Origin of the sequence: uncultured Agrobacterium sp. (assembly GCF_913777885.1) — a bacterium.
In the GTDB taxonomy this organism is placed as follows: domain Bacteria; phylum Pseudomonadota; class Alphaproteobacteria; order Rhizobiales; family Rhizobiaceae; genus Agrobacterium.
Genome location: NZ_CAJYTV010000005.1, coordinates 1 through 57,671, shown reverse-complemented (window position 1 = coordinate 57,671; position 57,671 = coordinate 1). Strand labels below are relative to the sequence as shown.

51 protein-coding genes and 1 pseudogene (1 of these 52 running past the window's edge) are annotated in these 57,671 nt (G+C 57.2%); 24 read left to right on the top strand and 28 right to left on the bottom strand.

Annotated elements, in window-relative coordinates; genetic code table 11:
* The 3 genes from ubiA to QZ869_RS04475 all read right to left on the bottom strand — a co-directional run.
* Positions 1 to 160, bottom strand: partial view of a 4-hydroxybenzoate octaprenyltransferase gene (gene ubiA / locus QZ869_RS04485; protein WP_296102736.1) — the 5' end (the start) only. 794 nt of this gene lie to the left of the window's left edge; 160 of the gene's 954 nt are visible here — the first part of the coding sequence; the start codon lies at positions 158 to 160; its stop codon lies off the left edge, out of view.
* 93 nt (positions 161 to 253) lie between these two features.
* Positions 254 to 1,510 carry a cyclopropane-fatty-acyl-phospholipid synthase family protein gene (locus QZ869_RS04480; RefSeq protein WP_296102734.1) on the bottom strand — a complete coding sequence of 419 codons (1,257 nt, stop codon included), beginning with the start codon at positions 1,508 to 1,510 and terminating at the stop codon, positions 254 to 256.
* A gap of 152 nt (positions 1,511 to 1,662) precedes the next feature.
* Positions 1,663 to 3,975, bottom strand: coding sequence for a Tex family protein (locus tag QZ869_RS04475; RefSeq protein WP_296102730.1), 2,313 nt, complete (start codon positions 3,973 to 3,975; stop codon positions 1,663 to 1,665).
* Between the two features lie 174 nt (positions 3,976 to 4,149).
* On the opposite strand from QZ869_RS04475, the gene purD reads away from it, so the two are divergent.
* The 3 genes from purD to QZ869_RS04460 all read left to right on the top strand — a co-directional run bounded on the left by purD (position 4,150) and on the right by QZ869_RS04460 (position 8,061).
* Positions 4,150 to 5,421 carry a phosphoribosylamine--glycine ligase gene (gene purD, locus QZ869_RS04470; protein WP_296102724.1) on the top strand — a complete coding sequence of 424 codons (1,272 nt, stop codon included), beginning with the start codon at positions 4,150 to 4,152 and terminating at the stop codon, positions 5,419 to 5,421.
* 113 nt (positions 5,422 to 5,534) lie between these two features.
* Positions 5,535 to 5,996 carry a plant virulence effector HPE1-like domain-containing protein gene (locus tag QZ869_RS04465; RefSeq protein ID WP_296102721.1) on the top strand — a complete coding sequence of 154 codons (462 nt, stop codon included), beginning with the start codon at positions 5,535 to 5,537 and terminating at the stop codon, positions 5,994 to 5,996.
* Between the two features lie 235 nt (positions 5,997 to 6,231).
* Positions 6,232 to 8,061 (top strand): methyl-accepting chemotaxis protein, encoded by a 1,830-nt coding sequence (locus QZ869_RS04460; protein WP_296102719.1) that lies wholly within the window; start codon positions 6,232 to 6,234, stop codon positions 8,059 to 8,061.
* 54 nt (positions 8,062 to 8,115) lie between these two features.
* Here the strand turns inward: QZ869_RS04460 and QZ869_RS04455 are convergent, their stop codons facing one another.
* Positions 8,116 to 8,601: a DUF523 domain-containing protein gene (locus QZ869_RS04455; protein ID WP_296102717.1), complete on the bottom strand. Its 486-nt coding sequence runs from the start codon at positions 8,599 to 8,601 to the stop codon at positions 8,116 to 8,118.
* Between the two features lie 15 nt (positions 8,602 to 8,616).
* On the bottom strand, positions 8,617 to 10,770 hold the full coding sequence (glyS, locus tag QZ869_RS04450) for a glycine--tRNA ligase subunit beta (protein ID WP_296102714.1): 2,154 nt from the start codon (positions 10,768 to 10,770) through the stop codon (positions 8,617 to 8,619).
* Between the two features lie 220 nt (positions 10,771 to 10,990).
* Between glyS and QZ869_RS04445 the strand changes: the two genes are divergently transcribed.
* From QZ869_RS04445 to QZ869_RS04425, 5 genes are all read left to right on the top strand, one after another.
* On the top strand, positions 10,991 to 11,953 hold the full coding sequence (locus QZ869_RS04445) for a glycine--tRNA ligase subunit alpha (RefSeq protein ID WP_296102712.1): 963 nt from the start codon (positions 10,991 to 10,993) through the stop codon (positions 11,951 to 11,953).
* Positions 11,954 to 12,079: 126 nt separating this feature from the next.
* On the top strand, positions 12,080 to 12,631 hold the full coding sequence (locus QZ869_RS04440) for a LemA family protein (RefSeq protein ID WP_296102710.1): 552 nt from the start codon (positions 12,080 to 12,082) through the stop codon (positions 12,629 to 12,631).
* Positions 12,632 to 12,671: 40 nt separating this feature from the next.
* Positions 12,672 to 13,937 (top strand): 3-phosphoshikimate 1-carboxyvinyltransferase, encoded by a 1,266-nt coding sequence (locus tag QZ869_RS04435; protein ID WP_296102708.1) that lies wholly within the window; start codon positions 12,672 to 12,674, stop codon positions 13,935 to 13,937.
* A gap of 58 nt (positions 13,938 to 13,995) precedes the next feature.
* Positions 13,996 to 15,915, top strand: a complete 1,920-nt coding sequence (locus QZ869_RS04430; RefSeq protein ID WP_296102706.1) for a DUF2207 domain-containing protein — start codon at positions 13,996 to 13,998, stop codon at positions 15,913 to 15,915.
* A gap of 204 nt (positions 15,916 to 16,119) precedes the next feature.
* Positions 16,120 to 17,985 (top strand): DUF2207 domain-containing protein, encoded by a 1,866-nt coding sequence (locus QZ869_RS04425; protein ID WP_296102704.1) that lies wholly within the window; start codon positions 16,120 to 16,122, stop codon positions 17,983 to 17,985.
* Between the two features lie 95 nt (positions 17,986 to 18,080).
* On the opposite strand, the gene QZ869_RS04420 is transcribed toward QZ869_RS04425, so the two are convergent.
* From QZ869_RS04420 to QZ869_RS04405, 4 genes are all read right to left on the bottom strand, one after another.
* Entirely contained in the window at positions 18,081 to 18,275 is a 195-nt protein-coding gene (locus tag QZ869_RS04420) for an NfeD family protein (RefSeq protein WP_062425942.1), read from the bottom strand.
* 14 nt (positions 18,276 to 18,289) lie between these two features.
* On the bottom strand, positions 18,290 to 19,147 hold the full coding sequence (locus tag QZ869_RS04415) for a S49 family peptidase (RefSeq protein WP_296102702.1): 858 nt from the start codon (positions 19,145 to 19,147) through the stop codon (positions 18,290 to 18,292).
* Positions 19,148 to 19,253: 106 nt separating this feature from the next.
* The gene (locus QZ869_RS04410) at positions 19,254 to 20,045 is read right to left on the bottom strand and encodes a tRNA1(Val) (adenine(37)-N6)-methyltransferase (protein WP_296102699.1); all 792 of its coding nucleotides are present in this window, start codon (positions 20,043 to 20,045) and stop codon (positions 19,254 to 19,256) included.
* A gap of 6 nt (positions 20,046 to 20,051) precedes the next feature.
* Positions 20,052 to 20,279: a DUF2007 domain-containing protein gene (locus QZ869_RS04405; protein WP_112358867.1), complete on the bottom strand. Its 228-nt coding sequence runs from the start codon at positions 20,277 to 20,279 to the stop codon at positions 20,052 to 20,054.
* A 112-nt stretch (positions 20,280 to 20,391) separates the two neighbouring features.
* On the opposite strand from QZ869_RS04405, the gene QZ869_RS04400 reads away from it, so the two are divergent.
* From QZ869_RS04400 to moaB, 4 genes are all read left to right on the top strand, one after another.
* Positions 20,392 to 21,408: a polyprenyl synthetase family protein gene (locus tag QZ869_RS04400; protein ID WP_296102697.1), complete on the top strand. Its 1,017-nt coding sequence runs from the start codon at positions 20,392 to 20,394 to the stop codon at positions 21,406 to 21,408.
* Between the two features lie 241 nt (positions 21,409 to 21,649).
* Positions 21,650 to 23,488, top strand: coding sequence for a tetratricopeptide repeat protein (locus QZ869_RS04395; protein WP_296102695.1), 1,839 nt, complete (start codon positions 21,650 to 21,652; stop codon positions 23,486 to 23,488).
* Positions 23,489 to 23,495: 7 nt separating this feature from the next.
* Positions 23,496 to 24,404: a 4-(cytidine 5'-diphospho)-2-C-methyl-D-erythritol kinase gene (locus QZ869_RS04390; protein WP_296102693.1), complete on the top strand. Its 909-nt coding sequence runs from the start codon at positions 23,496 to 23,498 to the stop codon at positions 24,402 to 24,404.
* Positions 24,401 to 24,955: a molybdenum cofactor biosynthesis protein B gene (gene moaB, locus QZ869_RS04385; RefSeq protein WP_296102690.1), complete on the top strand. Its 555-nt coding sequence runs from the start codon at positions 24,401 to 24,403 to the stop codon at positions 24,953 to 24,955. The genes QZ869_RS04390 and moaB overlap by 4 nt, the downstream gene beginning before the upstream one ends.
* A 120-nt stretch (positions 24,956 to 25,075) precedes the next feature.
* Here the strand turns inward: moaB and QZ869_RS04380 are convergent, their stop codons facing one another.
* Entirely contained in the window at positions 25,076 to 25,594 is a 519-nt protein-coding gene (locus QZ869_RS04380) for a glycosyltransferase family A protein (RefSeq protein WP_296078091.1), read from the bottom strand.
* A 352-nt stretch (positions 25,595 to 25,946) separates the two neighbouring features.
* On the opposite strand from QZ869_RS04380, the gene QZ869_RS04375 reads away from it, so the two are divergent.
* Positions 25,947 to 27,104 (top strand): PA0069 family radical SAM protein, encoded by a 1,158-nt coding sequence (locus QZ869_RS04375; protein WP_296101145.1) that lies wholly within the window; start codon positions 25,947 to 25,949, stop codon positions 27,102 to 27,104.
* A 300-nt stretch (positions 27,105 to 27,404) separates the two neighbouring features.
* Entirely contained in the window at positions 27,405 to 28,079 is a 675-nt protein-coding gene (locus QZ869_RS04370) for a ribonuclease HII (RefSeq protein WP_296102687.1), read from the top strand.
* A 46-nt stretch (positions 28,080 to 28,125) separates the two neighbouring features.
* Here QZ869_RS04370 and QZ869_RS04365 read toward each other — a convergent pair whose 3' ends face one another.
* The 16 genes and pseudogenes from QZ869_RS04365 to QZ869_RS04290 all read right to left on the bottom strand — a co-directional run bounded on the left by QZ869_RS04365 (position 28,126) and on the right by QZ869_RS04290 (position 45,573).
* Positions 28,126 to 29,955 carry a methyl-accepting chemotaxis protein gene (locus QZ869_RS04365; RefSeq protein WP_296102685.1) on the bottom strand — a complete coding sequence of 610 codons (1,830 nt, stop codon included), beginning with the start codon at positions 29,953 to 29,955 and terminating at the stop codon, positions 28,126 to 28,128.
* 401 nt (positions 29,956 to 30,356) lie between these two features.
* The gene (locus QZ869_RS04360; RefSeq protein WP_296016773.1) at positions 30,357 to 30,842 is read right to left on the bottom strand and encodes a F0F1 ATP synthase subunit B; all 486 of its coding nucleotides are present in this window, start codon (positions 30,840 to 30,842) and stop codon (positions 30,357 to 30,359) included.
* Position 30,843: 1 nt separating this feature from the next.
* Entirely contained in the window at positions 30,844 to 31,482 is a 639-nt protein-coding gene (locus QZ869_RS04355; protein WP_296016774.1) for a F0F1 ATP synthase subunit B, read from the bottom strand.
* Positions 31,483 to 31,561: 79 nt separating this feature from the next.
* Positions 31,562 to 31,789 (bottom strand): F0F1 ATP synthase subunit C, encoded by a 228-nt coding sequence (locus QZ869_RS04350; RefSeq protein WP_027673924.1) that lies wholly within the window; start codon positions 31,787 to 31,789, stop codon positions 31,562 to 31,564.
* 70 nt (positions 31,790 to 31,859) lie between these two features.
* Positions 31,860 to 32,609, bottom strand: coding sequence for a F0F1 ATP synthase subunit A (locus QZ869_RS04345; RefSeq protein WP_296016793.1), 750 nt, complete (start codon positions 32,607 to 32,609; stop codon positions 31,860 to 31,862).
* Positions 32,610 to 32,679: 70 nt separating this feature from the next.
* Complete coding sequence (locus QZ869_RS04340) at positions 32,680 to 33,045, bottom strand: AtpZ/AtpI family protein (RefSeq protein ID WP_296041431.1); 366 nt, start codon at positions 33,043 to 33,045, stop codon at positions 32,680 to 32,682.
* A gap of 301 nt (positions 33,046 to 33,346) precedes the next feature.
* Positions 33,347 to 34,522 carry a cell wall hydrolase gene (locus QZ869_RS04335; protein ID WP_296102682.1) on the bottom strand — a complete coding sequence of 392 codons (1,176 nt, stop codon included), beginning with the start codon at positions 34,520 to 34,522 and terminating at the stop codon, positions 33,347 to 33,349.
* Between the two features lie 168 nt (positions 34,523 to 34,690).
* On the bottom strand, positions 34,691 to 35,128 hold the full coding sequence (locus tag QZ869_RS04330; RefSeq protein ID WP_296102680.1) for a TadE/TadG family type IV pilus assembly protein: 438 nt from the start codon (positions 35,126 to 35,128) through the stop codon (positions 34,691 to 34,693).
* The gene (locus QZ869_RS04325; protein ID WP_296102760.1) at positions 35,125 to 35,721 is read right to left on the bottom strand and encodes a TadE/TadG family type IV pilus assembly protein; all 597 of its coding nucleotides are present in this window, start codon (positions 35,719 to 35,721) and stop codon (positions 35,125 to 35,127) included. The genes QZ869_RS04330 and QZ869_RS04325 overlap by 4 nt, the downstream gene beginning before the upstream one ends.
* Complete coding sequence (locus QZ869_RS04320) at positions 35,718 to 37,634, bottom strand: pilus assembly protein TadG-related protein (protein WP_296102676.1); 1,917 nt, start codon at positions 37,632 to 37,634, stop codon at positions 35,718 to 35,720. The genes QZ869_RS04325 and QZ869_RS04320 overlap by 4 nt, the downstream gene beginning before the upstream one ends.
* Before the next feature lie 415 nt (positions 37,635 to 38,049).
* Positions 38,050 to 39,885 (bottom strand): annotated as a pseudogene (locus tag QZ869_RS04315) (potassium transporter Kup); the annotation flags it as partial.
* Positions 39,886 to 39,981: 96 nt separating this feature from the next.
* A complete protein-coding gene (gene corA, locus QZ869_RS04310; protein ID WP_296102674.1) occupies positions 39,982 to 40,959 on the bottom strand; it encodes a magnesium/cobalt transporter CorA in 978 nt (325 codons plus the stop codon).
* A 327-nt stretch (positions 40,960 to 41,286) separates the two neighbouring features.
* On the bottom strand, positions 41,287 to 42,417 hold the full coding sequence (locus tag QZ869_RS04305; RefSeq protein ID WP_296102672.1) for an Mrp/NBP35 family ATP-binding protein: 1,131 nt from the start codon (positions 42,415 to 42,417) through the stop codon (positions 41,287 to 41,289).
* A 183-nt stretch (positions 42,418 to 42,600) separates the two neighbouring features.
* Positions 42,601 to 43,818: a CmpA/NrtA family ABC transporter substrate-binding protein gene (locus QZ869_RS04300; protein WP_296102669.1), complete on the bottom strand. Its 1,218-nt coding sequence runs from the start codon at positions 43,816 to 43,818 to the stop codon at positions 42,601 to 42,603.
* Between the two features lie 76 nt (positions 43,819 to 43,894).
* Positions 43,895 to 44,635 carry a LuxR C-terminal-related transcriptional regulator gene (locus QZ869_RS04295; protein ID WP_296101153.1) on the bottom strand — a complete coding sequence of 247 codons (741 nt, stop codon included), beginning with the start codon at positions 44,633 to 44,635 and terminating at the stop codon, positions 43,895 to 43,897.
* A 140-nt stretch (positions 44,636 to 44,775) separates the two neighbouring features.
* Positions 44,776 to 45,573, bottom strand: coding sequence for an IclR family transcriptional regulator (locus tag QZ869_RS04290; protein ID WP_296101154.1), 798 nt, complete (start codon positions 45,571 to 45,573; stop codon positions 44,776 to 44,778).
* Positions 45,574 to 45,695: 122 nt separating this feature from the next.
* Between QZ869_RS04290 and QZ869_RS04285 the strand changes: the two genes are divergently transcribed.
* The 4 genes from QZ869_RS04285 to QZ869_RS04270 are packed head-to-tail and all read left to right on the top strand — an operon-like array spanning position 45,696 to position 48,918.
* Entirely contained in the window at positions 45,696 to 46,466 is a 771-nt protein-coding gene (locus QZ869_RS04285; RefSeq protein ID WP_296101155.1) for an SDR family NAD(P)-dependent oxidoreductase, read from the top strand.
* Complete coding sequence (locus QZ869_RS04280; RefSeq protein ID WP_296102667.1) at positions 46,466 to 47,383, top strand: 2-dehydro-3-deoxygalactonokinase; 918 nt, start codon at positions 46,466 to 46,468, stop codon at positions 47,381 to 47,383. Before QZ869_RS04285 ends, QZ869_RS04280 begins: the two co-directional genes overlap by 1 nt.
* 14 nt (positions 47,384 to 47,397) lie before the next feature.
* The gene (locus QZ869_RS04275; protein WP_296101157.1) at positions 47,398 to 48,027 is read left to right on the top strand and encodes a 2-dehydro-3-deoxy-6-phosphogalactonate aldolase; all 630 of its coding nucleotides are present in this window, start codon (positions 47,398 to 47,400) and stop codon (positions 48,025 to 48,027) included.
* Between the two features lie 3 nt (positions 48,028 to 48,030).
* Entirely contained in the window at positions 48,031 to 48,918 is an 888-nt protein-coding gene (locus QZ869_RS04270; RefSeq protein ID WP_296102665.1) for an SMP-30/gluconolactonase/LRE family protein, read from the top strand.
* Between the two features lie 65 nt (positions 48,919 to 48,983).
* On the opposite strand, the gene QZ869_RS04265 is transcribed toward QZ869_RS04270, so the two are convergent.
* Positions 48,984 to 50,336: an EAL domain-containing protein gene (locus tag QZ869_RS04265; protein WP_296102663.1), complete on the bottom strand. Its 1,353-nt coding sequence runs from the start codon at positions 50,334 to 50,336 to the stop codon at positions 48,984 to 48,986.
* Positions 50,337 to 50,447: 111 nt separating this feature from the next.
* Positions 50,448 to 52,112 carry a response regulator gene (locus QZ869_RS04260; protein ID WP_296102660.1) on the bottom strand — a complete coding sequence of 555 codons (1,665 nt, stop codon included), beginning with the start codon at positions 52,110 to 52,112 and terminating at the stop codon, positions 50,448 to 50,450.
* 337 nt (positions 52,113 to 52,449) lie between these two features.
* Between QZ869_RS04260 and mutL the strand changes: the two genes are divergently transcribed.
* The 6 genes from mutL (at position 52,450) to QZ869_RS04230 (ending at position 57,505) form a co-directional block, all read left to right on the top strand.
* Positions 52,450 to 54,270, top strand: coding sequence for a DNA mismatch repair endonuclease MutL (gene mutL / locus QZ869_RS04255; RefSeq protein ID WP_296102658.1), 1,821 nt, complete (start codon positions 52,450 to 52,452; stop codon positions 54,268 to 54,270).
* Positions 54,271 to 54,417: 147 nt separating this feature from the next.
* The gene (locus QZ869_RS04250) at positions 54,418 to 54,648 is read left to right on the top strand and encodes a DUF2093 domain-containing protein (RefSeq protein WP_296016831.1); all 231 of its coding nucleotides are present in this window, start codon (positions 54,418 to 54,420) and stop codon (positions 54,646 to 54,648) included.
* Between the two features lie 51 nt (positions 54,649 to 54,699).
* Positions 54,700 to 55,101 carry a DUF350 domain-containing protein gene (locus QZ869_RS04245; RefSeq protein ID WP_296041467.1) on the top strand — a complete coding sequence of 134 codons (402 nt, stop codon included), beginning with the start codon at positions 54,700 to 54,702 and terminating at the stop codon, positions 55,099 to 55,101.
* Positions 55,102 to 55,112: 11 nt separating this feature from the next.
* Positions 55,113 to 55,739, top strand: a complete 627-nt coding sequence (locus tag QZ869_RS04240; RefSeq protein ID WP_296102656.1) for a DUF1190 domain-containing protein — start codon at positions 55,113 to 55,115, stop codon at positions 55,737 to 55,739.
* A complete protein-coding gene (locus QZ869_RS04235) occupies positions 55,740 to 56,897 on the top strand; it encodes a glutathionylspermidine synthase family protein (protein ID WP_296102655.1) in 1,158 nt (385 codons plus the stop codon).
* Positions 56,898 to 57,007: 110 nt separating this feature from the next.
* Positions 57,008 to 57,505 (top strand): ferritin-like domain-containing protein, encoded by a 498-nt coding sequence (locus tag QZ869_RS04230; RefSeq protein WP_296102654.1) that lies wholly within the window; start codon positions 57,008 to 57,010, stop codon positions 57,503 to 57,505.
* The last annotated feature ends 166 nt before the right edge of the window (positions 57,506 to 57,671 follow it).

The window sequence follows — 57,671 nt, the reverse complement described above, 5'->3', positions numbered from 1 at the left end:
CGGACCAGAAACAAGGCCACATTAAAAGCTGCCAACCGATGGGGCGATCCCAACGGGCAAGCTGAGCATAGGGCCAGAGAGCCCTCGGCAATATCCGATAGACCCAATTGTTGGAAGGCGCGTCCGAAACGCGGCCGGAAAGATCGCTATGGTGAACCATGCCAGCCTTCTACCCCATGGGCAAGTGAAGCGGTAGCTCGGATTTAAGCTTTTGTTAAGGCTATCATCACCCGCGACTTGTTACAGATATGGATCAAAAAACGACTTTCTCGAGCGATGCCCTCGTCTTTTCGAACTCCATCAGCAGCGCTTCGTTGCGCGCGATGTAATCACGATTATCCGGCACGACACCGCCACGTTTGGCAAGCTGGATCTGGAAGATGTGGAAATTCTCGTGAGTGAACGCCATTTCCGAGCCGGCCAGATAGAATTCCCACATACGGAAGAAACGCTCATCGTAAAGGGCGAGAGCATCGGTCTTGCGAGCGACGAAACGTTCACGCCAGTGGCGTAGAGTGTGGGCGTAGTGCATCGGCAGGATTTCAATATCCTTGACCAGTAAGCCTGCCTTCTCGATGGCCGGCAGAACTTCCGCCAGGGAGGGAATGTATCCGCCAGGGAAAATATATTTTTCGATGAAGGGGTTGGTAGCGAGGGCCGGATATGGTTGACCGATGGAGTGCAAAAGCATGACGCCGTCGTCTTCCAGCACCTCCGCCGCCTTCTGAAAATACTCCCGGTAATGGGTGGGTCCGACATGTTCGAACATGCCAACGGAAACGATGCGGTCATATTTCGTATCGGGCGGGAGGTAGCGATAATCCTGCAGCTGGAAACGCACGATATCGGTCAGCCCCCGTTTTTCTGCCCGATCCCGTGAGACGCGCAGTTGCTCTTCACTGAGCGTAATACCCGTTACGTCAACGCCCGAGCTTTCAGCCAGATACATTGCCATTCCGCCCCAGCCGGAGCCGATCTCCAGAACGCGGTGTCCCGGCTCCGGCATGAGCTTGGCAACGATGTGACGCTTTTTCGCCACCTGCGCCTCATCGAGGGTGAGGCCAGTAGGATTGAAATAGGCACAGGAATATTGCCAGTCCTGATCGAGAAAGAGATCGAAAAGCTTGGCGCTTAAATCATAATGATGGGCGACATTCTGCTTGTTGTGATTGACGGGCAAATGCATCTTGATGCGCGAGGCGATGATGCGCGCCATACCACGCCAGACCATGCCGAACGTCAAGGCTTCAGAGAGCGTATTGCTTTTGATCAGGGCCAGGAAGTCGTAGATGTCGCCTTCGACGACCGACATTCGGCCTTCCATGTACATTTCGGCAAGCTTCAGTGCCGGGTCGGCGGCGATTTCGTCCATCGCGTGCTCATCACTGAAGCTCAGTGCGACGCGCTTGCCGCGTCCGTCTCCGAAGGACTGAAGACCGCTTGGACCCGTGACGATCAGGTTTCCGGTCTTGACGATTTTATCAAGCAGGGAATGCAGAGACGAGGCCATATTACCCCCAATAAGCTAAGTCTCACTTATCAAGTGCCTGTTACCGTATCTCTTTCCGCCAGAGTTGCAAGACGGGGTAGTTTCAAAAATACTGATTGATTTCGTGGAACAAAACGGCCCTTACTCAGTGGGTAAGAGCCATTTTATGCAAATCAACGGCGCTTCATGGCCTCCGCCAAAGCCGCCGCCAACGCGCCTCCGGACTGCGCAGGCTCGGCGCGGTCCGTCGGCTTTGCGCTGGCGTGGCGCATGACATTGGCATTGCCCTTTTCGCGCATTGGCTGAGGCGCTGCCTCGCCACCGTCCTTTCGCATCGTGAGACCGATCCGCTTGCGCTTTACATCGACTTCAACCACACGAACTTTGACGACGTCTCCGGCCTTCACCACCTCATGCGGATCCTTGATGAAACGGTCCGCCAACTGGCTGACATGCACCAGGCCATCCTGGTGAACGCCAATATCGACGAAGGCGCCAAAGGCGGCCACGTTGGTGACAGTGCCTTCCAGCAGCATGCCAGGCTTTAGGTCAGTGATCTCTTCGACACCTTCTGCAAAGGTCGCGGTCTTGAAGCTCGGGCGCGGGTCGCGGCCAGGTTTTTCCAGCTCGGCGATGATGTCCTTGACGGTCGGCAGGCCGAAACGATCATCGATGAAACGCTTGGGGTCGAGCGACTTCAAAGTGGCGCTGTCACCCATGACGGTTCTAAGGTCGCGCCCGCAGGCGGCGACGATCTTCTTTGCCACATCATAGGCTTCCGGGTGGACGGAGGATGAATCGAGCGGCTCCTTGCCATTTGGAATCCGCAGGAAGCCGGCGCATTGCTCGAAGGTGCGCTGGCCGAGACGCGGCACCTTCAACAACTCCTTGCGGCTGGCGAACGGCCCGACCTGATCCCGATGCAGCACGATGGCATCGGCAATCGAGCTCCCAAGACCAGAGACGCGCGCAAGCAGCGGCGCCGACGCGGTATTAAGATCGACCCCGACCGCATTCACCGCGTCTTCCACCACCGCATCGAGAGAGCGCGACAGTTTGCCCTGATCGACGTCGTGCTGATACTGCCCGACGCCGATGGACTTCGGCTCGATCTTGACGAGTTCGGCGAGTGGATCCTGCAGACGACGGGCAATCGAAACGGCACCGCGCAGTGAAACATCGAGGTTAGGGAACTCTGCCGCCGCGCGCTCGGACGCCGAGTAGATCGAAGCGCCTGCCTCCGATACGATCACTTTGGTCGGTTTCGGCCCGGTGATCTGCGTCAGCATATCGGCCACGAGCTTTTCGGTTTCGCGGCTGCCAGTACCGTTTCCGATGGAGATCAGTTCGACGCCGTGCTTGCGGATGAGCGAGGCGAGTTCGGCCTGTGCGCCGCGAATGTCGTTCTTTGGCGGGAACGGGTAGACCGTGGTTGTCTCGACGAGCTTGCCCGTGCCATCCACGACAGCAACCTTGACGCCAGTACGGATGCCTGGATCGAGCCCCATCGTCGGACGAGATCCGGCCGGCGCTGCTAGAAGAAGGTCTTTCAGGTTGCGCGCGAAAACATGAATTGCTTCCTCTTCGGCTCGCTCGCGCAATTCTCGCATCAAATCCAGCGACAGCGACATGGACAGCTTGACGCGCCAGGTCCAGCCCGCAACCTCCATCAGCCATTGATCGGCAGCTCCGGCGTTGCGGATATCGAAGGCGGAAGCAATGCTGCGGTGTGCCGGCTTGATGGGAGACGGATCGTCGGCGTCCACATCGATTGTCAGCGTCAGCACCTCCTCATTCCAGCCGCGCAGCATGGCGAGCGCCCGGTGCCCCGGCGCCGTCGCCCATTTTTCGACATGGTCGAAATAGTCGGAAAACTTCTCACCGGTTGCCTGCTTGCCCTCTACCACTTTGGCACGCAGCATGGCATTCTGGCGCATATACTCGCGCAGCCGTTTCAAGAGCTCAGCATTCTCCGTCATGGTCTCGGCGACGATATCGCGCGCGCCCTCGAGTGCTGCCTTAACATCGGCGACCTCTCCCACCACATAGTCTTTAGCGAGCTCTGTCGGATTGGCCGCGCGATTGTCCCATATCGCTTCAGCCAGAGGGCCAAGGCCACGCTCTCGGGCAATTTCCGCTCTAGTTCGGCGCTTTGGCTTATAGGGGAGATAGAGATCTTCCAGTTCAGCCTTGGTCACAGCCTGCATGATTTTCAGCATCAAGTCATCGGTCATCTTGCCCTGACCATTGATAGATTCGACAATCGTCGCGCGGCGGGTGTTGAACTCACGTAGGTAGGACAGTCGCTCTGCCAGAGTGCGAAGTTGGGTGTCGTCCAGACCGCCCGTAACTTCCTTGCGGTAGCGCGCGATGAAGGGAACGGTCGCGCCCTCATCCAGAAGCTGGATCGCCGCCTTCACCTGCTCGGCGCGGGCGTTGATCTCGGAGGCGATAAGGGATGAGAGACGGGCGTTATCTACGGACATATGGGGCTCTAAACTGTTCTTGAAATCTGGCCGACCATAGAGGCAGATTGTGGCGTGACAACATGGACACAAGACGGCTCCACAGAAAAGCAGCGCATAAGGGGCGCCTTTTGCCTTGACCTTTGGGCCCCCTGCCCTTAACGCCGCAGGAAATTGGAAACAGGGGTGTCAAGCATGAAAGTTCTGTTGATCGGTTCCGGTGGACGCGAGCATGCACTGGCCTGGAAAATCGCTCAATCACCCAAGCTGACCAAGCTTTACGCCGCCCCCGGCAATCCTGGTATTGCCGAACATGCTGAAATTGTGTCGCTCAGTGTCGAAGACCATGATGCCGTGGTGGCGTTCTGCCGTGAACAGTCCATTGACTTCGTGGTCGTCGGCCCAGAAGCACCTCTCGTCGCAGGCCTTGCCGACGATCTTCGCGCGGCAGGCTTCGCCACCTTCGGCCCCTCAAAGGGCGCTGCCCAATTGGAAGGCTCCAAGGGCTTCACCAAGGATCTTTGTGCCCGCTACAACATCCCAACCGGGGCCTATCAGCGTTTCAAATCCTCCGCGCCCGCAAAGGCCTATATCCGCGAGCAAGGTGCGCCGATCGTCATCAAGGCCGATGGGCTGGCCGCAGGAAAGGGTGTGACGGTCGCTATGACGGAAGCGGAAGCGCTCGCCGCAGTTGACGATTGCTTCGACGGCGCCTTCGGCGCAGCCGGTGCTGAAGTGGTAGTCGAAGCCTTTCTGGATGGCGAGGAAGCAAGCTTCTTTTGTCTTTCCGACGGAAAGACCGCGCTTGCACTTGCCACCGCCCAGGACCACAAGCGCGTTGGCGATGGCGATACTGGGCCGAATACCGGTGGCATGGGCGCCTACTCCCCTGCCCCGGTCATGACCGAAGAGATGGTTGAGCGCACCATGCGCGACATCATCGATCCGACGATCAAGGGCATGGCAAAGGACGGCAACCCCTTCTCCGGCGTCTTCTTCGCAGGCTTGATGATCACCAAGAAGGGCCCTGAACTCATCGAATACAATGTGCGCTTCGGCGACCCGGAATGTCAGGTGCTGATGATGCGGCTGAAGAGCGATCTGTTGCCGATCCTCCATGCCACTGCCACCGGCACGTTGGATCAAGTCAGCGCCGAATGGCGCGACGAACCAGCGCTTACTGTGGTTCTGGCATCGAAAGGCTATCCTGGGCCTTACGACAAGAACACACCGATCGCCCTCATTCCGAACGAAAGCACGAGCGCGAAGGTCTTCCACGCCGGTACTGCCCTCAACGACGGACAACTCGTAGCCACCGGCGGGCGCGTGCTCAACGTCACGGCTTTGGGCAGCACGGTCAGCGAAGCCCAGATCCGCGCCTACGAGTTGGCCGATGCGGTCAAATGGGAAAACGGCTTCTGCCGCCGCGATATCGGCTGGCAGGCTGTAGCGCGTGAGAATAATTAGAAACAGGCCTTTCGTTCAATTTTTACCAAACATCGTGACCGAATGGAAAGGAAGAATCCATAGGATCGCCGTTGTTTAAAGCGGCGATTAGACCGCGGGCTACGGGGGTGCACATGTTTAGAATTGTTTTGACGGCGGGCATGGTGTTCATCGGCGGCACGGCGATGGCATCCTCGATCGAGGTTCTACATGGCGCCAGGATTTCGAATCGAAGCGTGGTGATAATCACCTGTGACACATGCTCTTCCATCCCGTCGACGGGCAGGGTTGTGACGAAGGCTGTTCTGAAGCGCGGAACGCAAAGCATCTCGACGCGTGATGTCGCTGGCCGCAAGGAGACAGTTCGGACCGAAGCGTGGCTCGGCGGCTCGCCAGTCACCTTCGTCAGCAGCAATCCTGTATGGCTTCCCCAAGCCCATTCCCAACCGGTTGTTGCCGAGTACACACCTCCCGTAGCAGACGACCAGACCGCGCTCGAGGGGAATACCTCGCTCACCCAGAATCGCCAGCCTGTTTTGGCAGGTGCCGATGGACTGGATAACATCACTTTGATGTCGATACGTCCCTCGCATTGATTTCGCCATGGTGACCTTGTGGTCGTGGCCCGCCTTGTGGCCAGAAGATACAGTCGACGTCTGAACGCCGGAAAACCCGTTTATCCGGCGCGTATATTTAAACATTCATCAATTCTAAAGCTGTTTGTGAGATTTCCTTCATGTAAGAAGCCGCGAAATTGGATCGCCTGCTTCCCTATGACGAACATTTAGTCTCAGGGCAGATGATACGGAACGCCCTTTATTGAGAGCGACGATGAAGAATATTCCAATTTCACGGCAACTGATCTTGCTTGTCATTGCACTGATGGCGGCTTTTACACTTGCGACCTATTTCCAGATCAAATCCTCAGTGAACGCGATTTACGAAGAGCGTTACAACATGTTGAGGACACAGGTTCAGTCTTCGATTGCAATCCTTCAGTCCTTTTACGACAAGGAAAAAGCTGGATCGCTGAGCCGCGAGGATGCACAACGTCAGGCTTACACGATCGTCTCATCGATGAAATACGTACCGGACGGATACATGTTCGGCTATGACTATGATGTCAAAATGCTTTTTCATCCAGATCCCAAGCGTGTAGGCCAAAGCTTCAAAGGCAAGCCGGATTCCCAGGGCTTCAACTATCGTGACGAGTTGGTGCGTCTGGCTCGCGCGGGCGGTGGGGAAACCAGCTTTTACGGGCCGAAGCCCGGCCAGGAGGGCGACGGCTTCCTCAAGAGCTCCTACGCAATGGCGTTCGAGCCATGGCAGGTCGTTGTGGTCACGGGCGTTTATGTGGATGACCTTCAGGCACAGGTTCGAGCCACGGTGGTCGGCGCCGTTTCCGTCGGTCTTATCGTCTTCTGTCTCGGCATCGCGCTTGCCTTCTACGTCATCAAGGGCATTACGGGCCCGCTTACAAAGATCCATCAGGCTTTGGGCGAGGTGGCAAACGAGAATGTCTCAATGCCTATTCCCCACACCGAAATGCGAAACGAGGTGGGCATGATGGCAAAAGCGATTGAGGCGCTGCAGCAGAAGGTGCGTGAACGCCAGGCCATGCAAAGGCACCAGGAAGAACAACAACTGCAACTGGATGCCGAACGCCAGACCAATATTGACATGCAGAGGGATGAAGCAGCGCTTCAGGCTAGGGTTGTGTCGACTATCGGTGAAGCTCTGGAAAAGCTTGCAGCGGGTGACCTCACGGTGCGCTGCGGCGATCTGGGTTCACGCTATGCCGACCTGCGTACGAACTTCAACGAGGCGATCTCGCATCTCGATGCGGCAATGGCAAAGGTCAATGCCAAGAGCATCGACATCGGCGGTTCAAAAGAAGAAATTCGCAAAGCTTCAAATGAACTGTCGCAGCGCACCGAGCGCCAGGCCGCCAATCTTGAGGAAACATCCGCAGCGCTGGACGAATTGACCGTCGCGGTTCGCCAGACCGCCGATGGCGCCACTGAAGCGGCCACGCGGGTGATGTCCATCAGCAGTGATGCAAACCGCAGCGACACGATCGTGGAGCAAGCCATCGGCGCTATGAGCGGCATCGAGCAGTCCGCAGGCGAGATCTCCAAGATTATCGGCGTCATCGACGATATCGCGTTTCAGACCAATCTACTCGCCCTCAATGCGGGCGTTGAAGCAGCGCGGGCAGGCGAAGCCGGTAAGGGCTTTGCGGTTGTCGCTCAGGAAGTACGTGAACTTGCGCAAAAATCCGCCGCTGCCGCCAAGGAGATCAAAACCCAGATCGCTCGTTCATCCGATCAAGTTCAGAACGGTGTTCATCTTGTCGGCGAAGCTGGCAACGCGTTGAAGCGTATCTCCGATCAGATCAAGTCGGCGAGCGACATCGTCAGCAAGATTGCGCACTCTGCTGCCGAACAGGATACGACGCTACGCTCCATCTCCTCTTCGCTCAACCAGCTGGACGCTGCAACGCAGCACAACGCCGCCATGGCCGAAGAGACGACGGCGTCCGCCGAGGCACTGGCGCATGATACCGAGGAGTTGCTGACGCTGATCCGTACTTTCCGCGTATCACAGCACCAGTCCGGCTCGTTACACGGCATGGCGCACCAGATGCGCATGGCAAGCTGATCGCGATAAGCACGGTTGATTTGAAAGACGCTGGAGAGATTTCTCCGGCGTTTTTTATTGGGTGATGGTGTCGAGACGGTCGATATCCGTATGCGAGAATACCTTGATCCCCGCTCGTGACAGCAGGGCCGCTGTCACGCCATGCCCCGCATGTTTGACGCCTGAAAACGTCCCGTCATAGATGGCGATCGAGCCGCAGGACGGGCTTCCATCGATCAGCAGCGCATAGGCGCAGCCGTGCTGTTTGGCAAAGGCGAGAGTTCTGTTTGCCCCAGCAATAAACGCGTCTGTTACATCTGCACCGGTGATCTCCAGCACGCGCGCCCTGCCCTCCAGCACATCCACACCGGACGCGCCGTTTTCGATTTCCGCAGGAGGGCGTGGAACAGGCATGCCGCCTGCCATCTCCGGACAGATCGTCACGAGACGGCCCTCATCTCGCCATCGCTCGATGGCGGGATGATGGAGCGGCTTGCCCTTGCCGTCATATCGGACGGCGTGGCCGAGAAGACAGGCGCTGATGAGGATGTTGGACGTCATCAGCGCAGAACCTTCTTATCCCGTGATCTTGGAGAAATCTGCTACCGTGCCGGTGGCTTCACGGATGGCTTTGAGCAACGCCAGACGGTTGGCGCGGATGGCGGCGTCTTCATCATTGACAAGAACATCGTTGAAGAAGGTATCGACCGGTGCGCGCAGTGTGGAAAGCGCTTGCATGGCAGAGCGGAAATCTTCCGCCGCGACAGCCTTGGCCGCATTGGCGGAGGCGGTCTTAATTGCAGCATGAAGCGCCTTCTCGGCGTCGAGCTTGAGGAGTTCGTCCGCTACGCCATCGGCAACGACGGTGCCCTTCTTTTCTTCGGCGGCCAGAAGTTGCGTCGCGCGCTTGGTGCCGGCCAGCAGGTTCTTGCCATCCTCACCGGTGATGAAGGCGGTCAGCGCCTCCACACGGCGGGCGACCATCAGCAGGTCATCGGAGTCCGGCGTCAGCACCGCTTCGATCAGATCGTAGCGGGCGCCAAGATCGCGCAGATAGACCTTCAGACGATCATGGAAGAAGGAGAGAAGATCGGCGTCTTTGATGACCGTCAACAGCGGCAATCGAACGCTGCGCTCCAGCAGAATGCGCACGACGCCGAGTGCGGCGCGACGCAGTGCAAACGGGTCCTTCGAACCTGTTGGCTTTTCATCGATCGCCCAGAAGCCAGCAAGTGTATCCAGCTTGTCAGCAAGCGCCACGGTGATGGCCACCTTGTCGGACGGCACGCGATCGGACGGGCCTTGCGGCTTGTAATGATCCTCGATTGCCGCAGCGACGCTTTCGTTTTCGCCCTGCAGGAGCGCATATTTGCGTCCCATCAGACCCTGCAGTTCCGGGAATTCGCCGACGGCTTCCGTGCGCAGATCGGCCTTCGCCAAAACCACGGCGCGGTCGACAAGGGCGGCATCGGCGCCGATGACGGGCGCGAGTTGCTTTGCCAGTTCGCGGATACGCGTGACGCGCTCGCCCTGCGTGCCAATCTTGGCGTGGAAGGTGACGTTCAGCGCGTCGAGCTTTGCCATGCGCTGGTCGAGTGGCTTGCTGAGATCGAGGTCGAATTTCTTCGCGGAGTCCGTCAAGGTTTCGAAGTCCGGCAGATCGCCCTGGTCGCGCGTCCAGAAGTGCTTGGCGTCCGACAGGCGTGCACGCACGACCTTGCCGTTGCCGTGAACGATTTCCTTGCCGCCATCGCTCGCCTGGATGTTGGACACCAGGATGAAGCGGTTCGACAGACCTTCCTCCGCGCCTTGCGGACGGGTGACGAAGCATTTCTGGTTGGTCTTGATCGTCAGACGGATGATCTCGGCCGGAATCTGCAGATAGTCTTCTTCGAAGGTGCCGATCAATACCTGCGGCCATTCGACCAGGCCGGAGACCTCTTCCAGCAGGCCTTCGTCTTCCACGAGGTCGAGACCATTGGCGAAAGCTAGGTCTTTTGCATCATGCAGGATGATATCCTTGCGGCGTTCCGCATCGAGAATGACCTTCGCCTTTTCAAGGCTCGCGACATAATCATCAAAGCGGCGCACGGTGATGGCGTCTGGCGCGTGGAAGCGATGGCCATAGGTGACATTACCAGCAACGATGCCATCGATCTCGAACGCAATGACCTGCGTCTCATCATGTTCGGGTCCGAACAGGCAGACGATGGATTGCAATGGGCGCACCCAGCGAAGGCTTTCCGAGCCCTTGCCTTCGATCCCGGCATAGCGCGAACCCTTCGGCATGGACGCAGCACCGGAGCGCATGGATTTCGGCCAGGGGAAGGTGCGGATAATACCCGGCATCACATCGGCGATGATCTCTTCGGCGGCGCGACCCGGCTTGTTGATGATCGCGACATAGAAGTCGCCCTTCTTCGGATCGGAGACGACCTGCGCCTCAGAAATATCGCTCAGGCCCGCGCCGCGCAGAAAGCCTTCGATGGCCTTTTCATTGGCATCGGTGCGCGGTCCCTTCTTCTCCTCGCGCACATCGGCAGAGCGTGCGGTCAGACCACGGATATCCAGCGTCAGGCGGCGCGGCGTCCAGTATTCGCGTGCACCCTCATAGGTCAGGCCCGCTTCCACCAGCGCATCGGTGACGAGCTTCTTCAGATCGCCAGCCGCTTTCCGCTGCATACGGGCAGGGATTTCCTCGGAGCGGAGTTCAAGCAGAAGATCGGGCATATTGGTTTTCCGGTGTCAGAGATATTTGGGTTCGGATTTTTCGGTTGGCCTCTGCTAGCAAAATTTGCGACAGATGCACAATGTAAATATCGGAACGAGCGTCGCGAGACGGTACTCTGCTCTCCCGCTACAGCGTGACGGAAGTTCTTGACCCGCAACCCTTGCCATGGCACCTGTCCGCAATCGAAGTAAGTCCTTACTTATCCTCTCTTGACCCAAGATGACCGCAATGACCGACGTTCCAGACCATATGAACCCCAAGCGTTCCTTTCAGGCGCTGATCCTGACGCTGCATAATTACTGGGCGGACAAGGGCTGCGCCGTGTTGCAGCCATATGATATGGAAGTGGGTGCGGGTACGTTTCATCCGGCAACGACATTGCGTGCGCTTGGTCCGAAGCCATGGAAAGCGGCTTATGTGCAGCCATCCCGCCGTCCGTCTGATGGACGCTATGGCGAGAACCCCAACCGCTTGCAGCATTACTATCAGTATCAGGTCATTCTGAAGCCGAACCCTTCCAACCTCCAGGAGCTTTACCTCGGCTCGCTGAAGGCGATCGGTCTCGATCCGCTGCTGCATGACGTGCGCTTCGTCGAGGACGACTGGGAAAGCCCGACACTGGGGGCCTGGGGTCTTGGCTGGGAATGCTGGTGCGACGGCATGGAAGTGTCGCAGTTCACTTACTTCCAGCAGGTCTGCGGCATTGAATGCTCGCCGGTTGCGGGTGAGTTAACCTATGGCCTCGAGCGCCTCGCCATGTACGTCCAGGGCGTCGACAATGTCTACGACCTGAACTTCAATGGCCGCGACGGCGAGGAAAGGATTTCCTACGGCGACGTCTTCCTACAGGCTGAGCAGGAATATTCCCGCCACAATTTCGAATATGCCGACACCGCCATGCTGCATCGCCATTTCATCGATGCCGAGAAGGAGTGCCAGGCGCTTCTGGCTGCCGGTGCACCCGGCGACAACGCCAACCAGATGCTGCATAAATGTGTGTTTCCCGCCTATGATCAGTGTATCAAGGCATCGCACGTCTTCAACCTTTTGGATGCGCGCGGCGTAATCTCGGTGACAGAGCGTCAGAGCTATATTCTGAGGGTACGCACCTTGGCAAAGGCCTGCGGTGAAGCCTTCCTGATGACGGATGCCGGTGGTTTGAACTGGAACAAGGCGGCCTGACGCCTTTAAGCGCGACGTGACGAAGATCGATCCAGGTCTTCTTGTTCTTGCGCACAACAGTCAGGTGGTGAAGGGGGGCGCGTCTGATGGGTGCGGCTCGCCGGATTTCGTGAGGGGGAAGCTTGCATGTTCACCGCATTGGCCATCGTTGCGCTTGTCGCGCTCTATGTCGTCTTCACCTATAACGGCCTCGTCAAAGCGCGGCAGATGAAGGAAGAGGCGTGGTCCGGCATCGACGTGCAGTTGAAGCGCCGCGCCGACCTGGTTCCCAACCTCATTGAAACGGTAAAGGGCTACGCAGCCCACGAGAAAAGCACTTTCGAGGAGGTCGTCTCCCTTCGCAACCAGGCGCAGGCTGTGCCTGCCGGTGATGTCGAGGGACGCGCCAGGGCGGAAGACATGCTCGGCCAGGCTCTCGGCAAGCTCTTTGCTTTGGCGGAAGCCTATCCCGACCTTAAGGCCAATCAGAATTTCGTGGAATTGCAGCGCTCGCTCGAAACGCTGGAAAGCGAAATCCAGATGTCACGACGTTATTACAATGGTGCTGCGCGAGAGCTGAATGTGAAGGTGGAAAGCTTTCCTTCCAATCTGATCGCCGGGCAGTTCGGCTTCTCGAAAGCGCCTTACTTCGAAATCACCAATGAGGCGGATCGCGCCGTCCCAACGGTAAAATTCTGAGACGTGAAAGCCAGTCTGCTGGCAAGAAGACGATAAAGACATGATCGAACTGACCATTACCCCGCCCGGCAAACCTCTTTCCGGCAAAGTGGAGCCGCCCGGCTCCAAGTCCATCACCAACCGGGTACTGCTTCTGGCGGGCCTGGCCAAGGGTAAGAGCCGACTGACAGGTGCGCTGAAAAGCGACGACACGCTTTATATGGCGGAAGCTTTGCGGGCGATGGGCGTCACGGTCACGGAGCCGGATGCGACGAGCTTCGTCGTCGAGAGCCAGGGTATTCTCACCGCACCGGACAAGCCACTGTTCCTTGGCAATGCCGGCACGGCGACGCGCTTCTTGACGGCTGCGGTCGCATCGGTCGATGGCACTGTCACCGTGGATGGCGACGAGCATATGCGAAAGCGTCCGATCAAGCCGCTGGTGGACGCACTGACAGCCTTGGGGATCGAAGCGGAAGCAGAGACCGGCTGCCCGCCTGTCACGGTCAAGGGTAATGGCCGAGGCTTCACCAGGGACAGCGTTACGATCGACGGCAATCTTTCAAGCCAATATGTCTCGGCGCTTCTGATGGCTGCCCCTTGCGGCGCGCAGCCGCTCGACATCATTCTGGCCGGAGAAGATATCGGCGCCAAGGGCTATATCGATTTGACGGTTGCGGCCATGGAAGCCTTCGGCGCCAAGGTTGAGCGCGTCAGCAATGCCATATGGCGCGTACACTCGACCGGCTACAAAGCGACGGATTTTCACATCGAGCCCGACGCATCTGCAGCGACCTATCTCTGGGGGGCGGAGTTGCTGACCGGCGGCGAGATCGATATCGGAACGCCGGCCGAAGCTTTCACCCAGCCGGATGCCAAGGCGCATGCGGTAATGGCGCAATTCCCCAACCTGCCCGGCGAAATCGACGGCAGCCAGATGCAGGACGCCATTCCCACCATTGCCGTGCTAGCCGCCTATAACAACACGCCGGTGCGCTTCGTCGGCATTGCCAATCTGCGCGTCAAGGAATGCGATCGCATTCGGGCGCTCTCTCTTGGTCTTAATCAGATCAGAGACGGCCTTGCGCATGAAGAGGGCGACGACTTGATTGTTCATGCCGATCCGGCGCTCGCTGGACAGTCAGTTCACGCGTCTATCGACACGTTTCACGACCATCGCATCGCCATGAGCTTTGCACTGGCAGGCTTGAAGACGGGCGGCATTGCCATTCAGAATCCCGCCTGCGTGGGCAAGACCTATCCGGGATATTGGAAGGCGCTGGCGTCACTTGGCGTCACCTATCGGGAAGTGGAAAAGCCGGTTTAAAACGCGCTTGGCGCAACGGATCGGCTCGAGAAGCACACACCATCTGGAGAGATCGCACGTGAAGACCATGTTCGCCAGACTTCTCGGGCTTTGCCTCATGCTCGCATGGGTACTGCCTGCCTGCGCCGAAGAGTTCATCAGCTCCTATCATTCCATCGTCGATGTTGCCAAAGACGGGACACTGACGGTGACGGAAGCCATCACGGCACGGGCTGAAGGTGACCGCATCAAGCGCGGCATTTTTCGCGACTTCCCGCTTTATGCGCTCGACAAGGACGGCAATCGGACGAAGGTCGGCTTCAAGGTTGTCTCGGTGGAGCGCGACGGTGCGCCGGAAGACTGGCACACGGAGAATATCGACGGCGGCATTCGCATCTTCACCGGAAATGCCGACCGCATTCTCCCCACCGGCGAGCACATCTTCCAGATCACCTACACAACCGATCGGCAGATCCGCTATTTTGATAGCTACGACGAACTAACCTGGAACGTCACCGGCAATGGCTGGCAGTTTCCGATGCGTGAAATCTCCGCGACAATCTCTTTGCCGGAGGGCGCGAGACCCAGCGATACGGCGGTCTTCACCGGCAAGTTGGGTGCAACGGGCAAGGACGCGCGTATCCTGACCGAAGGCAACGATGTGTTTTTCGCCTCCACCCGCCCCTTCTATCAGGGCGAAGGCATGACGGTGGCCGTGAAGCTGCCGAAGGGTGTGCTGGATGCACCCTCCGCCTCGCAGCAGCGGGAATGGTGGCTGCGCGATCGCCTCGCCCTTATCATCGCCGGTATCGGCCTGCTGATCGTTCTTGCCTATTACTATAGAGCATGGGCGGCCGTTGGTCGCGACCCGGCAGCGGGCGTGATCGTGCCGCGCTGGCATCCGCCCGAAGGACTGTCACCAGCACTCGTCAATTACGTTGATGGCCGCGGCTTCGCAGACGGCGGCTGGACAGCGCTGTCTGCCACAGCGCTCGATCTTGCGGTCAAAGGCTTCGTCACAATCGAAGATTTGAAGAACGGGCTGATCGTTCGCCGCACGGAGAAAAAGATCGAGGACAGTTTGCCTGTCGGTCAGCGGACACTGCTTTCTTCCATCGGTGCGCCTGGTAATAGCCTTACCATCGACAAGGCCAATGGCGAGACCGTTCAGAAAGTCGGATCGGATTTTCGCTCGTCCATCGAAAAAGAGCATCGCGGGAAATATTACAGAAGCAATAGCGGCTACATTGTCGGCGGACTGGTTCTCAGCTTCGGCATCGTGATGGCGACCCTCATCTTCGGGAGTTTCGATGAGGGTGATATCGGTACCATCATTTCGCTCTCCATGGCAGCGGTATTCTTTGCGGTGAGCGCCACCATCTATGGCAAGCAGCGCCGGCGCGGACGGGGCATTCTTTCGCGCGTGGGCGGCATCGTCTTTATGGCCATCTCCGGCTTCCTGGCATTTTCGCTGATCGCCGGCTTCGTTGGCCGCATCTTGTTCGATCACGTCCACGACGCCAATACGCTGGCCGTGGTTGCGCTGGCGCTCATCGTGCTCTTGAATGTTCTCTTCGTCTTGGTGATGGGAGCCCCGACACCGCTCGGCCGCCAATTAATGGACGCGATCGAAGGTCTGCGTCTCTATCTTACCGTTGCAGAGAAAGATCGGATGAACATGCAGGGCGCACCTCAAATGTCGCCGCAGCATTTCGAGGCGCTGTTACCATACGCAGTGGCGCTTGGTGTGGAGAAGCCCTGGAGCAAAGCTTTCGAAACCTGGCTCGCTGCAGCGTCTGCCGGTGCCGCCTACGCGCCGACCTGGTTTAGCGGAAACTACAGCAGCTTCGGCGACCGGATCGGCGGGTTTTCTTCTTCCATGGCCTCCACGATCGCCTCTACACTTCCCGCACCGGTCAGTTCCTCGTCATCCAGCTTCTCAGGCGGCGGTGGGTCTTCCGGCTCTGGCGGCGGCGGCGGCGGTGGCGGCGGCTGGTAAGACGCCAAGGCCTCGACTTCCTGCGTTGTCCCACTGCGGACGTCATGTCAGCACCATCCCGAGGGGCATCAAACGCTCCCGCTGCTGAGAAAGCCTGGCGCCATCCACCTTTTCTATACGACTTGACGACAGCCGGACATCTGGAGACAACTTTACGTGACGACCACTTTTGCCAGATTTCTTGCGCTGTGTTTCTTTCTCGCCATGGTGCTGCCAGCCTCCGCCGAAGAATTCATCCTCTCCTACGATTCCACGATCACCATCGCCAAAAATGGCGAGCTGACCGTGACCGAAACCATCAAGGCTCGGGCGGAAGGGGATCGCATCAAGCATGGTATCTATCGGGATTTTCCGCTCTACACTTTGGATGCTGACGGCAAGCTCACCAAAGTCGGCTTCAATATCGTTTCGGTGAAGCGTGACGGTGCGGTGGAATACTGGGATACGAAATGGATTGATGGCGGTATTCGCATTTATGTTGGTGACGCCGATCATGTGCTGACGAAGGGCGATCATGTCTTTCAGATCACCTATACGACAGACAGACAGATCCGCCACTTCGAGACTTATGACGAATTGACCTGGAACGTGACAGGCAATGGCTGGGAATTTCCTATGAGAGATATCTCTGCCACCATCTTCCTGCCGAACGGAGCACGCCCGAGCGAAACCATAGTTTTCACCGGCCCACCTGGCGCAGTAGGCAAGGACGCACGCGTCGTGATCGAAGGCGACAGGACATCGTTCCTATCGACCCGCCCCTTCAGCAAGGGCGAAGGTATGACAGTGGCGGTGAAGCTGCCGAAAGGTGTGCTAGATCGGCCCTCGACTGTGCTGCAACTTAAATGGTGGATACGAGATCATAACTCGATGATCATAGGATGCGTCGGTCTACTGGTCGTGCTGGCCTACTACTTCAAGGCGTGGCACGCGGTTGGCCGCGATCCTGCCGCGGGCATCATCGTACCGCGCTGGGACCCGCCTGAGGGTGTTTCACCCGGGCTGATGAACTATATCGACCATCAGGGTTTTGAAGAAGATGGATGGACGGCCGTTTCCGCCAGCGCGCTCGATCTTGCCGTCAAAGGCTATGTCGAGATCGAGAATCTGGACGACGCCATCATTATGCACCGCACGCCCAAGCAAATGGACGACAGCCTGCCTGTCGGACAAAAAACACTGCTCACGACCATCGGGCCACCCAGTCATAGCTTCACCATTAATGAGGATACCGGCAGGGCCGTTGAGAAAATGGGAAAGCGTTTTTTCGCTGCTGTCGAAAAGGAACATAAAGGCAGGTACTTCAAGAGTAACATCATCTACAGCGCGGTAGGCTTCCTTGTCAGCGCCGCCTTTGTAATTGGAACGGTGTATTTCTCTCAACACAAAGACAACATGTGGGAGTTCATGCTCGTCGCTTACGTATGTGTGCCAGTAATGATCGCGCTATTAACGATTTGGATCGGGGACCTCCTGCACCCTAAGGCATCGCTCAAGGACAAGCTCGGCGGGATTGCGCTGTTATCGCTGCTGGCATACGGGATCGTCGCATTTGGCGGGTACATCATCGGCGCCGTGTGGTTCGAGATCACTCACGATCCAAACTCGATTGGCCTTGGGGCCGCCGGACTCATCACCCTGATCAACATACTCTTCTTCTCTCTTATGGACGCACCGACACCGCTCGGGCGCAAAGTCATGGATGAGATTGAAGGTCTACGTCTCTATCTGCGTGTCGCGGAAAAAGACCGGATGAACATGCAAGGGGCGCCGACAATGTCACCGCAGCATTTCGAAACGCTGCTGCCTTATGCGGTGGCGCTCAATGTCGAGGAACCTTGGACCGAGGCATTCGAGAGGTGGTTTTCAAAAGCGACAGAGGATTCTGAAAACTATGTGCCGGGCTGGTACTACGGTCTCGTGAAAGGCCCTAGCGACTGGATCGGTGCGTTCTCGTCCTCCGTGGCGTCAACCATTTCGGCGACGATTCCACAGTCGTCATCATCGAGTTTCTCAGGAGGCGGCTTTTCCGGCTCTGGCGGCGGCGGCGGTGGTGGTGGCGGCTGGTAGCCGCCGTTGCGCCCTCACGCTTGTCGGTCCGTCGCGGAGTACTTCGGACGATGAGCACGCATAGCGATCATCACGGCCAGCGAACCGCGCCACGCTTAAACCTCGTCTTCTCTCTTGACGCGATATTCGCCCGTCGTCGGATCCTTGACGAGCGTGCCGGTTGCGCCCGTTTGTCGCTCTTTCTCCTGCCGCTTCGATTTGGCAGAGAGTTTCTCGGCATCCGTCACAAAGCGGCGATAGAGGATGATCGCCCCGATCACAAGCAGGGCGAGCGTTATCAATTGGGCCATTTAAATCGCGTCCATCACAATCCGTATCGAGCCCACAATGCCTTTTCTTGCGCGACCTCCGCAAGTCCCGAAGCCGCGGAAGCGGCAATCGCCTGGGCGGAAAGGTCGACGCCTGGCACTTTCTTGCCGAACAGGTTTCTTGCACCGCTGATCAACTGTAGTTTGACCTTCTCGCCATAGCGTCGGCGCAGTACATCTTTCATGTCGCCAAGGCCATCGACGAGGCCGAGATCGACGCCACGCATGCCCGTCCAGAACAGGCCCGAGAACATAGCCGGATCGTCCTTCAATTTCGCGCCACGGCGAAGCTTGACCATGTCGATGAAGACATTGTGGATTTCGGACTGAAGCGACTTCAGATACTCGATGTCGCCTTCCTTCTCCGGCTGGAAGGGATCGAGGATCGCCTTGTTCTTGCCGGACGTATAGACGCGGCGTTCCACGCCGATCTTGCGCAGCATCTCCGGAAAACCGAAGCCTCCAGAGACGACACCGATGGAACCGACAATAGATGTGGGATCGGCGATGATCTCGTCACCGGCGAGCGCGATCATGTAACCGCCGGAGGCTGCGACATCCTCGACGAAAATCAGAACTTTTTTGTCCTTCTCTTCGGCCAGCTGGCGAATTCGGTTGTAGATCATCCGCGACTGGACCGGCGAGCCGCCGGGAGAATTCAGCGAGATAGCGACAACCGGCGCATCCTTCATGCCGAAGGCTTTGTCGAGCAGCGGCGCATAGCCTGCAAGGTTGAGAGCCGGGCGAAGCTGGCTGCCACCCGCCATGATCGCGCCGTGCATGCGCACCACTGGCACGACCAATTCCTGCTTGCGAAACCGCTTCGGCACAATGCGCTTCAAAAACCCGGCCATCTCATCCTCTTGGTCGTTCATCGTGAAGAGGGATGTATGTATCGTCGGGATAAACGCAATGGTGGTCACGGAAATTCGTTTGCTGTGCGCAGAGCGGACGATGCACCTAGGCTTGAGAATGGAGGCTTTTGTCATTGCGCCGATAGGCGGCACGGCCATTGTTCAATTCGTCAACGAAGGGGGAGAATGCGTGGCTTTCCTGTTCATGCATGATGAGCGAGGCGCGAAACGTCAAACGCGCGCGTGAACCCTTGATGGCGGTGACGAGCATCCGCACGGCGTCTTCACCAGGCCTTGGGTGAATGAGGGTGATTTCCAGACCACCGAAGCGACGCCCGCATGCGGCGATGATATCGGCCGCCGATTGCGGTCGGGCGATAAGGGATAATTGCCCGCCCGGAACCACGATGGCGCCTGCCGTTCTGATCCAGTGCTCGAAAAGATCATCCGTCATGGCATGCGCCTGAGCCTTCAGCGCATCCGGCGTCTTGCGATCTCCTGCATCATTATAGGGCGGGTTCATGATGACATGATCGAAGTGATCATCGATGAGACCCGCTTCGGCACGGGCTTTAGCGCGCAGCGTCACATCTGCCTGACGAACGGTCAGCCGGCTCGCGAGATGCGCATTCTCCGGCAGAGCAATGCTACGGGTGGCGAAATCGACCATCTCGGGCGCATATTCGAAAAGCGTGACTTCCGCTTTTGCCAGACGGGCAGCGACGGCAAATCCCGCAGCGCCTGCCCCAGCACCGAGATCTGCCACCCGGCACCGCCTATCATCGGCCACGAGCGAGGCGAGCAACATGGCATCCATGCCAGCCCGGTGCCCCCTGCCCTTCGGCTGAACCAGATGAAACCGGCCCCGGTGAAAAGCGTCGATGGTCTGCGACGTCATCGTTGATCAGGCCTCGTCCCGCAATTCGTCGGCAAGCCCCGCATCGATCAGGATCCGACGTGCCTGCTCGGATCTGTCATCCTCCACGAGGAACCGGCGGGGCAGAAGGCCGAGCGATCCCTCCAGAATGCTCATGCCCTGATCGGCAATCAGACAATGGATGCCGGCATCCTTCATCAGGCTTTCCGCAAAAGAAAGCAGGACGGCGTCATTCGTTCGGATCAATTCACGCATCAATGAGTTTCCACATCCCGTAATTTTTGAAGGTTCTGAGGCAATTCCACACTTGCCGCCACCATCGTCGCTTTCTATTGTCGAAACCAAAATCGAATAGGAGTCCGGTCCGTTGGGCGTCGTCATACCGCTTGAAGAAAGCAAAAACAAACTCGCATCCGTCAAGCCGCTTGTCGACCTGACGCGTCCCGATATGGAACGCGTCAATCAGCTTATCCTGTCCAAAGCCGGATCGGATGTGCAGATGATCCCGGAAGTGGCAAACCACCTGATCTCGTCCGGCGGCAAGCGTCTGCGCCCGATGCTCACGCTCGCATCGGCATCCATGTTCGGTTACGACGGCGACCATCATATAAAGCTCGCCACCAGCGTCGAATTCATGCACACGGCCACCCTCCTCCACGACGACGTGGTGGATGAGAGCGATTTACGTCGCGGCAAATCCACGGCGCGTACCATTTGGGGCAACCAGGCGAGCGTTCTCGTCGGCGACTTCCTGCTCGGTCAGGCCTTCCGCATGATGGTGGATGTCGGATCGCTGGACGCGCTGGACGTTCTCTCGACAGCCGCTTCCGTCATTGCCGAAGGCGAGGTGCTGCAGCTTTCTGTCGCCAAGAACATGGAAACGACAGAAGACGACTATCTCCAGGTTATCCGCGCCAAGACGGCCGCTCTCTTCGCCGCGGCGGCGGAAGTGGGACCCATCGTTGCCAAGACCGACAAGGCCACCCGCAGCGCACTGAAGTCCTACGGTATGAACCTGGGTCTGGCTTTCCAGCTCGTGGACGATGTTCTGGATTATGGTGGCCACTCCGCCGATCTCGGCAAAAATACAGGCGACGATTTCCGCGAGGGCAAGATCACCCTTCCGGTCATCCTGTCCTATCGCCGTGGCACGGCCGATGAGCGGGCGTTCTGGAAGCGAGCGATTGAAAACGGCGAAAGCACGGATGAGAATCTCGACGTAGCACTTGGCCTGATCAAGAAATATAACGGGCTGACGGACACGATCTCTCGCGCCAATCACTACGGCACGATTGCACGTGATGCCTTGGCGCCGCTGCCGAAAAGCCCATGGAAGGACGCGCTCATGGAAGTCATCGACTTCTGCATCCAGCGCGTCAACTGACGGACATCGTCGCCGCGAGACCATATTAAACGGCTCAGATGAGCGGCGGAATTTCTTGCAGGCCTGCTTCAAAAAAGCCATTCTATCATGCGGTAGTTCTGCGGCTTCCTGACTCGATTCCGATCTCGAAAGCGATGACCTATCTGAAGCGATGCAGTGTGCGTGGGCATTTCTAAGCCTTGAGGCTGTAGAGCTTAAAGCTGATTTTTCGGTGCGTAAGCACAAGAGCAAAGGTTCCTTCATGCGGCGCAAACCAGCATTTCGTCTTCTCTGCAGCGCGGCTTTCATCGCCGCCCTCACAATGGGCGCAGGCACTGTTGCGCTGGCAGAGACGAAGCCTGCCGATAGCAAGACCGAAGAGGCCGTCAAGTTCGATCCGGCGAAGGTCAACACCTTCTCGGGCGCGTTTCTGGCCGCCCGCACCGCCGATGTCGATCAGGATTACAAGACAGCGATTATGCTTTACCAGAAGGCTCTCGATTTCGACACGGCCAACACCGAAATCCGTCAACGTCTGATGATTGCGCAGCTGCTGAGCGGTGACTTCGAGGCCGGTGCAAAAATCGCCGACAGCCTGAAGGATGACAGCTCCGTGGAGCGCGTGACGACGATCGTACGTGCGCTTGCTGCCATCAAGCACAAGGAATTTTCCTCCGCGGAGAAGATTCTGAAATATAGCGGACCGAACGATCTGGACCGCATGGTCAACACGCTTCTAGCCGCCTGGGCCCGCGCTGGCTCTGGAAAAAGCAAGGAAGCGCTTGCCATGGTCAATGGCATGAAGGGTCCCGGTTGGTTCTCTATCTTCCAGAAGTACAATGCAGGGTCCATCGCGCTTGTTACAGGCAATACGGAGGCGGCACGCAAAAGCCTCGGCGAAGCGGTGGCCGACCGTGAAGGCGGCGCCACGGCGACGGACACCTATATGCGGGCCGTCATGGCGCTGGCCCGGCTGGAAGCGAAAGCTGGCAACAAGCAGAAGGCGCTGGATACGATTGCTGTCGGCGACGGGTTTGCACCGAATTACGCGCCCTTGAAGGCACTCAGGCAGAGCATCGAAAAAGGCGAAAAGCCGGATCAGCAGGTTCAGACCCCTGTAGAAGGTGCTGCCTCGGTAATGTTCTCGATTGCCGGCGCGCTGAATCGAGACGGTGCGGAAGAGATTGTCACGCTCTATCTTCAGGCTTCGCGCGCACTGGACCCGAAAAGCGCCGACACGCTCATTCTGCTTGGCGGCCTAGCCGAGGCACAGAAGATGCCGGAGCGTGCAATCGAGTTCTACCGCGAAGTGCCCGCCGATTCACCCATGCATCGGATTTCGGAGCTTCAGCTTGGCTTGACGCTGTCGCAGACCGGCAAGATGGACGAGGCGCGTCAGCATCTGAAGGCGCTGCTCGAATCCGATCCTGACGATGTTCGCTCCTACCTCGCCTACGGCGCCGTCCTTTCTGATGCAAAGGACTACGCCGCGATGGCAGCCAACTACGACAAGGCGGTGGAGGTCATCGGAGCCGTTCCGAAAAAGACCGACTGGACCATCTTCTTCCAGCGCGGCATTGCCTATGAGCGCCTGAAGCAATGGGACAAGGCCGAGCCGAATTTCAAACGAGCATTGGAACTGAATCCCGACCAGCCACAGGTTCTGAACTATCTGGGCTATTCCTGGGTCGACAAGAATATGAACCTCGACCAGGGCATCGAGATGATTCGCCGCGCAGTGGAGCTTCGGCCAAATGACGGCTACATCGTCGATTCGCTCGGCTGGGCGCATTACCGCCTTGGCGCCTTCGACGAGGCCGTGACGGAACTTGAGCGTGCTGTCGAGCTTCGTGCTGGCGACCCAACGATCAACGATCACCTCGGAGATGCCTATTGGCGCGTCGGGCGCAAGCTTGAAGCCGTCTATCAGTGGAACCGCGCGCTGATTGGAGACAGCGACGACGTGGACAAGGCAAAGGTGAAGGACAAGATCGCCAACGGTCTGCCGCCGCTGGAGAAGGACGCGCAAAATACCGCAAAGAAAGATCAGACTTTGCCGCCTCCCGCACCACCGGCGCCTGCCCCGGACAAGAAATCCTGACGTCCGAATGGCTTCGGCTGACGGACATGGAGCGGTCGAAACCATCGAGGCTGCTCCGGCAAAAATCAATCTCGCCCTGCACGTAACGGGCCAGCGGGAAGACGGTTATCATCTTCTCGAAACGCTGGTGACATTTACGCTGGCGGGCGATGTGCTACGCTTCCGCGAAGCGGAAGAAGACGGGTTTTCGATATCCGGCCGGTTTGCCCCGGAACTGATGGCGAGCGATTCCACTGAAAATCTGGTGCTGAAGGCCCGCGATCTTTTCCGCAACTTCGCGGTAAAGAATGGGTCAGGCACGCGACCAGTCGCGATCCATCTCGAAAAGAATCTGCCGATTGCGTCCGGCATTGGTGGCGGTTCGGCGGATGCTGCCGCGGCTCTTAGAGGACTGAGGCGGCACTGGAATTTGGAAATTGGCGATCTCACCCTGCAAGACATGGCCTTGGCACTTGGAGCCGACGTGCCCATGTGTCTGACGAGCAGACCACTGATTGCACGCGGCATTGGTGAGAAAATCGAGCAGCTGTCCCGGTTTCCAAACTTGTCAATGGTGCTCGCGAACCCGCTAAAGGGCGTTTCGACACCGCACATATTTCGCCTTCTGACGGACAAGAACAATCCATCACTCCCTCCAATAGTCGATGACAACGAGGCCGGTGGACTGCAAATGCTTCGCAGGCTTCGAAACGATCTCCAGCCATCCGCTATTAGCCTTCTGCCTGAGATCGATACTATCTTGTCCCTGCTGAGCTCAGAAGGGGCAGAGCTTGCCCGCATGTCGGGCTCCGGTGCCACCTGCTTCGGGATTTTTCCCACCATCCAGAAGGCAAAAGCTGCGGCTGCGGCACTTCGCCAAACGCAGCCTGGATGGTATGTTCAGGAGACAATGACGATTGCGGGAAGGACATCATGAGCCAGAACAAGGCGCCTAAGGAGAGACAGTTCATCCCTGTGGGCATTGCCGTCCTTACCGTCTCGGACACGCGCACGATTGCTGACGACAAATCCGGCGATACGCTTGTCGCGCGTATCGAGGAGGCCGGGCACCGGCTTGTGGATCGCGCTATCGTCCCGGACGACAGTCACGCCATACGCGGCAAGGTACAGGCTTGGACGCTGTCGGACGAGATCGACGTCATCATCACGACGGGCGGCACGGGGTTCACGGGGCGTGACGTGACACCGGAAGCGCTGGAGCCGCTATTCGACAAGCGAATGGATGGCTTCTCCGAAGTCTTTCACCGTATCTCGTACGACAAGATCGGCACATCGACCATCCAATCACGGGCAACAGCCGGGCTTTCCAATACCACTTTCATCTTCGTTCTGCCGGGCTCGCCCGGTGCTTGCAAGGATGCCTGGGACGGGATCTTGAAGGCGCAGCTGGATTACCGCCACATGCCGTGCAATTTCGTGGAAATCATGCCGCGCCTAGATGAGCATCTACGCCGTTCGAAGGGCTGAAAGCGAACGCTTAGCGATGCGGGGCGATCTTTCAAATTTGCTTACACGCCTCAATTGCTTGTTTCATCGCTTATCGTCATCGCATGACCCCCGCGTAATTCTGCGGCTACCGTGGTCGAGCTAACGCGTCCTGCGGAGCGCCCAAGCTGGTACGAGTTCTGCCCTCAATTGTCGGTTTTTTTGCGATACAGGGAACTGTGCAAGCGGGAGTCCGGATTTTGCCAGACGAGCGGCATCTCGTTTGCTTAGCAAAAGACCGAACTCGAGCGGCGGGCGACGGCGCAACAACCGCTCGATCAGGGGTCGCTTATGGTATCGGGAGGGTGAAAACCGGGCCGGGCCTTCGTTCAACGCCACGTATTCGAGGATATCCTCTATCCAGCCGCTTTGCGGACGACTACCTGGTTCGACGACCAATATCCACTCGCCACGGATCGACTGAACGACAGCGTCCATCTCCCAGCTCTGGTGAAAACGGCAACCAGCCGCCTCCGCTACACGGGCCGAGCCGTCCTGCGAGGCATGATCGAGAATAATGACGTCGCTGACCAACCCCTCGACAGCACCCGTGACCAGCGCAGACAGTGTGTGCGCAAGCTCAGGCTCCTGGTTTCGGCATTCCATGATGACTGTCAGCATAATCTTGTCGCTTGCGATCCCTTACCACCCCTAAAGCTCCTATAGCATCGTCGCTGCAAACCCAAATCGAATCTATTGAAACACTGTTGTAGGAGTACACCCTCTCTGCCTTGAGCCTTTACATCGCTTTCGAAAATCGTTTCAGGTTCTGCCGCCTGTTCAGCAGACAACGGGAAAGTAGGAGCATCAATCGATGCATCGTTGATCGAAGCACCGCACGCGCATCGTTCTTCTCACCCATGCGCAGAAGTCCGAGACGGCCTTCAACTCGATTTTGTTCTTGTATTGTTCTCGTTCGTACGATATGAATGCTCTATCCAATTCGCTGGCTGAGGCCGGTCAGGAGCATCAGATGAGACACCATGTTCTTTCGGGGCAGGCTGCCTATCAGCCTGGCCATACGCCCGATATTGCCAATGCGCTGGCAGATGACTCCGGCCTCAGGATCGAGATTGATCGCCGTCGCGGCAGAGGCGCAGGCATCAATCCCGGTGGTCGATTTGAGGCCCTGCAACACGAAGCTTTCAATGATGGATGGGATATCATCGAGGAACTGCCGGAGTTCAAAACAGACGTGCAGGTGGAAAAACCGCGCACCATCATCAGCCGCAACGATTCCCCCGATATTCCATTCGACCGTTCGATCAACCCCTATCGCGGCTGCGAGCATGGATGCATCTATTGCTTCGCTCGGCCGACGCACAGCTATATGGGCCTTTCAGCTGGGCTGGACTTCGAAGCAAAGCTCTTTGCAAAACCCGACGCGGCCAAGCTTCTGGAACGGGAGTTGTCCAAACCTGGCTACAAGGCGCGAGTGATCGCGATCGGTACCAATACCGATCCCTATCAGCCGATCGAGAAGGAATGGCGAATCATGCGCCAGATTCTGGAAGTTCTGGCGAAGGCAGAGCATCCGGTTGCCATCGTCACGAAATCAGCTCTGATCACGCGCGACATCGATATCCTCGCACCCATGGCGAAGAAGGGGCTGATCAAGGTCGGTATTTCCATCACGACGCTCGACCGCAAGTTGGCCCGCAGTATGGAACCCAGGGCATCGACGCCATCTAAGCGTCTGGAGGCGATCAAGGCGTTGACGGAAGCCGGCATTCCGGTGGCCGTGATGATGGCACCCGTCATTCCTGCGTTGAACGATCATGAAATCGAACGCGTTCTGGAGGCTGGTAAAGCCGCAGGTGCGACGGAAGCGTCTTATGTGTTGTTACGGCTTCCTCTGGAGGTCAGCCCGCTATTTCGAGACTGGTTGCTGCGCAACTATCCTGATCGCTATCGCCACGTCATGTCGTTGGTGCGCTCCATGCGCGATGGCAAGGATTACGATGCTGAGTTCGGCAAGCGCATGAAGGGTGCCGGGCCCTATGCCTGGCAGATCGGTCGCCGCTTCGAGATGGCCACCAAAAGGCTTGGTCTCATTCGCAGGGGCATCCAATTGCGCGACGATCTGTTTGCCCCGCCAGGCGGCGCCGGCGTGCAGCTATCCCTGCTTTGATGGAGGAAAACCTCGACCACATCAATGTTCGAGCATGCCATGGTCTCGCGGCGTATCCCCATAAGATGCACCGAAGTGTCCGCCATGAAACCGCTCTTCGAAGACATGTTCGGTGCGCGTCCCTGACGTACCGGCATTGCCCCCGGTTCCGCCGCCTCGCGTGCGATTTCTCGTTTTCCGCCACTTGAGAAAACGATCCTGCCTTCATGAGGCAAGGATGACAACCACGCCCCACGGGTTGTCTTGATCGCCGCGCCGGGGGCTTGCGGGAGATCGGATGTTTGTGCAAGTTTCCGCCGCATGAAGCGACGCACAGCATCCGATTCTCCTGCCCTGTTCGAGTTTGTTCCGCCAAGCCCGGATTTCAGCATGGAGCTTGAAGCGCGCCAGCGCGGCCTGTGGCCCGTGGCAGGAACGGATGAGGCTGGCCGCGGACCTCTGGCCGGTCCGGTCGTAGCCGCTGCCGTTATTCTTGATCCCGACAACATTCCCGACGGTCTCAATGACTCCAAGAAGCTGACAAAGGCGAAGCGGGATGCGCTGTTCACGAAGATCCTGGAGACATCCGTGGTCTCCGTGGCGTCATCTGGCCCGGTACTGATCGATCGGATCAACATCCTCAGAGCAAGTCTTGATGCCATGCGTCGCGCTGTCCTTGGACTTGAGCTTGCACCGCGACTGGTTCTTGCCGATGGGCGCGACCAGCCGCCCGGCGTGTCATGCGAGGCAAAGGCCGTGATCAAGGGAGATGCCCGATCTCTTTCAATCGCTGCCGCTTCGATCGTTGCCAAGGTTACCAGAGACCGGATGATGGAGCGGGCGGGCACAGTGCATGCAGCCTACGGTTTTGAGCTTCATGCAGGCTACGGGACGCCTGTGCATCTTCGCGCCATAGAGGCCCATGGTGCTTGCCCACTGCATCGAATGAGCTTTCGACCGCTTCGGCAAGATCTTGCCGAAGCGGATGTCGCTTGATGTCTCCTGAACTCCCCTGCGTCTCAAAGGGGGGCCGTTTTCCGCGTCAGCCGGCCATACGCATATAATCGTCGCGGCCCGCGCCCTGCTGGGCGTGATCGGCCAGCCTGAACTGCTCCAGCAGCATACGCAGCCTGTCGCTCTCCGCTGCCAGGGCAGAAGTTGCGGTTGTGGTTTCCTCCACCAATGCTGCATTCTGCTGTGTCGTCTGGTCCATCTGATTGACGGCCGTATTGACCTCCGAAAGACCTGTCGCCTGCTCCTGAGACGAAGTCGCGATCGCGCCCATATGAGCATTGACGGCTTCGACGTGATGGCTGATCGTCTTAAGCGCTTCGCCAGTCTGCTGCACCAGCTTTACGCCGTTTTCAACTTCATGCGACGACTTGCCGATCAGCTCCTTGATTTCCTTGGCAGCCTGGGCAGAGCGCTGCGCGAGTTCGCGCACCTCTTGAGCGACAACCGCGAAGCCTTTGCCGGCTTCGCCAGCGCGTGCTGCTTCGACACCCGCGTTCAGCGCCAGTAGATTGGTTTGGAAGGCGATCTCGTCGATCACAACGATAATGTTGGAGATCTGGCCGGAAGACTGTTCGATGCGCTGCATGGCGTCGACTGCAGCTGCCACGACATTGCCGGAGATTTTTGCTGCCCGGTTGGCTTCGCTCGCGGCACCCGTCGCCTCCTGTGCCCGCTTTGTCGAGTTCGCAACATTGACGGTGATCTCATCCAACGCCGCCGCTGTCTGTTCAAGGGTCGCCGCTTGCTGCTCAGTCCGTCGGGAGAGATCTGCGGAGCCTTCGGCGATTTCCCGTGTTCCGCTGTTCATCGCGTCGATCGCGTTCGAGATCTCAATGAGCGTATTGCCAAGCTGCTGAATGGATTGATTGAAGTCGGTTCGCAGAGGTTCAAAATCAGGCGCAAAGGTCTCATTAAGGCGGAAAGCCAAGTCGCCGGACGCAAGCCGGCGAAGTCCCGCGGCCAGACCAGATGTCGCCACGCGCAGCCGCTCCTCGGCCTCAGCCTCAGCCTTGATCTGCGCCTCAAGCCGCTCCGTTTCGGCACGCTTGCGATTGACTTCCGCTTCTGTTTCAAGCCGCTTGTTCTCAATGGCACTTCGACGGAAGACCTCCACCGCTTCAGCCATAGAGCCGATTTCATCCTTACGGCTACGGCCAGGAATATCAATCTCGGTATCGCCTGAAGAAAGCTTGCGCATCACGCCCGTCATCCGTAGCAGCGGCCTTGCGATGTAACGATTGCCAAAGACCGCCGCGCCAGCGCCGATCGTGAGCGCAACGGCCAGCGCGATATAGTTGAGCGTAATGGCCGTGCCAGCCGCCGCAACGGTGTGATCGCCCTCACCGCGAACGTCCATTTCGATATCGTCGACCGCTTCCTGAAGGCTCATTTTAGCCTGGTTGTACGCGTTCAACGCACCGCCAGCAAACAACCACCTTGCCTCATCCATCTTGTTGGTGTCGACAAGAGCCTGCACTTGGTCCCACTCGCTTTTGGCGACGGCCCATCGTGCATTGAAGCTCTGAAAGTTCTGTTTATCCGCATCATCGACGAGATGCTCCCCGTACTCCTTAAGCCGGGCGGCCAGAACACTCTCGGCTTTGGAGAGTTCTGCCTGAAAATCGGCTCGGGCATCGGGATCGGCGATAACGATGGCGCCCTGTGCGTTTCGAATGCTTCCAATGTCGGCATTGATCGCGCCAATCACAATGAAGGCGGGGACGCGTTCCCGGACGATGACATTGATGCCCTGCTCGATCTGCGACATGGATATAATCGAGGAGATGCCCTGTATCCCTGCCACAAGAATCATGATGCCTGACAGAGCAGCCAGAACCTTGCTGATCGATAACTTCATAACATCCCCTCATATAATATCGGATGTAATCGCGGACCCGTCTTCCTAATGGCCGAGACGTCACCACATATCACGTCAAGTGAAGTGGACAGAACTTATCCGTCCAACTTGCCCGCAATGCATAGCGTTAAGATCATCTAATAGTATTTACATTTAATTAAGCTCATAATTTCAAATAATTTAGTACACACCCTTTCTATCCAACGCTCGCAACTGTCCATATACTTTAGGCACAACTATATAAAGCTAAACCGGCTTAGCTTCGCTATCGAAGGACATTTCAGCAAGATAGCTGGGAGTAAAGCCGGAAGATCGCAACACCTTAAAAAGCAAAACAAAAAACCCTCCCGGCCATGGCCGGAAGGGTTTTGACGTTTCGATGAACGACGTTTTCGTCCGACCTAGTTCAGCCGCGACTTGACCTCACCGACAGCAGACTTGAACAGCTTGCCTTTGGCGGCAGCGGTGGTCTTTTCTGCGATCAGCTTTTCCGATGCTGCAATGGCGATATCGACAGCGGCGGAGCGCACAGCGCCAATCGCGTCTGCTTCAGCCTGCTTGATCTTCTGCTCAGATAGAGCTGTGCGGCGAGCGACAAACTCTTCCGTCTTTGCCTTGGCTTCTGCGGTCAGTGCCGCAGCTTCGCGTTCAGCCGCTGCAACGATGTTGGCCGCGTCCGCTTCGGCTTCCTTGCGCTTGCGCTGGTATTCGGCCAGCAGGTGCTGAGCCTCTTCGCGCAGGCGCTTGGCTTCTGCCAATTCCTCAGTGATGTTCTTGGCGCGCTCGTCAAGCGAACCTGCCAACATGCCCGGAACCTTGAGGTATGCGATCAGGACGAAGAAGAGAATAAGACCTACGAGTGCGTAGAATGTTGCATCAAACGCCATCTCAAGCCCCCTTCACGTCGGATACCGCGGCAACGGCTGCCTTGGCATCGGTTTCCTTGACCTTGGCGCCAATCAGTTGATCGACAACCGCGGTCGCTGTTTCTTCTGCGATCGTACCGACATCGGCCAGAGCCTGCTGCTTGATGGACGCGATACGCGCTTCGGCAGCGGAGAGCTTTTCAGCCAGTTCCGCTTCGACTGTCGCGCGGTCCGCATCAGCCTTAGCTTTTGCGGCATCACGGGCGGCGGAAGCGATCGATCCAGCCTTCGCACGCGCTGCGGCAAGTTCTCTTTCGTAGGTTTCGATCGCGGCGTCAGCCTCAGACTTCAGCCGGGAGGCTTCATCAAGGTCCTGCGCGATGCGGCCATGACGATCCTCAAGGATGCCACCGACACGCGGCACGATGACCTTCTTCATGAGCACGTAGAAAAGACCGAACGAAATCGCCAGCCAGAGAAGCTGGGACGCGTAGGTCGACGAATCGAATGGCGGAAATACGCCGGATCCGTGACCGGCGTCATGCGCCACTCCGGTTTCCGTATGCGTTGCTTCCGGGGCCGTCTGGCCGACAGCGGGTGTTTCCGTCGTCGTTCCGGTTGACGGCGCTGCTGACTGGGCAAGAGCCTCGGTCACGAACATGCTCACCTCCAGGGGTACTGCAAATGCGAAGGATCACGGCACGCCGTTCGCGAGCCGTGATCCAAACCTGATGCTGCTATTAGACAGCGAACAGGAGAAGGAGAGCAACGAGCAGCGAGAAGATGCCCAGAGCTTCCGTAACGGCGAAGCCGAATACCAGACGGCCGAACTGGCTGTCAGCGGCAGACGGGTTGCGCAGTGCGCCGGAGAGGAAATCGCCGAAAATACGGCCGAGAGCGAGGGACGTACCAGCCATGCCGAGGCATGCGAGACCTGCGCCGATGTACTTTGCTGCTTCCGCTTCCATATTAAGCTCCTTGAAATGGTTGTTGCGGCTGTTTTTTGACACCCGGTTTCGGTGCCAGCGACTTTACTTCTCAGTGACCACCATGCACGGCGTCATTCAGGTACATGCACGTCAGTACCGCGAAGACATATGCCTGCAGGAAGGCTACGAGAAATTCGAGAGCGGTCATGGCGACCGTCATGAGGAGAGGCAGGATCGCGCCGCCAACACCCAGAGCGCCTAGCGCGCTCATGGAGGCGACGAAGCCTGCGAAGACCTTCAGCGTGATGTGACCGGCCAGCATGTTCGCAAAAAGACGAACCGAAAGGCTGATTGGACGCGACAGGAAGGAAATGATTTCAATGGATGAAACCAGCGGCAGAAGCACAGCTGGAACACCCGATGGCGCGAAGATGCCGAGGAAATGCAGACCATGCTTGTAAAAGCCGTAGACGACGACGGTACCGATGACGAGGCACGACAGTGCGAAGGTGACGATGATCTGGCTCGTGACCGTGAAGAAATACGGGAACATTCCGAGAAGGTTAGCCGTCAGAACGAACATGAACAGCGAGAACACGAAGGGGAAGAAAACCATCCCCTTCTTACCCGCACCTTCACGCAACATGGACGCGATAAATTCGTAGGACATTTCCGCAACGGACTGCATGCGACCCGGGATCAAACCACGGTTCGACGTTGCGAAGTAGAGGAAGCCGGACGCCGCTGCGACGGTAGCAACCATGAAAAGCGACGCATTTGTGAACGAAAAATCGACGCCACCGATGTTGATCGGGATAATCGGCTGCACCAAGAACTGATGAGTCGGATCGTTTGCCACCGGCTGCCCTCTTTACCTGTTGCCGCACAAAGGCGGCACCTCGTATCTATATTTCATGGAAAGAACGGCCTCAGCCGTTTTTCTCCCCACCCTGATCTTTCCCCAGCCCGTCCTCAAGCAGCGGCGGCTTGGCCACTACCCCTGCGGACCGCAGAACATTCAACACACCCGCGCAAAAACCGAGAAGGAGAAGAATGATCATCCCCCACGGCGATGTGCCGGCAAAATGGTCCAGAAGATAACCTAGCATCGCGCCGACGATTACTGCGGAGATGAACTCGGAAGAAAGCTTGATCGCCAGTGCAAAGCCTTTTCGGCTCTCCTGTGCGTTCTGCTCCGTCCGCCTCTCCGCTGCGTCCTCCGCATGCACCTTTGCCAGTCCCTCGGCAAGACGCTTGCGCCGCTCATCCAGACTATCGTTACGGTTGCCGGTCATTTCAAATCCCGCCCTTTTCGCTCCGTTCCAGCTGCGCCAGAACCCTTTGGAGTTGTAAACGGCAGGGCTTTCAGCCTGTTCCAGCCCGCTCTGAAGTCGCGCGCAACATAGTTTTAGGGACTTCTCTAGTCAAGGCACCGTCGGCGCTTGTTTCAGCACAAATTAATGAATTAAAATCAATAGCTTACCTGACAAACACGGAATCTTCGCGCTGTTTGATGCCAGAATCGGCATTTTTGACACGAGTTTTGCAGGAAAATCCACGTGATCGTGAGAGCGCTTCCTCTTTAATGGATAGGCTCTAGCTCCAGCCGCCACCATAGGTACGGTAGAAGACGTGCAACCCGATTCTGCCGACCTTCTTCATGGACCTGCCCCAGGCCGGACGCACGTAAACGGCATGGTAATGGGTTGCGGAGCCCACTTCCTTCAGCCAGATCTTGCCGGCGGTGGTTGCCATGGCGACTTCACGCGCCATCTTCCAATGGCGTTCGGAATTAACGCGGTCCTTGATGTTGTCACAGGCAAAGGAGAACTGGCAGCGATTGCGCCAGTCCTTGTTCTGATAGACCACACCACAGATCGTCTTCGGATAGGCGGGATTGCGCACGCGGTTGAGAATGACCTGGGCAACGGCGGCCTGCCCTTTTACGGACTCGCCGCGCGCCTCGAAATAGATGCCGGAAGCCAAGCATTGCTGTTCTGCGGCTGAAAAGGCTTCGGCGGGAAGCGGGGTCGCGGCCCAGGCATGGTCATCGGAAGAGACCGGTGGAATGAAACGGCCCGTGTCCGGCTTTCTCAAGATCGCGTCAAAGGGAGATTCGCGGGCGAAATCGGGTTCTGCGGGCGCATAGGCGGTTGCCAGAATATCCGGGGTGCGATTTGTCACGAGATCCGCGAGCATCGGCGACACCGACTTGTCCGCTTTTTTCTCATCGCGACGGAAATAGAAAGACGCAAGCTCGATGTCTTTGCTCTTCTTCGGCTTAACGAAGGCGGTTCGGTCCTTACGCTTCAGCGGCTCTACATCAATCATGCTGGTGCGCTGCAAAACCGAGCCTGCAGTAAAAGCTTTGGGGGGCTGCATGACTTCGGTCGCCATCACCCTGCCCTTCTTCGCAGCACGGTTGACGCGTTCGCTATCAGGTGTCGTTTCGCGTCCGCTCTTATTGGTGACGAAAGCAACCTTGCGACCGTCCGGAAGCGTCATCCCCGCCCCGGCGATCGCGGCGGTATCGCTTGCATCATTGAAGGCCAGTGAAGCGTTGTGGACGGAACCGGCGGGAGAGTTCGTCAGCACCATGCGCCACTGCTCGCCGCCAGCATCCAGACCGGCAAGAAGAGATGCGAGATCGGCGCGTGCCGCGAGAGAGGGAAAGGCAAGCCAGGCCACGAGGCCAAAAACAACAGGCGAGGTCCACTTCTCATAGGCAATGAGGGGCCCGCGACGCGATACTTTTCTTGAACGCAAAACCATGACTCCGGACACACGCAAACAACTTGCTACACAACCGGATAATCTCTCATTAACCTTGATGCTTGGTTAACGGACACGCGGAAAGGTTTCTTGCATTCAGGCGATCAAACCTGCCCGGATATTGAAGGATCAGTGCATATGGGATCGATGGCGAGGAGACTTCGAATCTCAGTTATCGGCGTGACATGCTTCCGCTTTAAGCCTGCTTCCACCTGCAAGTGATGTCAGTAGTTCTGGTATGACGGTTTCGAACCGGTATTCGATAGTTGCTTTGGAAAACCCTTCGAGACCGCTGCAACTGACATTTCGAGCCAGAGTGATGTCCGCCGGATCGAGGTCGATGATCCAGACGGCCGCCTGGGCACGCGCGAAAGACATCGAGCGCTTTTGATCATAAACGCCGCCATCTTCGCATTCGAACTGGGGAATAGCCATGCACCGTGCTGTCGCGATCGCCGTCTCGTAGAGGGCATGGCTGATCCAGACCAGTCGTGACAACTCGATGATGCCCAACAACAGAAGAAGAAACACAGGCGCAACCAGAGCGAATTCCACGGCGCTTGCACCGTGACGTTCGACGAAAAATCTGCGAATGGCCTTGCTCACTGTGCCTGCACCATTGCACTGGCTGCGATAGTGCTACCGTTCAAAGCACCCAGCATCGAGGAGAAAGGCGCGTAATCCCGCTTTACGATGATGGCGACATACTTTCCGGCGCGTGTGCCATTCGGGCAGGCCGCGTTACAGCTATACTGAGCACCCCATTCTAAAGACGACGGCGTGCCTTTGGGACAATAGCAGGCATCAGCTCTGGCCGGCTGACCGTCGAGCGTCACCTTCGCTCCATCATTGACCGCCTGCGGGCCGTTATTGATATCGACAAGGACGTCAACGTCGTCCGATGAGTTGTTGGCAACGATAGAGACGAGATTTTTGGCCAGCGCGCCACCATTGGCACTATCGACCTGATCGACATGGGCGACCGCATAGCTCACACTTGCCGACACCGCTCCTTCGAGTTTGAAGCGCGAAAATATCAGCATTCCGATATCCGCACTTCCGACAACGATGACAGCAAAAAGCGGTATAACCAGCGCAAATTCGATTGTCGCATTGCCGCTTTTATCTTTCAAAGCAGCGCGTGCGCGACCGAGTGTCGCGAACCATCGGCCGATCCTTGTTTTCGAAAACGCGATCATTGCAGCCACGCCACCTTTCCGGCCTTGCTCAGTTGTGTGCATTGGGAGATAGCCTGGGAACCGCCTGACAGGGAAATGCTCGTTCCAATCAGTTGGAGGCAGCCACTGCTGGCATCGCCGATCTGTCCCCCGCCTCCGAACTCAACCGTGCCGTTCGGAAAATAAAATGCCCCGGAGATTTTTGCCTGGCCGCCGGACGTGATCACCGCACCTGCCTTCTTAGTGGAAGACTGCGGGCCTATAATCGCCAAATCGGCATAAGCGCCGGCTTTGGGCGCATTTAGCGTGATTGCATTGCCCCCCGTCAGACAAAAGGACTTCTTGTTACAATCCGAGCCTGATGGTGTGTCGACGCCTGAGACAATGATCGTAACGTCTTTGCCGGCTACCGCGACGTTGTCGCTGCACGATGCGCCACCGGTATTGACGGAAAAATATCCGTCGATCGTGTAGGTGCCGGAACCAAGCTTGGCACCGCCAGCAAGATTGACGTTTCCGGATATGTCGTGCTCCGCACTTGCGGGAAGCGTAAAGCAGCTGCCACCCCCGCCGCCATTTAAATCCCCGTTCAATCTGAAAATACCTTTGCCGGTGTTGGCATCCGCCATCACCGCGACAGCGCCGCCGCCCAGCGCAACGGCATTGCGGCCGCTCGATTTTCCAATCGTGTAACTATTGGAGGTGCCGAGGCCAAGTTTGAGTGATGCCCCACCACCGACATAGAAACCCGCGTCCAGCACAAATTTACTTGGGCCGCCTATCGTTATTTTTCCGGAGGAGCAGAGGCTATAGCGCGCGTCGTCGCATTTCTCGTCTCCCATACCGAAATAGAAGGCGCCTGCTCCGAACCTGAGATCAGCACCATAGACACCTTTTGCGACGGTAAATATGCCATCGCCAAATTCCAGTTTCGTGCCGTTATCGTTTTGGATTTTGCCTGAAAAATTATAGGCCGTCGATCCGCTCCCCGCGACATTGAACTTTACCTGAAGATTGCCGTGAACAAGCAGAGAGCCGGCATCGACTTTCGAACCGGCACATGTGACGTCCCACTTCTCGGTCCAGTACTGGTTGTAGTTGGCAGGATCATAACTGCACCCGATCGCTTTAAGAGCTGCCGCAGTCGTGGGTGGCGAAGACGCGCCACCAAATTCGACGTCCTGCCCGCGCGTCACCGAGGCCACCGCGGGCCAAGAGGCGTTCCTCATGATTTGAAAGCGCGCATTCAGCGCTGCCACGCCAGCGTGCTCTTCGAGCGGATCGGATGTCGGCGCGCGGGCAATGGGTGCCGGGCTGCCATCGGCCTTGACGATATTTGGTGTCCACTGGCACGGTTCCAGGGTGCCCATATAATAGGTCGCGCTCTTAGCGGTGATCTTGGTGCCGCAAGGCGCAACCAGACTATGATTGGAGGCGACGTAACAATTGGGAGCTCCAACCTGAACGCCGCCAGACAATGTCACGCCTGTTCCGCTTTTATCAAGCGCGATGATACAAGCGGCCTCCGCCGCGCCGAACGAAGCGAAAGCATCGGCCGAAATGTCAAGTGTTTTACCAACGCCGAGAACCGGCGCGAGAAACAACCTGTTCGTGGTCTTTACTTGAACACGCACCGATTGCGACGTCGGATCTTTAGGCGATGGCGTAAGAGAAACGGAAACGCTACCAGGATCGATACCGTTGAGCTTGGCAACATTCTCCGCAGCGGCTCTCATGCTGTCCTGCGAGTTGGTGTTGCCGTAGGCCAAGGCTGCTGCGTAGGATGCCAGATCTGCGATGCGCTGATTTTGGTCGCGCACTAGCAGGCCATAACCGTACTCGGTGGAAAGTGCGGCAAACCCGATAATCAGTGGCAGAGCGAGCGCCGCCATGATGGCGATCCCACCATCGCGGTTCGCGGCAAGACGAGACATGAAAGAAACACGCGTTCTCAATGTAAAAAATCTTTCGTATTCAAAAAGAGGTTCAGTAAAGGCAGCGTTATGGCGGCTTCGGCCTCATGCCATCTGGAAATAAAGTCAGATCGCTGAGTTAAAGAAAATTGTTTTTCACTCTTATAATCGGTGAATATTGACGAATATAAGTGCGGCTTGAAACAACAAGAAATGGCATCGTAGTCGAGTCGACACGTGCAGATATTTGTGCGGAAAGATACGTATTATTTATTAACAGCAGGAAAGCTAAACACGAAACAAACTTAATACGACAAATATGCCTCGAACTCGCCCATGAAAATACAACTTATAATAAAATACAATTCATGCTACAATCCAGAATATAGATTAGGATCTAAAGCGTATGAGCGAATCTGAAAGATCGCGACACGCTTTAGATCACCACATGCGATCCCAGTTCGACGACCCGGTTTGCGGGAAGGCGGAAGTAATCCGATGGATCAGCAGCGTTTTCTGCGAGAGCGATGAAAAGCCTGTTCTGCCAGCCCGGCATGCCAGACTTCGGATCGGGCACAAGTTTGCGACGACCGAGGTAAAACGAGGTCGACATGATGTCGAACTTGTAGCCCGTGCGACGCAGATAGCCGAGTGCCTGGGTGACATTCTGGGTTTCCATGAAGCCGAAATGCAATTCCACCACGACGAAGCGTTCGCTGACCTTGGTCATGGTGTAACGTTTGTCCGGATGAACGCGCGGCGTATCTTCGGTTCGGATCGTCAGGATCACGTTCTTGTCGTGCAGAACGTGATTGTGCTTGAGGTTGTGGAGCAATGCGGCGGGCGCAGTTTCGGGATCGCCGGTCAGGAAGATCGCCGTACCGGGAATGCGCACGGGCGCATGGGCGCTTTCCTTCTCTACAGAGGCGACGAAGGCTTTCAAAGGCACGTCGGTTCTACGGGTCTTCGCGAAGAGGATTTTCGATCCGCGCTGCCACGTGATCATGATGACGGTAAAGGCAATCGCCAGCAGCACTGGCACATAGCCACCATCATGGATCTTCAAGAGGTTGGCGCCGAGGAAGATCAGTTCCAGCGTGATGAAAGGCAAAACGACCAGCAGTGTCAGCGGCAGCGACCATTTCCAATGGCTGCGCGCGAACTGGAAAAACAGCAGACTGGTTACGACCATCGCGCCGGTCACTGAGATACCATAGGCGGTAGCCAGCGCATCGGAGCTTTTGAAGGTGAGAACCAACGCCACGACGCCGAAGAGCAACACGGTGTTGACCGATGGCAGATAGATCTGTCCCGTGTTGGTTTCCGATGTGAAGAGGATTTCCATGCGCGGCAGGTAGCCGAGGTTGATCGCCTGACGCACCATCGAAAACGCCCCGGTGATGACGGCTTGACTGGCGATGATTGTCGCGGCCGTTGCCAGGATCACTGCTGGTAACAAAGCCCATTGCGGGAACATGAGGTAGAAGGGATTTGACATGGTGGACTGGTCTTTCAGGACCAGCGCGCCTTGACCGAGATAGTTGAGGGTGAGAGCCGGAAAAACCAGCACAAACCAGGCCCACTGGATGGGCTTTCGACCGAAATGGCCAAGATCGGCATAGAGCGCTTCGGCCCCTGTAATCGTCAGAAAGACAGCACCGAGCACCACGAGGCCATAGAAGCCCTCGTTCATTAGAAACTCGACCGCATGGATCGGATTGAAGGAATAGAGGATCCTATAATCGTCGGAGATATGTAGAAGACCGACGAGGCCCATCACGATGAACCAAACGGCGGTAATTGGGCCGAAGAACCTGGCGACAATCTCCGTGCCGTGCGACTGGATGGCGAAGAGGCCGACGAGAATACCGAGCGATATGGGAATGATGAACTCATCCATTGCCGGCGTGACGAGTTTCAGCCCTTCCACGGCAGAGAGAACGGAAAGCGCCGGTGTGATCATGGCGTCGCCCAGGAAAAGCGCAGCACCAATCAGACCAAGCATGATGAGGAAATTGCGCCGTGCGCCGGCCGTTTTCATCAGCAGCGCCAGAAGCGAGAGCGTGCCGCCCTCGCCGTCATTGTCCGCCCTCAGGAGAAAGCTGATATATTTGATGGTGACGATGATCGTCAGAGACCAGATCATCAGCGAAATCAAGCCAATAATCTCGGCTTCCGTCAGCCCGTCCTGTGAGATCGGCTTCAAGGCTTCGCGGAAGGCGTAAAGAGGGCTGGTGCCGATATCGCCGTAAACGACGCCGATGGAGCCGAGCATGGCAGCGAACAAGCCCTTGGCTTGGTGCTCCTCCACGTCCGGCTTGTCCAGCATTTCCTTCTCAAACGGATTTGGCATGTGCATTCTAGCTCTTCAGAGCCAGCCCTTCCAACGGAAAACAATGAACGGGATGATCGCCGATATCAGCATAACGAATATTGCCAGCGGGTAACCGTAGCTCCACTGCAACTCCGGCATATGCGCGAAGTTCATTCCGTAAATGGAGGCCACCAGCGTTGGCGGCAGAAACACCACGGACGCGATGGAAAAAATCTTGATGATCGCATTTTGCTCGACATTGATGATGCCGAGCGATGCATCCAGCAAAAAGGTAAGATTGCCGGAGATGTAGGAAACGTGTTCAGAAAGAGAATGGATGTCCCGCGAAATGGAGGCGCCCATTTCTCTTGCTTCCTTGTCCTGGTGAACAACGGAAGTCGCCTGAAGGAATGACTGCATGCGTGCGAGCGAAGTCAGACTGTCGCGGACTTTAGAAGCCAGCCGATGGAAAGAGGCTATTTCAGCGATCTTGTCTTCGAGGTAGCGCGGCGCCTTGCGCTTGCTGCGGGCCTCGCCGCCGAATATTCCCTTCGCTACGTGATCGATGCCAATCACGCTATTCTCGATGATCTCTGCGGTACGATCAACGATGGTCTCAAGCAACTTCAACAGCAGAACGGCCCCGCTCGCTATCTCATGCGGCGTGCGGGTGATGGCCGCGATGAAGAGGTTGAACGACTTCGGCTCGGCGTATCGGATCGTCACCAGTCTGTTGCCCGCAAGGATGAACGCCACATCGGTCAGCTGCGGATCGGAAGAATCAGCCTTCCAGACGAGTGACGCCGTCATGAAGATATTATCGTCTTCCTTATAGAGCCGGCTGGAGGGCTCGATATCTTTCAGATCCTCACGGGTGGGAAGCTCCGTACCAAGCAGAGTCTCGACACGTTTTTCCTCGTCACGATGGGGATTGATAAGATCGATCCAGATGATGTCGTCCGCGATATGCGTAAGCTCTCTGTCCGAGGACAGGCTGATCGCCTCGCAATTCGAGCGATAGGCTTTTATCAATCAGTTTCTCCGGTCCGCGGTGCCGAATATCGTCGGCTGGTCGATCTAGCACATCATGCGTGGCGTTCGCAAACGCACGAATACGGCTGCGGTTCAGACGGCGCAGGGCTATGCTCCCAACGAGGTAAAGAATCAAGCGGTATTTTCGCTGAGCCATCCTGGCTCAAGGCCAACAAACCACCTTATACTTCAGAAAATGTCATCCAAAACAAACTATTGGTCCGATTTTTACTCGGACCCAATACTGGTGCCCTGCTTCTTATGAGCAGTTGATATGCGATCAATGCATCGATGCCGGAGCAGTTTCGGCATATTTTTCAACGCTTTCTATTCAAATACGATCTTTGGCGCGGTTCGTCCGGACCCTCTTGAGATCTCTGTCCACACCTTTTGTGCGATATCCTGATAGGCAAGCGCTTGTGGACCTTGCGGCTCGTTGACGGTGATAGGCGTGCCGGCGTCCGACATTTCCCGGATCGCTATGGTCAAGGGCACCGCGCCAAGGAACGGAACGCCAATGCGGGCAGCCTCGGCCTCGGCACCACCATGGCCAAAAATATCGTAGCGCTTTCCAGTATCGGGCGCGACGAAATAGCTCATGTTTTCAACGATCCCGAGAAGCGGCACCTCGACCTTGCGAAACATGGTGATGCCCTTACGTGCATCGATCAGAGCCAGATCCTGCGGGGTGGAAACGATGACCGCTCCTGCCAGCGGCACCTGCTGGGCGATCGTCAGTTGCACGTCGCCCGTTCCCGGCGGCATATCGAGAACCAATATGTCCAAATCGCCCCACATGACTTCGCGTAGCATTTGCATCAACGCCGACTGCACCATCGGACCGCGCCAGATCATTGCAGCTTCTTCGTCCACCAGAAATCCCATGGACATGACCTTCAGGCCGTAATTCTCCATGGGCATGATCGTGCGTCCTTCGCCCTGCTTAGGGCGACCCGAAATGCCGAGCAATCGCGGAATGGACGGACCATATATATCTGCATCCAACACGCCCACGCGCAGGCCGAGCGCCTGTAAGCCGAGAGCGAGATTGACGGCAGTGGTGGATTTACCCACCCCGCCCTTACCCGAAGCGACAGCGATGATCGCACCGATACCCGGCACACCGGCCTTTCCCTGTTGTTGTGGCGCCGGTCGCTGTGGTGCAGGAGGGGCTTTCGCTGCGGCTGCTTTGGCTGAACTACCGGGCCTGCTATTGGCCGTGAGGGCGACGACGGCGGCCTTGACGCCAGGAACAGTCAGCGTTGCTTTTTCCGCAGCCAGACGCAGTGGCTCGAGTTCATTAGCCTTTGTGGCAGGCACCGTAATGGAAAAATAGGCCTTGGCATCGGCCAGAAAGATCTCCGATACCATGCCCAGTGCGACGATGCTTTTATCGCTGCCTGGAAAGATCACCTGCTCGAGTGCCTGTTCGATCTGTCTCTTATCTAGCTCTGCCATGCCACTCCACCCAATCCGCTTCAGCAAGGATTAGATAGAGCAGCCCACGCCATTCGCCAATGTCACAACCCTTGCATTCGTCAAAGAAACACGAAGGTGCCCAGATTTCTGCGCAGGTGATAAAGATGCATCGCGTCGGTCGGAATGGAGCGTTGTGTGTGCGTCCAAGGACCTTAAGACGCGCTAAATGGTTTCAAGCGTATCCGGATCGAAAACGCGACCGTCGAAAAACGCATCGGGTCCAAGAAAAAGCGGCGCGCGATAGGCCCCGACCGGCGAGCGGCTACTCAGTGCTCCCTCCACCTTCATATTGGCCGCAGGCACGGGCGCGAATATCGGTTTCAACGCTTTGCGAAAAATGTCCGGGCGAAAGACTTCGGCGGCAGCCTGGCGCATGACCTGATCGGCGATATAATGCGCTGGGCATTCGTCCCGACGGACCATCTGGTTGAAAAACCAAAGAGCTTGGCTCTGCCATGGAAAGTTTGCCGCATTGGCGCTGAATGCCAGAAAGTCTGGACACTCGAGCAATCGTGCCGGGGAGTTGGGAATGAAGCCGGACAGGGAGGGGAGGATCCGTTCGCTCTCGCAGGAGAGATAGAGATCAGCCGCCAGAAGTTCGGCCAGCTCCTCGATATTCGCTTGCGCCGAGCACCATTCTCCCGCGCGGTAGAGCGCACGCAGTAGCGAATGAAGCGTCTGCTCGTTTTCCTCTGCCCACGCCTTCGAAACGGCAAGCGCCTTCTCCGATCCATTCTGCCAAATGTGAGATTTTGTCGTGACGATACGCCCCACTCCCTCCGTTACAACAGCGCTTCCATAGGGTTCGCCAACGTAAAAACCGTCAATGTCGCCTTTTGAGAGAAGATGCGGCATTTTTCTGGATGCGGCTTGCCTGATGGCAACATCGTCATGTCCTGCCAGGCGAGCGCTGGCTATCAGGTAGACCAGTTCATAGCTGGAACTTGAGTGTGGATGTTCCGTCGCGAACGTTAGACGCGGAAGACCCGCGTTTTGACGCGCAATCACAATGCGCGATAGTGCCCGCGAGACCGAACCAGGCTCTGGGATCTTCATGCCCTGCTCTACCAGATCATCATATAGCAGATTGCTGACGACCAGCGTGGAGCCCCCGGTCGCCAGAATGAATGGTACGATAAGATCGGTTCGCGGCTCAGGCGATGGCAGGAGGGCGAGTGATACGGGTAGAGAAGCGGAAAGATGGGCGCCATCGATGCGCTCTTGCGACCATGCGTGGAGAATATCGCTCGGGGCGCTCATTCTGATGAGTTCGAGTCCGACACCTTCGTCGGCGGCAAAGCCTTTTTCTAGTGCTGCGACGAGAATGGCGCAGTCTACGGTAGGAGAAAACGCTGCTCTGAAGCGCCGTGTTCCTGCCAAATCAGTCTCCCTCTTTGTCGAGGTGTGAAGGATCACTCACCCTGTGGCGGATAACAACAGGAAAAAGAGCATATCCCTATTTTATCAAGCCTGCACGCAGCGCCTTTGCGACGGCCTGCGTGCGGTTGACGGTATTGAGCTTCTTCGTTGCGCGATTAAGGTGGTGGTTGACCGTGTGCTCGGAAAGCGAAAGAATGTCGGCGATCTCCGCACTCGTCTTGCCCGCAGCAGTCCAGTTGAGGCAATCGATCTCGCGATCCGTCAAGGTTTCACTGACCCGCGAATCCAGACTGCGCACATAGGCGAGATGTCCGTAAAGATGGGCGGCCACGTAGAAAATTTCCGCCACTTCCGAGGGCGAGAATGACGACCTGCTGCCTGAAATGGACACGCCACCCCGCATCCCCCTCATATCCTGCACCGGACACCATATGGCATTCGTCATTTCGAAACGTCTAAACAAATCCACCAATTTCGCGCCAAGCGCAGGGCGATGCCCCTTAGAGGTGAACTCCAGATCCACGAAAAAGGGCGCGCTCGCCTTCTCTAAGGCTTTGAAAATATTACTTTTACGCAGAAGACTATTGTCGTCGTATTCCTGAAAAAGATCCGCGGGCCAACTGCTCATCACAGTGCATTGCGACAGGCTGACCAATATCGGCGTCGGTACATCCACGACCAGGAACGCCTTCATGCCCCAGCTTTCAGTAATCCTCTTCATAAACCGGAAAATGTCGAACTGGCTTTCGAGACGTAGTAATTCTTGGACGCAGTCCGCGCCCATTGGAGAAGTTTTTTCTACTCCGGCATCGAGCATTCGTACAAATCTTTATAGTCGAACTTAGTGAATGGCCTCATAGTTAGCAAAATATAAGTTTCACGCAAGCAAAAGTTGGCCCAAAAACGTCTCTCGCTGGCCTGGTTGCAACCATTTTCAAAAATAAGCAAAATTTTACCTCACGTGGACGGTGACAGCCGTATGGAGGTCTCATCGGAAATACTACGCGCGATGGCTTGCACCATCGGCGCCCATCCTTCGAGACGCTCTCTCGTCAGCCTATAGGCCGGACCGGTCACCGATATTGCCGCATAGAGGCCCTGCCTGCCCGTGTTGACAGGCACGGCGATGCATTGAATGCCTTGCTCGTGCTCCTCAAGATCGAACCCGTATCCGCGCTTGCGTATCGCGGCGATCTCCGCGAGCAGAGCGTCCGCGCTGGTCAGCGTATTGGACGTAAAGGCATTAAACGAAAAGGATCGAACCAGGCGCAACAACGCGTCCTGAGGGATTAGGGACAGCGCCGCCTTGCCGACGCCAGTGCAATATAGGGGTGAAGTACGGCCGATCTGGGAATACATGCGAACGGCGTGCTTCCCATCGATCTTGTCGAGATAGATGATTTCGCAACCGCGGACGACGCCAAGATGGACGGATTCGCCTGTCTGCTCATGAAGATCGCGCAAATGCGGTGCGGCGACGGTGCGCAGGTCGCTGGCGCTCCAGGCTTTGGCAGCAAACTTCAGCAACCTGATCCCGGCGCTGTAGGACTGATCCAAGTTCTGTTCGAGAAGTCCCTCTTCGACCAAATGCGTTAGTTGCCTGTGCAGCGTTCCACGCGGCTGACCCGATCTTTTAAGAATATCGGTGAAGCGGAGCGGCTCATCGGCCATTACCACCGTTTCAAGCAAGGCAATGGCCTTACCGAGCGTTCCGGTGGAAATATCCTTTGTTTCAGCATCGGAAGAACGGGACATGAGCGATTTTCTCGACAAGGCAAGAACTGAGCTTGACAGGAATGGGGTAAGACGATGATTATTCCATTAAATAAAACTTAGTTCCAAATAGTAGAACTTTCAACCGTCAAGTTGATATCATCATGGGCAATTGCTTGGGCCAATCGCAGGAATTTTCCAACAAAGGCGTTCTAATCACCGGGGGCGGATCAGGCATCGGCGCCTCATTGGTGGAAGCGTTCGTGAAACGAGGCGCCCATGTCGCCTTCATCGACATCGATGCGCGCACTAGCAAAGCATTGGTCGACCGGCTGTCGACGGAAAACAAAACGTCTCCGCTATTCTTGCATGCGGATCTGCGCGATCCGTCTCAGCTTGCCATCGCGGTAAGGCAGGCGGGCGACGCGCTAGGCGGGCTCAAGGTCCTCATCAACAATGCGGCGTGGGACGATCGGCATGACATCGAGACGGTCACGAGCGATTATTGGGACGCCAATCAGGCCGTCAATCTGAAACAGGTTTTCTTCGTATCGCAGGCAGCGCTCCCCTATCTTCGAAAAGAGCAAGGTGCCTCCATCATCAACTTTTCGTCTATCTCGTATTTGTTGAATATGGGCGAGCTGCCCATCTACGCCGCAGCCAAGGCAGGCATCATCGGCATGACGAAAAGTCTGGCAGGGAGGCTCGGTCCGGAAAACATCCGGGTAAACGCGATCCTCCCCGGCATGATCGTGACGGAACGGCAAAAGGATTTGTGGCTCACCGAGGAGTCCATCTCACGCACCGTCGATCGCCAGTGTCTCAAACGCACACTGACCGGCGAGGATCTGGTCGGGCCCTGCCTCTTCCTGGCGTCAGATGCCTCTGCCGCCATGACCGCACAAACAATGATCATCGATGGAGGTCTTCTCTAATGTCAAATGCCGCATTCGTTGCCGTGGACTGGGGCACGACAAGCTTTCGCCTTTGGCTGATGAGCCGGTCGGGCCATGTTCTCGCCGAACGCCGTAGCGCCGAGGGCATGACCACAGCGATGCGAACCGGATTTGCGCAAGTTCTGGCCTCTCATCTGTCTGCCATATCCGCACCGGAAGGTTTGCCGGTGATTATCTGCGGGATGGCTGGGGCACGCCAAGGCTGGATCGAGGCGGGCTATGTGGATGTTCCAGCCAATCTGTCGGAAATCATGCAGCGTGCGACGCCAGTTCCCAACCAGAACAGCGACATCCGCATTCTTCCAGGGCTTGCCCAAAGAGACGGGATCATGCCGGATGTGATGCGTGGCGAAGAAACGCATCTTCTCGGCGCGCTTTCCACCCAGTATCCTACAGGCTCTCAACTCGTCTGCATGCCGGGCACGCACTCCAAATGGGTTCGCGTCAAAGATTTGAATGTTACCCAGTTTTCGACCTTCATGACGGGGGAAATCTTCGATGTCGTCTCGAAGCACACGATTCTCTCCCATGCCATTGTCGATGCCGAGACCTTCGATGGCGATCTTCCCGCATTCCGCGATGCCGTGATCGACATCTACAATCATCCGCACATGGCAACCAATCGCTTCTTCACATTGCGGTCTGGGCAGTTGTTGCACGGACTGTCGGCAACGGATGCAAAGGCGAAGCTATCGGGAACCATGATCGGTCTGGAGATAGCCGGAGCTCATGCGAGCGCGCCGCCCGATTCCTCTGTCGTGCTGGTCGCGTCGGGAGCTTTGGGTGAGCTATACAAGTCAGCGTTTCAAGCGCTTTCCATCGATTTCACCACCATAGATGCCGATGATGCGGTTCGCCGGGGGCTGATCGCCGCCGCCACATCCATCTGGCACTGAGGAGCTTCAAGCCAATGTACGTTCCCTTCCCCGAGATGAAATATCCGCTCGTCGCCATCCTGCGCGGCATCCGCCCCGAGGAGACCGAGGGTGTCGTCAGCGCGCTTCTGGAAAGCGGGCTTCGCGCTATCGAAATCCCGCTGAATTCGCCAGATCCATTCCGGTCTATCGAAATCGCCGCAAAGCTTGCGCCAGCCGACGCGCTGATCGGCGCGGGCACCGTTTTGACGGTTGAAGACGTTGCCCGTCTGGATAGCGTCGGTGGAAAGCTGATGGTCAGCCCCAATGTCGACACGGATGTCATTATTGCGGCCCGTGAAAAGGGCATGGTGACGATGCCAGGCGTGCTGACGCCGACGGAAGCCTTGCTCGCTCTCAAAGCAGGCGCTACCGGCCTCAAGTTCTTCCCCGCAAGCGTGCTTGGACCGGCCGGAATTGCCGCGATCCGCTCCATCTTGCCAAAGGACACGCTGGTTGCCGCTGTGGGCGGCGTATCCGACAAGAACTTCTCCGATTACACCAGCATCGGCATCAAGGCGTTCGGGCTTGGAACAAGTCTGTACAAACCTGGTACGACTGCAGAGCAAGCGCGTGAACGCGCCGAAATTACCGTCAAGGCTTACGAAAGCGCACTGGGAGGTTAAGATATGGCAACCGTTCATCCGTTTCAGGGCAAGGTTCTGGACAGCACCCAATTGATGCTTGGTGAGGGGCCGAGCTTCGATCCGATCTCCCACAAGATCGCGTGGCTCAACATTCTGGGCAAGGAACTGCATGAGCTCGACCCGGTATCCGGCGACAAGACGGTCGTCTCCCTGCCCGTCATGGCAAGCGTGGTCGCTGCAATCGATGGGGAGCGACAATTGCTGGGAACGGAAAACGGACTGTTCATTCGTAACCGCGCCACTGGCGAACTGTCTCTGCATGCCGACTTCGAGCCGGGCAAACCGGGCAACCGTTCGAATGACGGCAGAGTGCATCAGAGCGGCGCGATCTGGATCGGCACCATGGGCAAGAAGGCGGAGGATGGTGCGGGAGCAATCTACCACGTTGCCAGGGGCGTCGTGACGATGCTCTTTGATGCGATCAGTATTCCAAACGCCATCTGCTTCTCGCCAGACGGCGCCACGGGCTATTATGTCGACACCAAGGTGAACCGATTGATGAAGGTCATGCTCGATCCAGAGACCGGGCTTCCCATCGGCCCTTCCAGTATTTTCATCGATCGCTCCGAAGAGGATGGCGGGATCGACGGGGCAGTCTGCGACGCTCAAGGACATATCTGGAATGCCCGCTGGGGGGAAGGCGCGGTCGATCGCTACGATCCCGAGGGTCGACATATCGACCGCTATGAGGTTCCGGCCACGCGCACGACCTGCCCGGCGTTTTTTGCTAGCGGCGCGGACAGATTGCTGGTCACTTCTGCCTGCGAAGGCCTTGAGGACGCAGAGGTCAAGGCAAATCCGCATCATGGCGCAACCTTTGATCTCGGCGTAACCGTCAACGGCAGGCTGGATGGGCTTTACAGGCTGTGATGCGCAATGCGCGCGCAACGCCGATCACGATCTTCGAGGTCGGCGCCTCAAGGGGGAAGGTCTGATCAGATCACATCCGCATCGATAAAGTTATGTTTTTCCCGCAGATAGCGGCGCGTTGAGGCGGCGTCCGCGGGGCGTCCGTAAAAATAACCTTGTCCCATGGCGCAGCCCAACCCTTTGAGCTTTTCGGCTTCGCCAGCATCTTCGATACCTTCGGCCACGACTTCAAGATCGAGGCCGTCGCACATGGCGATGATCGCCTTGATGATATGTTCCGATGGCCGATCTGTTCTGATGCGCGAGACGAAGGCGCGGTCGATCTTGACCTTGTTGAAGGTGAAGTCGCGTAGCCTGCCAAGACTTGATTGTCCGGTTCCGAAATCGTCCAGCGAGATGCGCACACCTGCCTGCTGTAGTTCTGCGATGATCGTCTGAGCGGTGTCCGCCGAACTCATGACGGCAGTTTCGGTAATTTCCAGCTCCAGCCGGCGTGGGTCGAACCCGACACAGGCGAGAATGGACAGGATATTGCTGGCGGTCGACGGGTTCATCAATTGCGCCGACGAGAGATTGAAGGACAAGAACAGTTCCCGTGGCCATGACAGCGCCGTTTCAGCGGCTTTTCGCAGCAACGCTTCGGAAAGAGCGTCGATGAAGCCGCGCTCTTCCGCCAGGGGCACGAAAACGTCAGGCGGTACGAAACCGAGATCCGTGTCGCGCCAGCGCGCCAGCGCTTCAAAACCGATTACAGAAGCATCCGCCAGCCTGACGATTGGCTGGAAATGCACATCGATACTATCGGCCATGATCGCATTTCGAAGCGCCTGTTCCAACTGCGTGGCGCGCGTCATTTCCTGGGCTATCTCGTGGGAATAGACCGTGATCTGCCCGCGTCCGCGCCTTTTCGAGCGGTAGAGGGCCGTCTCGACGCTCTTCATCAGATCGTCGAACTCCTCTCCTGCAAAAGGATGGATGGCAAAGCCGAACGAGGACGATAAACGGACGCTGCGATCGCCGAGATCGTATGGCGCCGACAACACATCCTTGAACATCTGGCCGACGCGCTCGGCAGTGCCGCGCTCGAAGATGAGCGGCAGGATGAAAGCGAACTCATCGCCTTCATGGCGCGTGACGACCGAACCGTCCATCATGCATGCCTGCAGGCGGTGCGCAACCTGGCACAGAATCTCGTCGCCTGCATGTGCCCCGAAGAGATCGTTGATCGGCTTGAAACCGTCAATATTAACGATGCCCACCGTGAAGGGAGCGGGATCGGATGCCCGTTCCGCCGCGAGAAGCTTCACCTTGTCGCGCAAACGATATTTGTTGCCCAGCCCCGTCAGCGGATCGCTATAGGTCATCGCCTGCAACTCGTGCTGGCTGATGAGCGGAAGTGTCGGCACGGACGGATTCATTCACATATCCTGAGGGCTCTATGGTGGTGCGGATTATCCGGGTTCCATCCTTAACAAAGGCTGTCCATGGGCCGACAAAATATGATTACCATCAGGAATAAAGGTCCGAGGTCATGCAAGGCGGCTTTGCGTCTGCTGGGGCAGGAAACGCTTCAGTAGCATATCGATCATGTCCGGGCTGATCGGCTTCAACATCATGTCGTCCATTCCCGCATCGAGGCAGGCCCGTCGATCACCCTCGAAAGCAAGCGGCACGACCCCGACGATGGGTGTTCTGCCTTCCGTCAAAGCCTCGATCTGCCTGATACGCCGGGTAACCTCGAAGGCGTCGATGTCGGGCAGCGTCGTGTCCATAAGCACCAGGACAGGGCTCTCCTTTTCGAACAGCGCAAGCGCTTCCTGGCCCGTAGGTGCCAGCCGGTATTCGATCTTGAAACCTTCCAGAATTTGCGAAAAGACAATCTGGTTGATCTTGTTGTCTTCCACCACGAGAACGACGGGGGCCTGTCCGTCGGCGACTTCGTCGTCCATGCCGGTCATCACAACCCAGTCGTCGTCCATGCCGCGACCCTGCTGCACGTTTCCAAGCGAGCGAAAATGGCGCGTCAGTCGATTGACAAGAGAGCTTCCGATCTCGAATTCGTCCGCAGTCATGATCTGAACCCCGAATGTCGCAGGCAGATCGAGACATTGCAGCGGTAGCTCTATATCCACGACGACGAGATCTATGCGCAGACCCATGGAATCGGCCACAGCCAGGAAGGCTTCCTGTTCCGCCATGCTCACCGCAACGGCGCAATCTACCCCGACAGCCGACAGCCGTTTGCGGGCGGCCTCACCGGCTTCAGCGTTTGAGACGACCAAAAGAACGCGACGATCTTTCAGCACTAGCGATGCTTGGTGGTTCTCGTCGTCCATATAGGAACTTGGGGTAAAGGTCAGATACTCCAGCCCCGGAATGATCCGTCTGCCATCAGGCTGCGTCACTGCAAATGCGGTGACGTCATCCATGGTTGTGACAAGGAAATGGCTGCCGGGTTTGCCGACCCTGTGCTTTCTGGTGATCACAAGGATCTGCTCGCCGGTCAGCAATGTCACAAGTTCAGGCAGGACGGCGGGAACGCCAGTCTCTAGAACCTGCTTGTCGATCTCATCGATCGAGGCGGCAAGAGCCTGCGCGTGAATATCGAAGACGGTGCGACCCAGGATCAGATCGGGCGAGGTTTCGATAAGGGAACATCCTGCTTTGTTGACGGCGGAGTAGACCCGGTTGCGATCCTTGACGAAGATCGACAGCGGCAAATTATCGAGAATTTCTTCGGTTATCTGCACTCTGGAGACATCGGCACGCCAGTGCTCCTCGCGCCTCTTCTGTTCGGAAATGTCCGATATGGCGCAGATGCAGAACCCGGATGGTATCCGGCGCTTGGTGAAGCGCAGCCACTTGTCGGCTGGTCGCTGCTCCAGCGTTTCGGAACGCTCCGACCAATGGCAGGCCAGCTTCCTGGCAATCCATTCGTCCCGGTCGATCCGTGTGCCGCGCGACACACCCTCGCCAAATCCGGCGCGATCGTAGAAAGCGCCCAGGACATCCTTCAACCTCGATCCAAGGGCAACATCGCCTTTATCGATCGGCAGCAAAGTGAAAATGCGCTGACTGACGAAAACAAGACGATCATCACGATCGTAGATCAGAAGCGCTGCTGAAATTGCATCGCTGACGGCATCTAACAGCGCAGTTTGAATGGCCACGCCATCTGGCGCTAAATCATTCATGACAATTTCCTATACACGTCTCCAGAACGCGCTCAACTCATCGTGAAAATCCGCGACGGCAAAAAGCTTCAGTTTTTATGGAAACATGCAGGCAAACTGCTTGAGAAGTCTTTCCAGGTCATGCAGGCGGCGCCCAGCGCTTCCGTTCTGCACTTGTCAGCCACCTTGGAAAGGGGATTGTGTCGATCATTCAAGCATCAACAGTCTTAGCGAGCCAAAATTAAGGACGTCTTAAATTACGATAAAAACCTTCATGAGGAAAAACGAACTGAAGGGCTCTCTATGAAAGATCGCAATTTCGCTTTCGTCCGGGCAACGAATCCGCGACAATGAACCAATGTCAATCAAGCAGCTTTCAGAAACACTGATCAACCAGATCGCCGCGGGTGAAGTCATCGAGCGCCCGTCGAGCGCGGCGAAGGAACTGATCGAAAACGCCATCGACGCAGGAGCGACGCGGATCGAGATCGCAACCGCCGGTGGCGGCAAGGGGCTCGTGCGCATCACCGACAATGGATGCGGCATGTCTGCGTCCGATCTGGAGCTTGCAATCCGCCGCCATTGTACGTCGAAGATCTCGTCGACGCTCGACGACATCCGCACACTGGGCTTTCGCGGCGAGGCGCTGCCCTCCATTGGTTCGGTTGCCAAGCTGACTATCACCAGCCGAGAGCACCGGGCAAGCGAAGGCGCCATCATTTCGGTCAGCGGCGGCAAACTGCTGCCGGTACGACCTGCCGCTGCCAATACCGGCACGATCGTCGAGGTGCGCGACCTGTTCTTCGCAACCCCTGCCCGATTGAAATTCCTCAAGACCGAAAAGGCAGAAGCGGCGGCGATCACCGAGATCGTCAAGCGGATGGCGATCGCCTTTCCCCATATCCGTTTCGTGCTGTCCGGCACGGATCGGTCAACGCTTGAGTTTCCATCCACCGGTGACGATCATCTGGCGCGCATGGCGCAGATCCTTGGAGCCGAGTTCAAGGATAATGCCATCGAGATCGATGCCGTGCGCGAAGACGTAACGCTTTCCGGTTTTGCAGGCGTTCCCACTTTCAACCGGGGCAATTCGGCGCATCAATACGTCTTCGTCAATGGTCGCCCGGTACAGGACAAACTTCTCCTGTCGGCCATCAGAGGCGCTTACGCTGAAACGGTCCCGCACGGCCGGTATCCTGTCGCGGTTCTTTCGCTGACCCTCGATCCGGCGCTAGTGGATGTCAATGTGCATCCGGCCAAATCCGATGTGCGCTTTCGCGATCCAGGCCTCGTGCGCGGATTGATTGTCGGCGCGATCCGTCAGGCGCTTGCGCGTGAGGGAGATCGCGCCGCCACTACGGGCGCTTCGCAGATGATGAGTGCTTTCAGGCCGGGTTACAGCCCTTCAACGGTCAGACCGTACTCTTCCCAGGCTTGGACGCCAACCAACTCCCCTTCCCGGCCCCTTCAGATGTCTCACGACATGGCTTTTCGCGAGCCAGCGCAAGCGCAGTTCGTCGATATAACCATGCCCACGGCCCGATCCGACATTTTCACGTCGCGGGAGGAAGAAACCATCGCCGTCTCAGAGCCTTCACGCTATCCGCTCGGCGCGGCGCGTGCGCAGGTTCACGCCAATTACATCGTCGCCCAGACCGATGACGGGCTGGTGATCGTCGATCAGCACGCCGCGCATGAACGTCTCGTCTTCGAGGAAATCCGCAAGGCGCTGCATGCGAAGCGACCTGCCTCGCAGGTGCTCCTCATCCCTGAAATCATCGACCTGCCGGAAGAGGATTGCGACCGTCTGATGGAGCATGCGCCGGGCTTCGACAAGATGGGACTTTCGATCGAGCGGTTCGGGCCGGGCGCGGTTGCGGTTCGCGAGACCCCTGCGATGCTGGGAGAGGTCAACGTGCAGGGGCTTGTGCGACAACTGGCCGATGAAATCGCCGAATGGGATACGGCAAGCAGCCTGTCCAGCAAGCTGGAATACGTGGCCGCAACCATGGCCTGCCACGGATCTGTTCGATCCGGACGGCGGATGCGTCCAGAGGAGATGAATGCGCTTTTACGCCAGATGGAAAACACGCCGGGGTCCGGCCAATGCAATCATGGACGACCCACCTATATCGAACTCAAACTCGCCGATATCGAAAAGCTGTTTGGCAGAAGTTGAGCGCACGGGGCGAACTGAATATGACGTTCGACGTAGCTATGCGGCCGCACCGATGGTCACATGTGCAAGATCTGACCACTAGAATTGCAGGCTGTGTAGGAATAGAGATCGCATCCACATATGAGAAGACCGAGGAGACGGACGCGGATGAACAGATTTGACGGCGGGCTGCGGGAAGCGAAGATCGAATATCTCGATGGGGACCTGCGTGTCATCCAGAGCGGCTCCTACGTGGTCTGCGCCATGACGGGTGCTCAGATTCCGGTCGATGAGTTACGCTACTGGAGTGTCGTGCGTCAGGAGCCCTATGCCGATGCGGCAGCGTCGGTCGAGGCGGAAAAGCGCGCGGGTGCTTTACCGAACCAGAAACGGGCTTGAGCCCGGTATTTCCGGCGCCACTGCATACATCATTATTGCGAGAGATTTCAAATGTTCGGATATGTCGTTGGCCTGCCTGCCTTTGCGAGCTATTTCGCGGTGGGTCTTTTTGCCTACGCGGTCTTTGCCAGCGTCTATACAAGACTGACACCCCATGATGAAATCGGGCTCATCCGCTCGGGCAATCTCTCCGCAACCATCGCTTTTCTCGGTGCCCTGGTCGGCTTTGGTCTTCCCATGGCATCGGCAGCAGCGAACTCCGTCAATATAGTCGATTTCATTATCTGGTCGGCTATCGGTATCGTCGTACAGATCCTCGCTTTCTACATTGCCCGCGCCAGCCTCCCCGGGATCCATGACAAGATCAGCCGTGGAGAGATGTCCGCAGGCGTTTGGGGCGGCGGAATCGCGCTTATCATTGGCATTCTCAATGCCGCCTGCATGACATACTGAGGAGACTTCGCATGAAAAGACGCATGCGAAGCCATGCACGGCCGATGCTGTCATTGGGAACCATTACCGTCTCGAGCCTTGCTCTGGCGAGTTGTGGCGAGCAGTCTCCGGATGCCTTCGTCTTCAAGTCCCCTCAGCAATGCGTTATGAGCGGGATCGGCGCAGATGTCTGCGACATCGCCTTTCGCGATGCGATGAAGGACTACGGCCAGAACGCGCCGCGTTTTGCAGATCAGACGGCCTGTGAAGCAAGTTTCGGCAGCGATCTTTGCACGCGCTCGGCTCGGAGTCCACAAGACACCGCCCCGTTCATCCCGGTGCTGACCGGGTTTTACCTGTCGCGCAGCGTTCGCTCCATGGCGGATTACGATGCGGACCGAAAACGCCAGGAGGAAGAGGAACAGGCGCCTGAAAGTTCCGGCGGTGGGGGGAGCACCGGCGGCGGATCGTTCCGTTTCGGTAGCGGTTCGGCGGTCTACAAGGACCGTCGCGACACCGCTATGGTCGCACGCAGCAAGGCAGGCGAAGGCGGAAGCAACGCCTACCGGCTTCTCAGCAATGTCAGCTACGGCGTTCCCGAGACGACGGCGCGCAGCGGGTTTGGCCATTGGGATTCGTCGAGGCATTACGGCAGTTGAATGAGGCGCATCTCCCTTCACGAAAGACCTGACTGGCGCGAACAGGCACGATCCGTCGGCTTTGGCTTTCATGAGATGTATGGAGAGCCGTATTGGGTGGACGATGCTGCCTATGTTTTCGGCTTCGATCAGATCGAAGAGCATATAGAAGGACCGTCGCAAGAGCTTCATGAGATGTGCATGGATCTCGTCGCCGATGTCATCGAAAGCGAGGAGACGCTCGAAAAGCTCCGCATTCCGGAAGAGATGAGAGATGCGGTCCGACAGTCGTGGGGACGCGGCGACCGCCATCTCTACGGACGGTTCGATCTCGCTTACACGGGTCAAGGACCCGCCAAGCTTCTCGAATATAATGCCGACACTCCAACCTCGATTTTCGAAAGTGCCTACTTTCAATATGACTGGCTGACCGATCGCATTAACGCAGGCGTACTGCCGGAGGGTGCGGACCAGTTCAACTCTCTTCAGGAAAACCTGATCGAAGCGTTCGGTCATTTTCCGACGACCAGCATCTTTCATTTCTCTGCCCTGCTCGACAATGAAGAGGACCGCGGAACGACGACCTATCTGATGGACTGCGCCATGCAGGCCGGCCATCAAGTAGAACTCATCGACATACGCGATATCGGTGTGGATCGCGCAGGTCGCTTCACCGATCTGAAGGATCGCTTGATCGAGCGGTGTTTCAAGCTCTATCCTTGGGAAGTGATGTTCAACGAGCCGTTTGCGGCCCATCTTCGACATGCCAGCGGCATTTTTGTCGAACCGATGTGGAAGTCCATCCTGTCCAACAAAGGTATCCTTCCCTTGTTGTGGGAGCGTCATAGAGGCCATCCGAACCTCCTTGAGAGCTACTTTGCCGGAGATTGCGAGGCACAGAGCCTCGCCGATTATGTGAAGAAGCCCCTCTTTTCTCGAGAAGGCGAAAGCATCTCCCTGTTTGAGGGCCAGCGACTGGTCGCCGAAAACCCCGGCATCTACGGCGCGGAGGGCTATGTCATTCAGGCAATGACGCCGCTCTTCGATGTGGATAATGTTCACGCCATTCTCGGCAGCTGGATCGTGGGCGATGCAGCGTGCGGCCTGAGTATCCGCGAAGATGAAAGCCGTATCACCACCAACCTTTCGCGCTTCGTGCCACATGTCATCGTCGACTGAGGACGGCGATATCCGGATCCCAACTTTGTCGGCCCATTTTCGGAACCATCAGGAGCCCGCCAGGTTCGGTGTGCCGTGCTATGACAAGCACCAACATTTGGGAGATACACATGGCAGAGAAGAAGCTCGACGATCTTTTCTATGATACGCTGAAGGACATCTATTTTGCGGAACGCCAGATATTGAAGGCGCTCCCCAAAATGGCGCGCGCAGCCAGCAGCGACAAGCTGAAAGCGGCATTCGAAAAGCACAAGGAAGAAACTCAGGGCCAGATCGAGCGCCTCCAGGAAATCTTCGAAATCATCGGCAAGCGCGCCCAGGGAAAAACTTGTGAAGCAATCCAAGGTACCATCGCCGAGGGCGAAGAAATCATGGAAGATTTCAAAGGAAGCCCAGCGCTCGACGCATGCTTGATCTCGTCGGCGCAGGCGGTCGAACACTACGAGATGGCGCGTTACGGCACGCTCAAAGCCTGGGCGCAGCAGCTCGGGCACAAGCAGGCCGTCCAGTTGCTTGATGCGACGTTGAAAGAAGAGACGAAGACAGATGACGACCTCTCTTTAATGGCGACCGAGTCCTTGAACGCAGCCGGCAAGAAAGCCGCCTGACATCATTCCAGTCATGCAAAAAGCCGGAGCACTCGCTCCGGCTCAGACTGCTGACAAACCCCTGGCGCGAGCTGGGGGTTTATGATTCATTGGGACATGTTGAAGAAACCTGCTCCTGAACAGACTGCTCTTGAGATGGTGACGCTCGATAGCCTGGTCCCTAAAG

Coding starts and splice junctions, on each gene's coding strand:
- QZ869_RS04350 (WP_027673924.1), bottom strand. CDS start 31,789: ATGGAAGCGGAAGCAGCAAAGTACATCGGCGCAGGTCTCGCATGCCTC.
- glyS (WP_296102714.1), bottom strand. CDS start 10,770: ATGCCCGATCTTCTGCTTGAACTCCGCTCCGAGGAAATCCCTGCCCGT.
- QZ869_RS04435 (WP_296102708.1), top strand. CDS start 12,672: ATGATCGAACTGACCATTACCCCGCCCGGCAAACCTCTTTCCGGCAAA.
- QZ869_RS04305 (WP_296102672.1), bottom strand. CDS start 42,417: ATGGCAGAGCTAGATAAGAGACAGATCGAACAGGCACTCGAGCAGGTG.
- QZ869_RS04280 (WP_296102667.1), top strand. CDS start 46,466: ATGTCAAATGCCGCATTCGTTGCCGTGGACTGGGGCACGACAAGCTTT.
- QZ869_RS04465 (WP_296102721.1), top strand. CDS start 5,535: ATGTTTAGAATTGTTTTGACGGCGGGCATGGTGTTCATCGGCGGCACG.
- QZ869_RS04445 (WP_296102712.1), top strand. CDS start 10,991: ATGACCGCAATGACCGACGTTCCAGACCATATGAACCCCAAGCGTTCC.
- QZ869_RS04355 (WP_296016774.1), bottom strand. CDS start 31,482: ATGTTCGTGACCGAGGCTCTTGCCCAGTCAGCAGCGCCGTCAACCGGA.
- QZ869_RS04285 (WP_296101155.1), top strand. CDS start 45,696: ATGGGCAATTGCTTGGGCCAATCGCAGGAATTTTCCAACAAAGGCGTT.
- QZ869_RS04230 (WP_296102654.1), top strand. CDS start 57,008: ATGGCAGAGAAGAAGCTCGACGATCTTTTCTATGATACGCTGAAGGAC.
- QZ869_RS04375 (WP_296101145.1), top strand. CDS start 25,947: ATGAGACACCATGTTCTTTCGGGGCAGGCTGCCTATCAGCCTGGCCAT.
- QZ869_RS04420 (WP_062425942.1), bottom strand. CDS start 18,275: ATGGCCCAATTGATAACGCTCGCCCTGCTTGTGATCGGGGCGATCATC.
- QZ869_RS04365 (WP_296102685.1), bottom strand. CDS start 29,955: ATGAAGTTATCGATCAGCAAGGTTCTGGCTGCTCTGTCAGGCATCATG.
- QZ869_RS04320 (WP_296102676.1), bottom strand. CDS start 37,634: ATGTCTCGTCTTGCCGCGAACCGCGATGGTGGGATCGCCATCATGGCG.
- moaB (WP_296102690.1), top strand. CDS start 24,401: ATGAGCCAGAACAAGGCGCCTAAGGAGAGACAGTTCATCCCTGTGGGC.
- QZ869_RS04360 (WP_296016773.1), bottom strand. CDS start 30,842: ATGGCGTTTGATGCAACATTCTACGCACTCGTAGGTCTTATTCTCTTC.
- QZ869_RS04455 (WP_296102717.1), bottom strand. CDS start 8,601: ATGACGTCCAACATCCTCATCAGCGCCTGTCTTCTCGGCCACGCCGTC.
- QZ869_RS04370 (WP_296102687.1), top strand. CDS start 27,405: ATGAAGCGACGCACAGCATCCGATTCTCCTGCCCTGTTCGAGTTTGTT.
- QZ869_RS04340 (WP_296041431.1), bottom strand. CDS start 33,045: ATGACCGGCAACCGTAACGATAGTCTGGATGAGCGGCGCAAGCGTCTT.
- QZ869_RS04235 (WP_296102655.1), top strand. CDS start 55,740: ATGAGGCGCATCTCCCTTCACGAAAGACCTGACTGGCGCGAACAGGCA.
- QZ869_RS04410 (WP_296102699.1), bottom strand. CDS start 20,045: ATGACGTCGCAGACCATCGACGCTTTTCACCGGGGCCGGTTTCATCTG.
- QZ869_RS04240 (WP_296102656.1), top strand. CDS start 55,113: ATGAAAAGACGCATGCGAAGCCATGCACGGCCGATGCTGTCATTGGGA.
- QZ869_RS04475 (WP_296102730.1), bottom strand. CDS start 3,975: ATGTCCGTAGATAACGCCCGTCTCTCATCCCTTATCGCCTCCGAGATC.
- QZ869_RS04440 (WP_296102710.1), top strand. CDS start 12,080: ATGTTCACCGCATTGGCCATCGTTGCGCTTGTCGCGCTCTATGTCGTC.
- QZ869_RS04275 (WP_296101157.1), top strand. CDS start 47,398: ATGTACGTTCCCTTCCCCGAGATGAAATATCCGCTCGTCGCCATCCTG.
- QZ869_RS04405 (WP_112358867.1), bottom strand. CDS start 20,279: ATGCGTGAATTGATCCGAACGAATGACGCCGTCCTGCTTTCTTTTGCG.
- QZ869_RS04380 (WP_296078091.1), bottom strand. CDS start 25,594: ATGCTGACAGTCATCATGGAATGCCGAAACCAGGAGCCTGAGCTTGCG.
- QZ869_RS04425 (WP_296102704.1), top strand. CDS start 16,120: ATGGTGCTGCCAGCCTCCGCCGAAGAATTCATCCTCTCCTACGATTCC.
- QZ869_RS04460 (WP_296102719.1), top strand. CDS start 6,232: ATGAAGAATATTCCAATTTCACGGCAACTGATCTTGCTTGTCATTGCA.
- QZ869_RS04265 (WP_296102663.1), bottom strand. CDS start 50,336: ATGAATCCGTCCGTGCCGACACTTCCGCTCATCAGCCAGCACGAGTTG.
- mutL (WP_296102658.1), top strand. CDS start 52,450: ATGTCAATCAAGCAGCTTTCAGAAACACTGATCAACCAGATCGCCGCG.
- QZ869_RS04480 (WP_296102734.1), bottom strand. CDS start 1,510: ATGGCCTCGTCTCTGCATTCCCTGCTTGATAAAATCGTCAAGACCGGA.
- purD (WP_296102724.1), top strand. CDS start 4,150: ATGAAAGTTCTGTTGATCGGTTCCGGTGGACGCGAGCATGCACTGGCC.
- QZ869_RS04260 (WP_296102660.1), bottom strand. CDS start 52,112: ATGAATGATTTAGCGCCAGATGGCGTGGCCATTCAAACTGCGCTGTTA.
- QZ869_RS04295 (WP_296101153.1), bottom strand. CDS start 44,635: ATGCTCGATGCCGGAGTAGAAAAAACTTCTCCAATGGGCGCGGACTGC.
- QZ869_RS04270 (WP_296102665.1), top strand. CDS start 48,031: ATGGCAACCGTTCATCCGTTTCAGGGCAAGGTTCTGGACAGCACCCAA.
- QZ869_RS04415 (WP_296102702.1), bottom strand. CDS start 19,147: ATGGCCGGGTTTTTGAAGCGCATTGTGCCGAAGCGGTTTCGCAAGCAG.
- QZ869_RS04250 (WP_296016831.1), top strand. CDS start 54,418: ATGAACAGATTTGACGGCGGGCTGCGGGAAGCGAAGATCGAATATCTC.
- QZ869_RS04245 (WP_296041467.1), top strand. CDS start 54,700: ATGTTCGGATATGTCGTTGGCCTGCCTGCCTTTGCGAGCTATTTCGCG.
- QZ869_RS04395 (WP_296102695.1), top strand. CDS start 21,650: ATGCGGCGCAAACCAGCATTTCGTCTTCTCTGCAGCGCGGCTTTCATC.
- QZ869_RS04335 (WP_296102682.1), bottom strand. CDS start 34,522: ATGGTTTTGCGTTCAAGAAAAGTATCGCGTCGCGGGCCCCTCATTGCC.
- QZ869_RS04390 (WP_296102693.1), top strand. CDS start 23,496: ATGGCTTCGGCTGACGGACATGGAGCGGTCGAAACCATCGAGGCTGCT.
- QZ869_RS04325 (WP_296102760.1), bottom strand. CDS start 35,721: ATGATCGCGTTTTCGAAAACAAGGATCGGCCGATGGTTCGCGACACTC.
- QZ869_RS04290 (WP_296101154.1), bottom strand. CDS start 45,573: ATGTCCCGTTCTTCCGATGCTGAAACAAAGGATATTTCCACCGGAACG.